Source organism: Pseudobutyrivibrio xylanivorans, from assembly GCF_008935055.1.
GTDB classification, from domain to species: domain Bacteria; phylum Bacillota; class Clostridia; order Lachnospirales; family Lachnospiraceae; genus Pseudobutyrivibrio; species Pseudobutyrivibrio xylanivorans_A.
In genome coordinates this window covers 1348601-1406271 of the sequence record NZ_CP043028.1, presented here as the reverse complement: position 1 = coordinate 1406271, position 57671 = coordinate 1348601, and the positions used below count along the sequence as shown (strand labels likewise).

55 protein-coding genes, 1 tRNA gene and 4 pseudogenes (2 of these 60 running past the window's edge) are annotated in these 57671 nt (G+C 40.7%); 47 read left to right on the top strand and 13 right to left on the bottom strand.

What is annotated here, in order from left to right; all coding sequences use genetic code 11:
- From FXF36_RS06510 to FXF36_RS06400, 24 genes and pseudogenes are all read left to right on the top strand, one after another.
- Positions 1-973, top strand: partial view of an IS110 family RNA-guided transposase gene (locus tag FXF36_RS06510; protein ID WP_151622368.1) — the 3' portion only. The gene continues 230 nt to the left of window position 1, outside the view; 973 of the gene's 1203 nt are visible here — the last part of the coding sequence; its start codon lies beyond the left edge, outside the window; it ends in the stop codon at positions 971-973.
- Positions 974-1221: 248 nt separating this feature from the next.
- The gene (locus FXF36_RS16580; protein WP_243143589.1) at positions 1222-1569 is read left to right on the top strand and encodes a helix-turn-helix domain-containing protein; all 348 of its coding nucleotides are present in this window, start codon (positions 1222-1224) and stop codon (positions 1567-1569) included.
- Between the two features lie 57 nt (positions 1570-1626).
- The gene (locus tag FXF36_RS16575; protein WP_243143588.1) at positions 1627-2157 is read left to right on the top strand and encodes a hypothetical protein; all 531 of its coding nucleotides are present in this window, start codon (positions 1627-1629) and stop codon (positions 2155-2157) included.
- A gap of 171 nt (positions 2158-2328) precedes the next feature.
- Entirely contained in the window at positions 2329-3084 is a 756-nt protein-coding gene (locus FXF36_RS06500) for a GNAT family N-acetyltransferase (RefSeq protein ID WP_167511308.1), read from the top strand.
- 243 nt (positions 3085-3327) lie between these two features.
- Positions 3328-4008 (top strand): flavodoxin, encoded by a 681-nt coding sequence (locus FXF36_RS06495; RefSeq protein WP_243143607.1) that lies wholly within the window; start codon positions 3328-3330, stop codon positions 4006-4008.
- A 320-nt stretch (positions 4009-4328) separates the two neighbouring features.
- The gene (locus FXF36_RS06485) at positions 4329-4889 is read left to right on the top strand and encodes a hypothetical protein (RefSeq protein WP_151623011.1); all 561 of its coding nucleotides are present in this window, start codon (positions 4329-4331) and stop codon (positions 4887-4889) included.
- Between the two features lie 65 nt (positions 4890-4954).
- A complete protein-coding gene (locus FXF36_RS06480) occupies positions 4955-5902 on the top strand; it encodes a hypothetical protein (RefSeq protein WP_151623010.1) in 948 nt (315 codons plus the stop codon).
- 38 nt (positions 5903-5940) lie between these two features.
- Positions 5941-6288 carry a helix-turn-helix domain-containing protein gene (locus FXF36_RS06475; protein WP_151623009.1) on the top strand — a complete coding sequence of 116 codons (348 nt, stop codon included), beginning with the start codon at positions 5941-5943 and terminating at the stop codon, positions 6286-6288.
- 474 nt (positions 6289-6762) lie between these two features.
- A pseudogene (locus tag FXF36_RS16925) lies at positions 6763-6870 on the top strand (methyltransferase domain-containing protein); the annotation flags it as partial.
- Between the two features lie 18 nt (positions 6871-6888).
- Positions 6889-7116 carry a hypothetical protein gene (locus FXF36_RS16855; RefSeq protein WP_330583227.1) on the top strand — a complete coding sequence of 76 codons (228 nt, stop codon included), beginning with the start codon at positions 6889-6891 and terminating at the stop codon, positions 7114-7116.
- 169 nt (positions 7117-7285) lie between these two features.
- On the top strand, positions 7286-7876 hold the full coding sequence (locus FXF36_RS06460; protein ID WP_151625700.1) for a TetR/AcrR family transcriptional regulator: 591 nt from the start codon (positions 7286-7288) through the stop codon (positions 7874-7876).
- Between the two features lie 237 nt (positions 7877-8113).
- Positions 8114-8563, top strand: coding sequence for a GNAT family N-acetyltransferase (locus FXF36_RS06455; RefSeq protein ID WP_151623008.1), 450 nt, complete (start codon positions 8114-8116; stop codon positions 8561-8563).
- Between the two features lie 204 nt (positions 8564-8767).
- Positions 8768-9424 carry a phosphatase PAP2 family protein gene (locus FXF36_RS06450; protein WP_151623007.1) on the top strand — a complete coding sequence of 219 codons (657 nt, stop codon included), beginning with the start codon at positions 8768-8770 and terminating at the stop codon, positions 9422-9424.
- A gap of 6 nt (positions 9425-9430) precedes the next feature.
- Positions 9431-10051 carry a type II toxin-antitoxin system RelB family anti-toxin gene (gene relB / locus FXF36_RS06445; RefSeq protein ID WP_243143587.1) on the top strand — a complete coding sequence of 207 codons (621 nt, stop codon included), beginning with the start codon at positions 9431-9433 and terminating at the stop codon, positions 10049-10051.
- Between the two features lie 23 nt (positions 10052-10074).
- The gene (locus tag FXF36_RS06440) at positions 10075-10704 is read left to right on the top strand and encodes a GNAT family N-acetyltransferase (RefSeq protein WP_151623006.1); all 630 of its coding nucleotides are present in this window, start codon (positions 10075-10077) and stop codon (positions 10702-10704) included.
- Between the two features lie 9 nt (positions 10705-10713).
- The gene (locus tag FXF36_RS06435; RefSeq protein WP_151623005.1) at positions 10714-11622 is read left to right on the top strand and encodes a GNAT family N-acetyltransferase; all 909 of its coding nucleotides are present in this window, start codon (positions 10714-10716) and stop codon (positions 11620-11622) included.
- Entirely contained in the window at positions 11619-12362 is a 744-nt protein-coding gene (locus tag FXF36_RS16850) for a hypothetical protein (protein ID WP_330583226.1), read from the top strand. The genes FXF36_RS06435 and FXF36_RS16850 overlap by 4 nt, the downstream gene beginning before the upstream one ends.
- Before the next feature lie 28 nt (positions 12363-12390).
- Positions 12391-12489, top strand: a pseudogene (locus tag FXF36_RS16920) (ASCH domain-containing protein); the annotation flags it as partial.
- Between the two features lie 63 nt (positions 12490-12552).
- The gene (locus tag FXF36_RS16845; protein ID WP_330583225.1) at positions 12553-12903 is read left to right on the top strand and encodes a hypothetical protein; all 351 of its coding nucleotides are present in this window, start codon (positions 12553-12555) and stop codon (positions 12901-12903) included.
- 88 nt (positions 12904-12991) lie between these two features.
- Positions 12992-13432 carry a GNAT family N-acetyltransferase gene (locus FXF36_RS06420; protein WP_151623004.1) on the top strand — a complete coding sequence of 147 codons (441 nt, stop codon included), beginning with the start codon at positions 12992-12994 and terminating at the stop codon, positions 13430-13432.
- A gap of 4 nt (positions 13433-13436) precedes the next feature.
- Complete coding sequence (locus tag FXF36_RS06415) at positions 13437-14108, top strand: CatA-like O-acetyltransferase, family 3 (RefSeq protein WP_151623003.1); 672 nt, start codon at positions 13437-13439, stop codon at positions 14106-14108.
- Positions 14105-14311, top strand: a complete 207-nt coding sequence (locus FXF36_RS06410) for a hypothetical protein (RefSeq protein ID WP_151623002.1) — start codon at positions 14105-14107, stop codon at positions 14309-14311. Before FXF36_RS06415 ends, FXF36_RS06410 begins: the two co-directional genes overlap by 4 nt.
- An 87-nt stretch (positions 14312-14398) precedes the next feature.
- Complete coding sequence (locus tag FXF36_RS06405; RefSeq protein WP_044994858.1) at positions 14399-15052, top strand: GyrI-like domain-containing protein; 654 nt, start codon at positions 14399-14401, stop codon at positions 15050-15052.
- A 37-nt stretch (positions 15053-15089) separates the two neighbouring features.
- Positions 15090-15284: pseudogene (locus FXF36_RS06400) on the top strand (GNAT family N-acetyltransferase); the annotation flags it as partial.
- Between the two features lie 154 nt (positions 15285-15438).
- On the opposite strand, the pseudogene FXF36_RS16570 reads toward FXF36_RS06400, so the two are convergent.
- A pseudogene (locus tag FXF36_RS16570) lies at positions 15439-15543 on the bottom strand (helix-turn-helix domain-containing protein); the annotation flags it as partial.
- A gap of 606 nt (positions 15544-16149) precedes the next feature.
- Between FXF36_RS16570 and FXF36_RS06385 the strand changes: the two are divergent.
- Positions 16150-16965, top strand: a complete 816-nt coding sequence (locus FXF36_RS06385) for a Cof-type HAD-IIB family hydrolase (RefSeq protein ID WP_151623001.1) — start codon at positions 16150-16152, stop codon at positions 16963-16965.
- A gap of 121 nt (positions 16966-17086) precedes the next feature.
- On the opposite strand, the gene FXF36_RS06380 is transcribed toward FXF36_RS06385, so the two are convergent.
- From FXF36_RS06380 to amrA, 4 genes are all read right to left on the bottom strand, one after another.
- Entirely contained in the window at positions 17087-17368 is a 282-nt protein-coding gene (locus FXF36_RS06380) for a hypothetical protein (RefSeq protein WP_151623000.1), read from the bottom strand.
- Between the two features lie 23 nt (positions 17369-17391).
- Entirely contained in the window at positions 17392-17643 is a 252-nt protein-coding gene (locus FXF36_RS06375) for a hypothetical protein (RefSeq protein ID WP_151622999.1), read from the bottom strand.
- 417 nt (positions 17644-18060) lie between these two features.
- On the bottom strand, positions 18061-18909 hold the full coding sequence (amrS, locus tag FXF36_RS06370; RefSeq protein ID WP_151622998.1) for an AmmeMemoRadiSam system radical SAM enzyme: 849 nt from the start codon (positions 18907-18909) through the stop codon (positions 18061-18063).
- A 32-nt stretch (positions 18910-18941) separates the two neighbouring features.
- Positions 18942-20327, bottom strand: coding sequence for an AmmeMemoRadiSam system protein A (gene amrA / locus FXF36_RS06365; RefSeq protein WP_151622997.1), 1386 nt, complete (start codon positions 20325-20327; stop codon positions 18942-18944).
- Positions 20328-20417: 90 nt separating this feature from the next.
- Here amrA and FXF36_RS16565 point away from each other — a divergent pair, with 90 nt between their 5' ends.
- The 7 genes from FXF36_RS16565 (at position 20418) to FXF36_RS06335 (ending at position 25783) form a co-directional block, all read left to right on the top strand.
- Complete coding sequence (locus FXF36_RS16565; protein WP_317617425.1) at positions 20418-20540, top strand: hypothetical protein; 123 nt, start codon at positions 20418-20420, stop codon at positions 20538-20540.
- A gap of 121 nt (positions 20541-20661) precedes the next feature.
- Positions 20662-21363: a gamma-glutamyl-gamma-aminobutyrate hydrolase family protein gene (locus tag FXF36_RS06360; RefSeq protein WP_151622996.1), complete on the top strand. Its 702-nt coding sequence runs from the start codon at positions 20662-20664 to the stop codon at positions 21361-21363.
- 29 nt (positions 21364-21392) lie between these two features.
- Complete coding sequence (locus FXF36_RS06355) at positions 21393-22193, top strand: transporter substrate-binding domain-containing protein (protein WP_151622995.1); 801 nt, start codon at positions 21393-21395, stop codon at positions 22191-22193.
- A 67-nt stretch (positions 22194-22260) separates the two neighbouring features.
- The gene (locus FXF36_RS06350) at positions 22261-22932 is read left to right on the top strand and encodes an amino acid ABC transporter permease (protein ID WP_151622994.1); all 672 of its coding nucleotides are present in this window, start codon (positions 22261-22263) and stop codon (positions 22930-22932) included.
- Complete coding sequence (locus FXF36_RS06345; RefSeq protein WP_151622993.1) at positions 22922-23665, top strand: amino acid ABC transporter ATP-binding protein; 744 nt, start codon at positions 22922-22924, stop codon at positions 23663-23665. Before FXF36_RS06350 ends, FXF36_RS06345 begins: the two co-directional genes overlap by 11 nt.
- A 17-nt stretch (positions 23666-23682) precedes the next feature.
- Positions 23683-24270, top strand: a complete 588-nt coding sequence (locus tag FXF36_RS06340) for a cytidylate kinase-like family protein (protein ID WP_151622992.1) — start codon at positions 23683-23685, stop codon at positions 24268-24270.
- A gap of 145 nt (positions 24271-24415) precedes the next feature.
- A complete protein-coding gene (locus FXF36_RS06335; protein WP_151622991.1) occupies positions 24416-25783 on the top strand; it encodes an MFS transporter in 1368 nt (455 codons plus the stop codon).
- Between the two features lie 179 nt (positions 25784-25962).
- Here the strand turns inward: FXF36_RS06335 and FXF36_RS06330 are convergent, their stop codons facing one another.
- On the bottom strand, positions 25963-27063 hold the full coding sequence (locus FXF36_RS06330) for an AI-2E family transporter (protein WP_151622990.1): 1101 nt from the start codon (positions 27061-27063) through the stop codon (positions 25963-25965).
- Between the two features lie 286 nt (positions 27064-27349).
- Here FXF36_RS06330 and FXF36_RS06325 point away from each other — a divergent pair, with 286 nt between their 5' ends.
- The 4 genes from FXF36_RS06325 to msrA all read left to right on the top strand — a co-directional run bounded on the left by FXF36_RS06325 (position 27350) and on the right by msrA (position 33037).
- Positions 27350-31237, top strand: a complete 3888-nt coding sequence (locus tag FXF36_RS06325; RefSeq protein ID WP_151622989.1) for a lipocalin-like domain-containing protein — start codon at positions 27350-27352, stop codon at positions 31235-31237.
- Between the two features lie 114 nt (positions 31238-31351).
- Complete coding sequence (locus FXF36_RS06320; protein WP_151622988.1) at positions 31352-31813, top strand: RpiB/LacA/LacB family sugar-phosphate isomerase; 462 nt, start codon at positions 31352-31354, stop codon at positions 31811-31813.
- A 387-nt stretch (positions 31814-32200) separates the two neighbouring features.
- On the top strand, positions 32201-32542 hold the full coding sequence (locus FXF36_RS06315) for a phenylpyruvate tautomerase MIF-related protein (RefSeq protein WP_151622987.1): 342 nt from the start codon (positions 32201-32203) through the stop codon (positions 32540-32542).
- Positions 32543-32557: 15 nt separating this feature from the next.
- The gene (gene msrA / locus FXF36_RS06310; protein ID WP_151622986.1) at positions 32558-33037 is read left to right on the top strand and encodes a peptide-methionine (S)-S-oxide reductase MsrA; all 480 of its coding nucleotides are present in this window, start codon (positions 32558-32560) and stop codon (positions 33035-33037) included.
- 43 nt (positions 33038-33080) lie between these two features.
- On the opposite strand, the gene FXF36_RS06305 is transcribed toward msrA, so the two are convergent.
- Positions 33081-34337: a DNA polymerase Y family protein gene (locus tag FXF36_RS06305; RefSeq protein ID WP_151622985.1), complete on the bottom strand. Its 1257-nt coding sequence runs from the start codon at positions 34335-34337 to the stop codon at positions 33081-33083.
- A gap of 123 nt (positions 34338-34460) precedes the next feature.
- Positions 34461-35552 carry an acyltransferase family protein gene (locus FXF36_RS06300; RefSeq protein ID WP_167511307.1) on the bottom strand — a complete coding sequence of 364 codons (1092 nt, stop codon included), beginning with the start codon at positions 35550-35552 and terminating at the stop codon, positions 34461-34463.
- A 232-nt stretch (positions 35553-35784) separates the two neighbouring features.
- Here FXF36_RS06300 and FXF36_RS06295 point away from each other — a divergent pair, with 232 nt between their 5' ends.
- Positions 35785-37305, top strand: a complete 1521-nt coding sequence (locus tag FXF36_RS06295; protein ID WP_151622983.1) for a radical SAM/SPASM domain-containing protein — start codon at positions 35785-35787, stop codon at positions 37303-37305.
- A 48-nt stretch (positions 37306-37353) separates the two neighbouring features.
- On the opposite strand, the gene FXF36_RS06290 is transcribed toward FXF36_RS06295, so the two are convergent.
- Positions 37354-37986, bottom strand: a complete 633-nt coding sequence (locus FXF36_RS06290; RefSeq protein WP_151622982.1) for an endonuclease III domain-containing protein — start codon at positions 37984-37986, stop codon at positions 37354-37356.
- Positions 37987-38378: 392 nt separating this feature from the next.
- On the opposite strand from FXF36_RS06290, the gene FXF36_RS06285 reads away from it, so the two are divergent.
- The 9 genes from FXF36_RS06285 to purD all read left to right on the top strand — a co-directional run bounded on the left by FXF36_RS06285 (position 38379) and on the right by purD (position 53609).
- The gene (locus FXF36_RS06285; protein WP_151622981.1) at positions 38379-45257 is read left to right on the top strand and encodes a CehA/McbA family metallohydrolase; all 6879 of its coding nucleotides are present in this window, start codon (positions 38379-38381) and stop codon (positions 45255-45257) included.
- A gap of 1 nt (position 45258) precedes the next feature.
- Entirely contained in the window at positions 45259-46395 is a 1137-nt protein-coding gene (locus FXF36_RS06280) for a YibE/F family protein (RefSeq protein WP_151622980.1), read from the top strand.
- A gap of 189 nt (positions 46396-46584) precedes the next feature.
- The gene (gene pyrE, locus FXF36_RS06275; protein ID WP_151622979.1) at positions 46585-47271 is read left to right on the top strand and encodes an orotate phosphoribosyltransferase; all 687 of its coding nucleotides are present in this window, start codon (positions 46585-46587) and stop codon (positions 47269-47271) included.
- Positions 47271-47603, top strand: coding sequence for a hypothetical protein (locus tag FXF36_RS06270; RefSeq protein WP_151622978.1), 333 nt, complete (start codon positions 47271-47273; stop codon positions 47601-47603). Before pyrE ends, FXF36_RS06270 begins: the two co-directional genes overlap by 1 nt.
- Positions 47604-47621: 18 nt before the next feature.
- Complete coding sequence (locus FXF36_RS06265; RefSeq protein WP_151622977.1) at positions 47622-49673, top strand: aminopeptidase; 2052 nt, start codon at positions 47622-47624, stop codon at positions 49671-49673.
- Positions 49674-49786: 113 nt separating this feature from the next.
- Entirely contained in the window at positions 49787-50293 is a 507-nt protein-coding gene (purE, locus tag FXF36_RS06260) for a 5-(carboxyamino)imidazole ribonucleotide mutase (protein ID WP_151622976.1), read from the top strand.
- Positions 50294-50533: 240 nt separating this feature from the next.
- Positions 50534-51559: a phosphoribosylformylglycinamidine cyclo-ligase gene (gene purM, locus FXF36_RS06255; RefSeq protein WP_151622975.1), complete on the top strand. Its 1026-nt coding sequence runs from the start codon at positions 50534-50536 to the stop codon at positions 51557-51559.
- Between the two features lie 103 nt (positions 51560-51662).
- Positions 51663-52289: a phosphoribosylglycinamide formyltransferase gene (purN, locus tag FXF36_RS06250; RefSeq protein ID WP_151622974.1), complete on the top strand. Its 627-nt coding sequence runs from the start codon at positions 51663-51665 to the stop codon at positions 52287-52289.
- 51 nt (positions 52290-52340) lie between these two features.
- A complete protein-coding gene (gene purD / locus FXF36_RS06245) occupies positions 52341-53609 on the top strand; it encodes a phosphoribosylamine--glycine ligase (RefSeq protein WP_151622973.1) in 1269 nt (422 codons plus the stop codon).
- 128 nt (positions 53610-53737) lie between these two features.
- Here purD and FXF36_RS06240 read toward each other — a convergent pair.
- The 3 genes from FXF36_RS06240 to FXF36_RS06230 all read right to left on the bottom strand — a co-directional run bounded on the left by FXF36_RS06240 (position 53738) and on the right by FXF36_RS06230 (position 55571).
- A tRNA-Leu gene (locus tag FXF36_RS06240) sits at positions 53738-53818 on the bottom strand.
- A 72-nt stretch (positions 53819-53890) separates the two neighbouring features.
- On the bottom strand, positions 53891-54664 hold the full coding sequence (locus FXF36_RS06235) for a family 16 glycosylhydrolase (RefSeq protein WP_151622972.1): 774 nt from the start codon (positions 54662-54664) through the stop codon (positions 53891-53893).
- 34 nt (positions 54665-54698) lie between these two features.
- Positions 54699-55571 (bottom strand): Uma2 family endonuclease, encoded by an 873-nt coding sequence (locus FXF36_RS06230; protein ID WP_151622971.1) that lies wholly within the window; start codon positions 55569-55571, stop codon positions 54699-54701.
- 231 nt (positions 55572-55802) lie between these two features.
- On the opposite strand from FXF36_RS06230, the gene FXF36_RS06220 reads away from it, so the two are divergent.
- A complete protein-coding gene (locus tag FXF36_RS06220) occupies positions 55803-57233 on the top strand; it encodes a flagellin N-terminal helical domain-containing protein (RefSeq protein ID WP_243143586.1) in 1431 nt (476 codons plus the stop codon).
- A 28-nt stretch (positions 57234-57261) separates the two neighbouring features.
- Here the strand turns inward: FXF36_RS06220 and FXF36_RS16560 are convergent, their stop codons facing one another.
- A protein-coding gene (locus FXF36_RS16560; protein ID WP_151622970.1) for a LacI family DNA-binding transcriptional regulator crosses the window boundary here: on the bottom strand, positions 57262-57671 show its 3' portion. The gene runs 385 nt beyond the window's last position; the window shows 410 of its 795 coding nt (coding positions 386-795); its start codon lies beyond the right edge, outside the window; the stop codon is at positions 57262-57264.

Below are 57671 nucleotides of genomic sequence, written 5' to 3'. Positions count from 1 at the left end.
GTCGGTAATAAATCCATATGCCATGAGAAAATATGCTAAAGATAACAGCATTCGTGGCGCTAAAACAGACAAATTGGACTCAATTGTCATAGCAAACTATGGTATTGAAAAATGGTATAAGCTTCAAAACTATGACAAAGATGAGGCTATATATGCTGAGCTTAAGTTGCTTGGGAGACGTTACAGATTCTATATGGAACTACACATTAAAGCGCTTCAAGAATTAACTCATATGTTAGATTACACAATGCCAGGCTTAAAAACTAAATTTAATAGTTGGGATGAAAAGAATAATAAAGATAAACTTAGTGATTTTGTAGAACGCTTCTGGCATTATGACCTGATTATCGGAATGAGTCGTGATGATTTTGTGGTGGCCTATTGTGAGTGGGCTAAAGAAAAGAAATACCAAAAGAGCCAATCAAAAGCTGAAGAAATATATGAATTGGCATCTAATGGTATTCCTACGTTATCTTCAAGTACTCCATCTACAAAAATGTTAGTACAAGAAGCTATATCTGTGTTGAGAGCAATTGATGATACCCTCAATACAATTCTAACACGAATGAAGGAACTTGCTAAGAGTTTACCTGAATATTCTACTGTTAGAGCAATGGGTGGGGTTGGTGATGTATTGGCACCTAAGTTGATTGCTGAAATTGGAGATATAAGAAAACTTCATAGCGCAAAAGCACTTATTGCTGTTGCGGGAATAGATCCTCCTCCATATGAATCAGGACAATTTGTAGGTTCAAACCGGCGCATAACGAAAAGAGGTTCATCAACGCTACGAAAAGTAGGGTATGAAGTTATGCGAGTGTTGAAGAGTCACCCTGAACCAGAGGATAATGCTGTATACAATTACATCCTGAAAAAGGAAGCTGAAGGTAAAACAAAGAAACATGCAAAAATAGCAGGTTTAAACAAGTTTTTAAGGATATATTATGCAAGAGTAAGTGAAGTGTATAAATAGAAAAATATAGTTAAAGGCTGGTCTACCGCCAGCCTTATTGTGATGCAATTAATTATTTAAAAAGTATATTTGAAATTCATGCTTGATTTTTGTTAGCAGGTTTTTATGCAGGAAATAAGAAAGTTTATTAAGCTTTCGGCAGAGAAACGTAAGGAAAAAGATTTGTTTGATATTGAATACGTTTTGTTTACATGATAATATGTTCGTGTAAACGAAATTGATAGAATTCGGAAAGGCGGACAGTTGTTATGGCAATAACTGAAAGAATATTTTTTCTTATAAAAGAGCGTGGGTTAAGTCAAAATGCATTTGGTAAAGCAGCTGGTATAGCACCAAGTACAATCAGTGATTGGAAGAGAAAAGGGCATAATCCTTCCGCTGATAAGATTATGGATATATGCAGAGTATTAGAAGTATCACCGGAGGCTCTTCTTACTGGTAAAGGTATAGATGAGACTGAGGTCAAGGAGACTAAGGTGGATTATAAGGAAAAGCAGCTTTTAATGGAATATGAAGGCTTAAATGAGGACGCACAAAAGAGGCTGCTGACTTATGCAAAGAAGTTGGGGGAGTTGACTAAGTTAGAGGAGATTTAATTTTTGAGGTCACAATTTGTGACCTCAAAGAGGTAATATGAAAGGAATTTTTAGTAATTGAAGAATAATGTAAATGTGTCTGTGATTCAAGATGCAGATGGAAATAATATTGTAATGATTAATGATATTGCTTTTAAGGGAAAGCGATCGATGAATTGGGATGATGTAAAGGAGTATTTAAAAGAATTTGTTGGAAATAATTACACTATAGCTGGCTCTAATGAAGTTGTTTATATTGGAACTGATTTACCCGATGAATATACTGGTTCAGATTATACCTATAGCTTGAAAGGTGCAGTTGCTAAGGCAAAAGCTAACGCAGCTCAAGGATTAGGAGAATTAATTGAGATAGCAACAAATGGAAAGCATACAGAGAATAAAAAGAAAAAACATAATATTGATGGAGCTAATGGTTGGTATCGTTATGATTCTTGTTTTGCTTTGCCTGTGTATGGAGTTGATAATAAAGTGGAAAGGTATAACGTCTTTAATGTAAATTTGATAATTAGACATGATTTAGATGGCAAGAAGTATTTATACGACATAATAAACATAAAAAAAGAAACGAGCAACCCGCTTGGCTGTTAGTTCCTAACACGTACGGTAAAAAACCCATTTCCTTCAAAAAGGATAATACTATGGTACAGGAAAAATGTCAATCCAATATTCGAATAAAGGGGGACATGTCTTATGTTTTCTTATCCGCGTGCGATTCGAGAAGGTTAATAAATGAGCGAGATTATATAGAGGTGTATTTTGTTGAATAAAGTTGATAGAATCAGATACAAAGAATATATTAAATGTGCTAACGAATGCCTGGCTAACCGGGTTTATCCTTTATCAATTGCGACCGGGACTCAGGATGGAGATATTTATGTTGATGGCAAAGGCTGTGTACTGTTTTGGCATTATTGCGGCTTTGCGTATATCTCTGGGGATGTGAGCTCAGATGTTCTTGAGGAAGTATATCAAAATTTTTGGGGGTCTGATACGGAGCGAAGATTTTTACTAATTACAGATTCGAAGTTTTTTTCCGACTATTATTCAGGCATAGACATGCTACGAATTGATAAAAGGATTGAATACACTCATAGCGGAATCCTTGAAAAGCAACCGAAACTTGATGACGGCTTTGTCATTGAACGTATAACTTCAGACAATATACATGTCATTCAGGGGAGAATTACGCCATCTTTTTCCTGGAATGACAGTGAAATGTTCCTTCGGAATGGATTTGGATTTCTGGCAAGAAGTAAGGAAGATGGCAGCTTCGCTGCGGTGGCGTTTTCAAGTGCGGTCAGTCCGGAGGAAGTGGATATTGGTGTTGAGACTGCTGAAACATACAGATACCATGGTCTGGCATCCTATCTGGCATACAAGATGTGTGAGGAAATCATACGCCAGGGCAGAAGACCTGTATGGGCCCATGCGGAAACGAATACAGGTTCACAGAAAACGGCTCTCAGCGTCGGATTTAAACCAATAGGAATAAATACGGTAATCCAAAAGAAGTAATGTTCCAACAAAAACCAGATGATGCGTTGGAAAATCAAAAACACCTATTTTATCTTAATTATTATAATTTAACTTTGTATTTTGAAGCGATATTTTTATCTGAAATCAAATAAAAAGTAACAGTAGCACTGTCATCGATAATGGGAATGAGCACTCTGTCTGGAATGGATCTGCCAGGGAGATTCATGCTTTCATAAGTGCGAATTGTTATATCGGTGGCAAAATTAGGCAGAATTGAGATATGTGGCAGGAATGTTGCTGGCTACAGTATTTTTATCCGCCTGCGGAAGCAGTGAAAATGCTGAGGTTTCCAGTTCAGGAACCACAGTTTCGGCCGCTGATCAGGCTGACGAAGATAGTGTAACTAAAAATGATGGTTCGGATGGCGGTGACACTTTGATAATTTATTTTAGTGCCAACAATCTGAATGATGTTGATGCAGTTAGTTCATCAACTCCAATGGTGGGTGAGGAGTCCGCTGTAGAGTGGATGGTGAACATTATACATGATGAGGTCGGTGGCAATTTGGTTCAAATAGTTCCGTCAGAAGACTATCCACTTGAATATGATGCTTCTGCTGATCTTGCGAAGACTGAAGCAGATAGTGAAGCCAGACCGGCATTTAACAATCTTGGTATTGATCCTACATCCTACTCAAGAGTATTTATCGGATACCCGATTTGGTGGTACAGAATGCCGATGATAATGGAGACATTTTTTGATACCTATGATTTTGACGGAGTGACCATCATTCCGTTTAATACGCATCTTGGAAGTCGCAATTGCGGAACCTATGACATGATAAGGGATAGAGAGCCTGGGGCTACGGTTTTGGAAGGAATCCCTATAAGTGGAAGTGATGTAGGAAAAGATTCATCGAAGGAAGATATTATAAAGTGGTTGAATGGCTTAGATCTGGACTAGCACGGAGACATCCATTATTCTAGCTATATTCCAGAGACTTATGATGGCAGCGAGCCCTATGCGCTTTTTGTTACACTTCCCGGATGGGAGGGACTATATTTTCAGGGTGTCGGCGCCAACATGGTAGAAGATTTTGGCGTAGAAGCAATCCGATATAACGATGAGACGGTTGCAATAATCGATATAATATAATAACTAGGCAATAGAAAAGTTTCCGAACTTGAAAAAGTTTGGGAGCTTTTTTGATTGAAGAAGGGGAGTTTTAATGATAATATATACGCGATAACGGAATGAAATATACGGGAAGGCGTAGGAGATTTATGGAGAGTAATAGAAACGTATCAGTTGTTAAGGATTCTGAAGGAAAGGATATTGTATTAATTTATGATATTCAATTTAAAGGAAAAAGGAAAGTCGATTGGAATGAGGTCAAAGAGTATTTATATGGATATGTTGGAGATATATATGAAATATCAAATACTGATGATTATGTATACATAGGTACAGATTTGCCAGATGAATACACAGGTTCTGAATATACTGAAAGTTTACGAGGGGGTAATGCTAAAGCAAAAGCAAATGCTACGCAAGGAATACCAGAATTATTAAATATAGCAACAGGAAAGTTTTATAGAGAAAATACAACTAAGAAGCATTTACGAGATGCACAATATGGCTGGTACAGATATGATTCACGATTTGCGCTTCCAGTCTTTGCAGATGATGGACGAGTTGAGCGTTACAATTTGTATCATGCATCTATGTTAATAAGACATGCTAGTGATAATAAACTGTATCTGTACGATGTTATAGACATAAAAAAAGAAACGAGCAACCCTCTCGGCCTTAACGGCTTACCAGACAAAAAACCCATTTCTTGACTTTTATATTAATGTCGGAATGTGTTGGTGTCAATAGATTTTTAAGTATTTTTGCGAGGAGAATTATGATGAGAAAAGAATATTTATTTAAAAACAGAGTAATAGTCGAAAACAAAGTGTTTTTGTTAGCAGAGGATGTAGCTAAAAAATTAGGGTATGATAGTCTCGAAAATTTTGCGAATGCGAGGCCAGAAGTGATTGTTGAAAAGAATGGACTTCCAAAACTTGTAGAAGAAACAAAATATAACAATATTATATTAGGTGATGTAGAGCTTTCAGATAGGATAAAGCATCTGGAATATACTAGAGTTGACACTTTGAGAAGTAGAGCGGAAACTCTTAGAAGTTTTTATCCACTAAAGTTTATGCTAGCAGGCGGAACCTTGGAACGTAAAGCATATGATGCAGGTTATGAATCAGTTGAAAAATATATAAATGATGTGGATTATCCAAAAGAGCTTGAGGAAGAAAAAGAGAATATGGTTCGTAAGGCTGATTTAATCAGTTCTATGGAGGATGCTAAAAAGAAGATAAATGATTTGGTCGATTATGATATTCTGAAAAAATACAATATTAGGTTGACTCAATATATTCATATAAATGAATATGGAGTACACATAGAATCATTTTTGGCAGGAAAGGGAATCTTTTTTGCGTTATATGATTCCGACTATGCTTTTGATGAGCTCAAAGTTATCGATGGAGATTTAATTATTCCTACTTATGACGATTACGAAGACTCATTTATTGAAAAAAATTATGGACATGATATTTCCGATAGAGATTATAGTCAATATAGCTGTATTGAAAATCTACTGTATCTTATTTTGCATAAAGAGTTTGAAGATGCAGGGGTTGATTTGATGTATTGTCAGTGCTCGGGAATTGATTTTTATATATCACAAAAAGAAATGATAAAAATGCTTTCACCAAGTCAGTATAGTAATATAATATTGGTAGATGGTGTTGAGGATTTTGATTTTGCAAAATATATTACACCGATTGAGGATTAGTCAATTTAAGATTAATCGATGGAAATTTGGAGCAGAATATGACTATTACAGAAAGAATCTTTTATTTAATAAAGGCTAGAGGCATGAGCCAAAATGCTTTTGGAAAAGCAGCGGGTATAGCCCCTAGCACAATTAGTGATTGGAAGACAAAAGGGCATACTCCTTCTGCTGATAAGATAATGGACATATGCAGAGTTTTAGAAGTAACACCAGAGATTCTTCTTACAGGAAAAGGAATTGATGAACCTGATGTCACAGTACCTAAGATTGATTACAAGGGGAAGCAGCTTCTGCTAGAATATGAAAGCTTAAATGAAGATGATAAGAAGAGGCTGCTTGTCTACGCGAAGAAGTTGGGGGAGCTTACGAAGCTAGAGGATATTTAAAAGGATATTGTCTTGAAATGCCATTTTGGCATCTCAAGTTCATTATGTTTTACAAGGAGAATCAAATTGGAAGAAAAAATGGGGAAATTTCACGAATGCTTTCTCAAAGTGGATGTGTCGAAAATCATGGGGCCTCTACGTATACCATTATCTGATGATAGCGGTCAGCGGATGGTATCTGCATACATTATGTCCGTCCCTTTCCCCTGTCATCGTATACCTGTTGGTTGCAATAGCAGCATTCGCAGGCTCCTACCTTCTGTATGAAATCATGAGCCGCATACCTTTCATAAGGTGGTGTGTTCTGGGAATAAAAAAGGCGAAGAAAGAATGATTCGGACAACCTGGGAAATTATTGACGCAAGGATAGACGGCGGAAAAGCCTTTGATTGGGGTAAAACATCAAAAGACTATGCGATGTACAGAGATATTTATCCGGACATTTTTATCAAAAAATCGTAGACAGAGAACCTAATTTTTCCGGTTGAAAGCTTTGATGTTATTACAGCCTGTCAGTGCTTCTGGTATTTTGATCATGAGAGAGTAATGCCACATTTGGCGAAGTTGCTCAAGCCCAATGGCAGGCTTCTCATTTTATACATGGCTTGGCTGCCTTATGAGGATGCAATCGCAGGTGCAAGTGAAGAATTGGCATTGAAGTATAATCCTGAATGGACAGGAGCTGGTGAGACAAGACATCCGATATGGATACCGGATGTGACCTATCGTTATTTTGAATCAGAAGATCATGAAGAATACGATGTTATGGTTCCTTTTACGAGAGAAAGCTGGCACGGCAGGAAGCGGAATAGGCTGGTTGAGCATTGACTTCTGTCGGCGATTGTAAATTGAATAGCGAAACGTTATTGAGCCTGCAGGCATTTGGAGCAATTCTGATGCTTGCAGGCTATTTTTGTGGTATCTCATTAAAACCTTGATTGGCTAATGAATATTAGCTATAATATGGCTAATAGTTATTAGCAGAATGGAGGAAGATATGTCTACCAAAGAGAAGATACTGGATGCGGCATTAACGTTATTTGCAGAGAATGGATACGATGGAACAAGTGTGGAGCAGATTGCGAGTATTGTCGGAATCAAAGCTCCATCATTGTACAAGCACTATAAAGGTAAGGAGGACATTCTAAATGCTTTGATCGATTCTGCTGAAACGCGTTATGAGGAAATGTTTGGATCTGAGCATAATATCGGGAAATTGTCGCGGAGCCGGGAAGAGTTCATAAAGGTGACAATGGAAAGGATTTCATTCACAATGCGGGATCCCATAATCCGTAAGACTCGAATGTTTCTTGTCCAGGAACAGTTCAGAAATGGAAGGATTTCCGAGGTTACGACCAGGCATCAGCTGGACGGAATACAGAAGATGTTTGCAAAGATCATCAAGGAGATGATGGATGAAGGTATCGTTAAGAATGATGATCCGGAGCTGCTTGCGGTAGAACTTACCGCGCCTGCTGTTCTACAGATTGCAAGGTCAGATCGACAGCCTCAGTGTGAGGAAGAATGTATGAAATACATCGAAAAGCATTTACGACATTTTTGCAAGGTATATATGAGAGAGGATTGATAGTTTGAAAATAATCGTGGAAACAGAGAGGCTGTTCCTGCGGGAAATGGAGATGGAAACTGGATTCTTCTGCCTGTTTCATTTGTGGAAGAATGGAGTCTTGATAAGTGCAGAGAAGAAGCGTCGGCAATAGCAAATAATCTATATGGGGACATGATAGATTATGGGGCTTGAACCAGGGCGAACGCAACTGAAAATAGCAAAATAATGAGGATAATGACAGTTAGGAGAAGTGGGATGCATATTGTCAAAGCTGAGACAGATCAGGTGGAAAAAATCGTAGATATGTCCATCAGAGCTTTTGAAACAGATGTAAATGTTGGCGGAGCAAAAGGTGATTGCCCGCCTGGATTTGATTCAGTAGAATGGCATGAACAAATGGCCAGGGAGGGACATTTGTATCAGGCAATAATAGGAAATGATCTGGTAGGGGCAGCCATTATATTCCAGGATGAAACAAAAAACAGCGTATACATTGGCAGAATATTTATTGACAGCGTCTATCATAGAAAAGGTTACGGAATTCGTTTGATGGAATGCATAGAAAAGTATTTCCCATGTGGTACGGAGTTTAATCTGGATACCCCATGCTGGAATGAGCGGACAAATGCTTTTTACAAAAGGTTAGGCTACCGTATCATAAAGATTGAGGATGGATTTGTCTTTTATCAAAAAAAGGAAAAGTGAACTGGGTACCATCCAGAATTCGCATAAAGAAAAATTCGGATTTGCAGAGTGGTATGACTGTGTAAATGGGGAAAAGTCTTTATTTATGGGCATGACACGAAGCGTATCGCCCATGTGACGGCGGGATTCTTTCTGTTTTTCATATCCTTTGATACTTTGAAATCAGCCGGAAGGAAATTTTTCAAAGGAAAGGAATTAGAAAAAATGAGAAACAGAAAAACTTGCTTTTTAACAGGGGGCACTTTTATAGCATTGTTTGCATTATTAACCTTGCTTATTATGACAATTGATGTTCAGTCGGTCGGGCAAAATGGAACAGATATCGGATTTGCTGGATTTAACGTGGGCTTCCACGAGATGACGGGAGTTAACATGACACTTTATACCATCACAGACTGGCTTGGGCTGGTACCAATATTTATCTGCATGATATTCGGTGGTGTTGGGTTACTTCAGCTGATTAAGAGAAAGAGCCTGTTTAAGGTGGATAAGGATATTATCATTCTCGGAATCTACTACATTATTGTCATCATGGCTTACCTTATTTTTGAGATGATACCAATCAACTATAGGCCTATTCCTATAGAAGGGGTTATGGAGGCATCGTATCCATCTTCTACAACGCTGCTGGTACTTAGTGTGATGCCGACACTGGTGGAACAGGCTGGCAGAAGGCTAAGTGATGATGTGATAAGGAAGCTGATAGCTGCTTTTGCAGTATTGTTTTCTCTATTTATGGTAATAGGAAGACTTATTTCAGGAGTCCACTGGTTTACGGATATCATTGGTTCGGTACTATTAAGCATAGGATTATATTATTTGTATAAGGGCTGCGTTTTATCCTGCAGCAAAGAGGCTTAAGAGAGGATGGCAGATATGGAGTTTGGCGAAAAACTATTGGAACTTAGAAATAGCAAAGGGATGACCCAGGAGGAGTTGGCAGAAGCTTTGTTCGTTTCAAGAACAGCGATTTCGAAATGGGAGTCGGGCAGAGGTTATCCAAGCATCGACTCGTTAAAAGAGATTTCAAAGTTCTTTTCCGTATCCATAGATGAGCTTCTTTCCAGTGAAAAACTGGTGGTTATTGCTGAAAAAGAAAACAGGGCAAATATTCGCAAGGTCCTGGATTATCTTCTTGGGCTAAATGACCTATTGGCGTGCGGGCTGATATTCCTTCCGCTTTTCCCGCACCCAGTAGAAAAGATGGTTTACGCATTGAGTCTTATTGAATACAGCGATGTTTCAGCTACCATAAGGCTGATCTACTGGGGATTGTTTGATTCTCTTGTGGTAACGGGAGCTGTAATAGTGGTTTTAAACCATTTTAAGTGTGAAAAGATAAAGAGGATAATGATCATCTTATCTATGGGAATCAGTATAGTAACAGTGCTTGTGCTTGCTATCACCAGGGCAGCGTATGCTACATCTGTAGCCTTTATTTTGATGATCATAAAAGGATTATTGCTACTTAAACGAGAGAAAACATGATTTATAAGAGGAGATTTTTAGAGATGAATTCAAATGATTATACAATACGACCTGAGAGAAAAGAAGAGTACAGAGAAGTTGAAAACCTTGTAAGGGAGTCCTTCTGGAACGTGTATCGCCCGGGATGCAGTGAGCATTATGTGATTCATGTTCTTAGGGAGGATCCTGCTTTTGTAAAAGAACTTGATTTTGTCATGGAAAAGAATGGGAAACTTATAGGGCAGAACATTTTTATGAAGACGATAATTGAGGCAGATGATGGCAGGGCTATCGATGTCCTTACCATGGGCCCGATCGGTATCACTCCTGAATTAAAGAGACAGGGATATGGCAAGGCAATCCTGGACTACTCTCTTGAAAAGGCTACAGAAATGGGCTTTGGGGCAGTGCTTTTTGAAGGAAATATTGGATTCTATGGACACAGCGGCTTTGAATATGCCAGCAAGTTCGGAATCAGATACCACGACCTTCCGGAAGATGCAGACGCATCATTCTTCCTATGTAAGGAACTAATCCCGGGATATCTTGATGGAATCACTGGTGTATACCAGACTCCAAAGGGTTACTATGTTGAAGATGTTGATGTTGAAGAGTTTGATAAGAATTTTCCGCCAAAGGAAAAGCTTAAGCTTCCAGGGCAGATTTTTGAGTAAAGTATAAGGATGATATTGATTATGAGGGCTGATATAGATTTTAAGAATTATACTGACACTGACTATGAGGCATTGTGCTCTTTTCTGATTGCTTTAAATGAGAAGGATGACAGCCATATTAACTGGAACTGGGCAAGGCTGGAATGGATGATTGAACATCCTGAATTTGATAAGAGCTTAAAGAATTCCATTGGCCTTTGGACTGTTGACGATAAAATCGTTGGCGCTGCTATCTACGATATGTATTTTGGCGAGGGCTTTTGTGGAGTACTTCCGGAGTATAAAGATTTATATAAGGCCGTTCTGGAGTATGCTTGCAAAGAGCTAAAAGATGATTCTGGCTTTGGACTGGCAATCTGTGATGAGAATACAGATGAAATAGAGATGACAAAGAGTCTTGGATTTACACCTTCGGACCTGGATGAGACCATCATGGAAAGGAGTCTTTCTGATTCGCTTGAAGCAAAACTCCCGGATGGCCTTAAGCTCTTTTGCCCGGATCCTGTGAAGGATGCTTATGACCTTCAATGGCTTTTCTGGCAGGGATTTGATCATGGTGATGATAAAGCAGAATTTGAGAGAGAAGAGGAGATTGTTCCAAGAGTCAGAAAGCATTTTAATAAGGACTTAGGTGTTGCAGCTGTGAATGAAAATGGAGAAATGGTTGCCTGTTGTCTGCTTTGGTATATGGCAGGGACTGATTATGTTTATGTTGAGCCTGTCTGTACTATACCGGCATACAGAGGGAATGGCATTGCAAAAGCCTTGATATTTGAGGCGTTTCGCAGAGCCAAAAACCTTGGAGCAACCAGGGCTTACGTGATTTCCGATATGGAATTCTATGAGAGGCTTGGCTTCAGAAAGAAACATCACTATTCATTTTATTTTTGGAAGGATGGCGAGCAAGAAGATACATGATAAAAATAGAGGCGGAAACAAATCCTGATAATCAGTCGTCAAAAAATGTACTGGCTAATGTAGGGTTTATTCCAACAGGTGAAGTTGGGGAGGAAGGCCCAAGATTCGTCTTAGAGAAGAAAATAACCGTGTGTGGAAAGTTATACCGGATTATTAAACTTCTCGGGCATGGAAAAGGTGGGTATTCATATCTTGCAGACCAGGATGGACAGAAGGTGGTCTTAAAACAAATACATCATGAGCCCTGCGATTACTATACCTTCGGAAATAAGATACAGGCTGAGAAAAATGATTACGAACGACTCACTAATGCCGGAATCAGAGCTCCGAAGATGCTGGCTATAGATGTAGAAAATGAGCTGATTGTTAAGGAATATGTTGATGGGAAAACTATTTTTGACTTAATCCTAGAAGGGACTTCAGTAGAACAATTTTTGCCGCAGGTACGTACAATGGCGAAGAAGGCATTTGACGTTGGGCTGAATATTGATTATTTTCCTACAAATTTTGTTATTCAGGATGGACTGCTATGGTATGTCGATTATGAGTGCAATGACTACATGGAAGAATGGAACTTCGAAAATTGGGGAATCCGGTACTGGTCAAGAACACCGGAATTTGAGGAAGGAAAGATGACAGCAGAAGAGTTATGGAAAAAATCCGGATTAACCGAATCATATGAGTCGTGGTCGTTTGGTGGCGTACAGGACGAACTGGCAGCTTTGGTAAAAAAACGGTGAGAAAACTGCCACTTGTTCTGCATATGATCTGTATCTGGCTGAAGGCGGACCAATCCCAAAAGAGGGAGACTATAGTGTTATTCTTGTCTCCAAGGGAGAGGCTGTATGTATTGTGAAGACAACGAAAGTGTATGTGATAGCATTCAATCAGGTTTCACATAATCATGCTTATAAAGAAGGAGAGGGTCGTATGGTTTTTAATGGAATCAGTAAGGTGTTTTCAACAAAAGACGATCGGCAATATGAAACGATCGGTGCATTTTGGGATGAATTTTCCAAAAAATATGGAAGAGAAAAGCTTAGGGGGTTAGGCTATAATTGGACAACTGATACGATTGAATATGTCATCGGGCTTAAATCCGGCGACATAGATAATGCAAACTGTTCTGTGATTTTGCCGAATTCAGGATGGATTGCCGTAAAAGGAAAAACAGCAGAATTAGATATGATCTATCAGGAAATCTACGCCGATGGGGTTCTTACATATGAGATTGAAACTTTTACCGATGAAGGCGAATGTGAGATTTTATATTATAGATAGTTTTCGATTTTGACGAAGGTGCCGGAGGTAAAGTTTCATGTGTGAAGAGCGTAAGTGGAAAAAGGATATACATATTCAACTTGCAGTTATGAAATATCTTGATAGCTGCATAGACATTTTGCAAAATTCTGATTTAGGAAGAGCGTATTTTAGCGATCATGAAAAGGCAACTAATATGCTTACATATGCAGTGGAACAAGAAAACATATATGTTGCATTGGATGAAAATGAGAAATGCCTGGGGTTTATTTACTACATGACAAATGGTGTTTTTGGAAGCTACCCTTATCTCCATATTGCTGCAGTAAAGGAAGAATACAGGAATTATGGCATCGGTAAACAGCTGATGAAGTTTTTTGAGGATAATGCTTCCGATTCTTCTTCGGCAAAATATTTTTTAACTGTAGATGATTTTAACCCGGGAGCGAAGAAATTATATGAAAATCTGGGGTATAAGTGTGTCGGAGAACTACCTGATTTTTATAAAAAGGGGATAAACTGCTATCTGATGATGAAAAGAAGAGGGTAAAGATATGAACTATAGAGTTATTGATAAAGAAACCTATTATAGGAAGGGGGTATTCCGGCATTTTACGGAGGATTGCAAGTGCTCGACTTCTATGACGGCAAGGGTTGATGTGACGGAGCTTGTTAAGGGCTCGAAGGAGAGTAACACGAAGTTCTATGTCAATTTCCTATATATCCTTTCCATGGTATTGAATTCCCGGGATGATTACAAAATGGGGTATCTCTGGCAGACTGAGGAACTGATCTGTTATGACAGGATTAACCCTACGCAGTATATTTTTCATGAGGATACCGAGACCTGTACGCCGGTATATACAAGTTATGATCCGGATTATGCCGCATTCTACAAAAATGCTGTCTCTGACATAGAGAAGGCAAAACAAACGAGGGAGTATGGCCTTGATATGGAAAAGCATCCGAACTGGTTTGATGCTTCCTACATTTCATGGCTGTCCTATGATTCCCTGAATATTGAACTGCCAGATGGATTCCTCTATTTTCTGCCGATCATCAACTGGGGGAAATACCGTGAGGAAAACGGGAGACTTTTGATGCCGGTGTCGGTTCGTATGAATCATGCGATAGCGGATGGGTATCTGATTGCGAATGTATTCCGCCTGCTTGAAAAAGAGATGGCTGCGTTTTGCAATGGTAAAGTGAAGGATGAACAGATATGAGTAAATACGAACATCTTTGGAAATGGATCCGGGATAATGGAACGGACAGCTTCAAGCTCACATATGCTGAGATTGAAGAAATTGCAGGGGTTCCGATCGACCATTCTTTTCTCAAATACAAGAAGGAATTGTTGGAATATGGCTTCTGTGTCGGAAATATCTCAATGAAGGAAGAGACGGTCATGTTCCAAAGAGTTAAGTGATGGCAAATATAATAACAGGTTTCAGAGCTCTGATTGTCCGGTGGACGATCGTTTAGCACCGACCGAAACGAAGTGGAGAAAAAGGGTATGGCGTTTGATTACAAGAAGGAATACAAAGAATTCTATATGCCGAAGGGCACACCATCAATCGTTACTGTTCCTAAAATGAATTATATCGCGGTTAGGGGCAGTGGGAATCCAAATGATGAAGATGGCGAATATAAACAGGCTATAGGTCTTTTGTATGGAATCGCATTTACGATCAAGATGAGTAAAAAAGGCGATCATCAGATTGACGGATATTTTGATTATGTAGTTCCGCCATTGGAAGGTTTTTGGTGGCAGAATGGAGTAATCGGTATCGACTATGCTCATAAAGAAGATTTCAAGTGGATATCCGTCATCCGCCTGCCAGACTTTGTAACGAAAGATGATTTTGAGTGGGCTGTCAGGGAAGCTACGGTTAAGAAAAAACAGGATTTCTCAAAGGTGGAGTTCTTTACTTATGATGAAGGGTTGTGTGTGCAGTGCATGCATATCGGATCGTATGATGATGAACCTGCTACAGTAGATGCAATGCACAGATTTATAGAAGAACAGGGTTATGTCCTGGATATCACTGACAAGAGACTGCACCATGAGATTTATCTATCTGATGCGAGAAAAGTCCAGCCGGAGAAACTGAAGACAGTGATCCGGCATCCGATCAGGGCGCTGGATGTCCGGGGGACATCCGCTTAGCGCGGACCGGAACGGAGTGTAGACAGGAGAGCTGACTATGGAGTATATCAGGGTTACAAAAGAGAATCTGGAAGAGGAGCATATCTGCTGTGCCATATCCAACAATAAAGATGTACAGGTATCTTCAAAGAAGGCGTGGCTTGCGGACAGATTTGATGAGGGGCTTGTATTCTTAAAAAGTGTGGAGCGCGGGAAATGCTTCATAGAATATATTCCTGCAGAGCATGCATGGTGATAAGAAGTCCTTAAAGTTGGTAAACAATTCTTGTTGCAACTAATGACATTAGTGAGAGTTTGTTCTTTCGCGCAAGCAATGTCTGTGTCCAGACAAAGCCTGTGCAGCTTGTTGGGAACAACCCCTAATCCCCGGGAACATCTGCATGAGCAGATGAGCTTGATATGCCGGTCTGCTCTGACAGTTCTTGCAGAGACAGGCCTTTTTCAATTCTCAAATCTTTCAATTTTTCCTGAATCGATAATTTACATTTCATGAAACCAGTCCCCTTTAACAAAGTTTATATAAATGGCACATCTATATTATAACGGAACACACGTTTGTGGGATACGGCTAAATCTAAAAACGTGGAATTTTTAATTCTTTTAAAAATATTCCTACCTCTTGGATATACGGATTGGACCGTATATTTCTTGGATAATGTGTTCATAAACAATGATTTCCAGTTTAGAGAGGAGGTGAAAAGAAAATGCTAAATCAAGGATATGCTCCATGTGACAATCAGATTCATATCAAGTTAAGGAAGAATAGCAGAAGAGGCTTATGGCTTATATGGAGGCACTGAAGAAGATAGAAAGCCTTGAGGAGATGTAGGAAAGAGTTTAAAAATTTGAAAAGGTGGGTTGCGGTCGATTTTTGCGACCACAAAAATCACCTTGTTTGAATATAGAATACATGAAGTCACAATTTGTGACTTTAAACGAAAGTGGAAATAAACGCGGTTTACACATAAAAGATGCCATATGCCTTCACTGAACAAGGAATATATAGTTAAGGGAGTTCTATCAATATACAATTGACGAACCGCACCATCCTTTGATAATATAGCTTTCAAATTTGTTTTTTAGAAAGTTATAGATATATGAAGTACAAAGCAATAGCCCTGGATTTAGATGGGACTCTTTTAAATAGCAAAAAAGAAGTCAGTAAAAGAAATAAAGAAGTAATAATGAAGGCTGCAGAGGCTGGAGTTCATATTATTCTCGCGTCGGGAAGACCAGTACCTGGCATTAAGCATATAGCTCATCATCTTCATTTGGAACAGGTTGGAGGTTACATCCTATCATATAATGGAGGAATGATTATCAATTGTAAGACTGGAGATGTCATTCGCAGAGAGACTATTCCAGAAAAGTGTTATTCAGACATCGTTCATGTGGCGAAGAAGTATGGTGTTACCCCACTTACTTACGATGCGGAAGGTATCATCACTACAAATGAGAACGATGAATATGTAAAGCTGGAATCAAAGATTAACAACATTCCTATTAACCAGGTTTTCCATCTGGATGAAACAGCGAAGCTGGATCCCCCAGTGAAATTTATGGTTGTAGGAGAACACGAGGCGCTCCAGAAGGTTCAGGCTGAGCTTAATGAAAAGCTTAAGGGAGAGGTAAATGTTTTCTTTTCCGAGTCGTACTTCTTGGAAATCACACCGAATGGTATTGAAAAAGCCACCTCACTTGAAATGCTTTTAGGTAAACTTGATTTGGATAGAAAGAACCTAATAGCATGTGGAGATGGCTATAATGATATTCCTATGATGCGTTACGCAGGCTTTTCCGTAGCGATGGAAAATGCAAAGGACGAAACAAAGGAATGGGCTAATTTTATTGCACCTTCAAACGATGAAGACGGTGTAGCGACTGTGGTCGAGAAGTTCGTTCTCCGCGGTTAATTACTTTAATATTATAGATATGTGAAAAATATGCTTCGGCGGCCAGTACAACTGTATCGCCGATGTTTATGCGTTGAGTTTAAAAGCCTCTTTTTTACAGAGCTCTAAACCTTCTGTTTGGCTAAATCGACAAAGCCAGTATTAAAAGAGCCAAAAAAGTTTTCGCCTTCTTTCCTAGTGGTTCCCTCAGTAAAGATGCCGAGATTGTAACGATTTTCCAGTTACGTATTACGTATACATTTGAATACATGTGAGTTATTTCTTCACTATAATTCCTTATGCTGTGCGATGAATCAAATTCTAGCTCCACGTTATTGGAAACTGCTAGAAGTATTTGTGCAGAATTCTCGCAGGTTTTGTCTCTGGAAGAGTGTAACTCAATTTTGAAGCCTTTCTTTTTCATAAGATTGACATTATGCTACGGCATCACTTCTGTATCTGTCTAATAGAGAAAATTGAACAAATCTGTGGCTTATCCAAAAGGCGTTTAGCATTTGCTTCTTTTCTTCTTTTGAAAAAAATCGAGTCTAATTCAAAAATATCTTCAAGCTCTAATGCATCTGGATTTTTAACTTTCAGATAGTATTTCATTTCGAAATAAGGAATGCCGATGGTTCTGATAAAACTTCTGAAATCAGTTAATGTTCCATCTATATCAAATACAATTATGGGGTGCATATCGAATTGCCTTTCTTACAGTCAAAGAGTTTGAGCAGAAAGAATTAGTAAGATTTTTGATTACTATCATGTATTTTTCATCATTCATATTAAATTCATACTTTAGCAAAGTCAATCGAGGAGTTTAATTACTGTCTCCAATCTAATCTCTGATATGGATAGTAAAATGTTCACCTGTTTTACTACCTAGTTAAATAATAGTTGGAGAGATAGTAAAAAACATATTCATTTTACTATCGTGTAAAGAAAACTCAGCAGAGGTAGTAAAAAACATACTTTTTTTAATAGCTTGAGAAAAATATTCAGCAGGGGTAGTAAAGAGACCGTATTTTTTACTATCAGAGGAGCAATAGTCACTGAAGGTAGTAAAATATCACCTTCCCACCTCCGGGAAAGTGATGTTAGCGTGAGAATACATCAACAATTCCCCGTATACACATACTCCACCTTCTCACGGGCAATTTCGGCCAGTCGATAAACCTTGCTAACATCCGTGGCAGGGCGGTCTGTCATGTGGAAACGTGGGAAGAAGCGAGAAATGTGGAGTGGAACCCCTTCACCATTAGGATTTGTAAGGGAGCCGACCCATGCAGAGAGTGCACGAATTTCGTCTTCGGTGTCATTTTCATCGGGAATGATAAGCGTGGTTAGCTCAACGTGGGCAGATTTTACCGCCTGAGAAATGAAGTCCATTACCTGTTTTCTATTTCCGCCAAGGATCTTTCCGTAATAATCATCGGTGAAGCCCTTTAGGTCGATGTTCATGGCATCGATATATGGCGCTAGCCTTTCAAGTATAGGAAGCTCAGCTGTTCCGTTTGAAACTATAACAGTTTTAAGGTCGTGGGCTTTGGCCAGTTTGGCAGAGTCCAACACGTATTCATAGTCGATAAGTGGTTCGTTATACGTAAATGCGATACCAATATTTCCTTTATCACGAGTTTCATTTGCAATTTCCACAAGCTCACCTGGGCTTAGGAAATGAGATTCCTCTGCAAATCTTTTAGCTTCTTCCGACCATGAGATTTCATAGTTTTGGCAGAAGGGGCATCTAAGGTTGCAGCCATAGCTTCCCACGGAAAGGATTTTACTTCCAGGGGAGAAGCGAGCCAGAGGCTTCTTTTCGATTGGATCCAGTGCGATGCTTGTGATCTTTCCATAATTAGCAGGTATTACAACACCATTTTTTACCGTTCTTGCGCCACAGAATCCTAACTTACCCTCATATATATCACAGTGTCTAAAGCATACATCGCATCGTGCCATAGTCCATGCCCTCATGTAAATCCAACAAATGATTAATAGTGCCTAACGACTTCAAAACGTTGTAACTTATATGGTTCATCAGCATCAATACCGCCCTTCTGGCGCGCAATGTTGATTTGCTGTTCTATGGAGTCCACACCATCAAGGTTAGGTAAAAGCAGACCTCGTTTAAAGCCGTGACTGACAATCACACCATATCGTTTCACATCAAGCTGGTCAGGGGAGTCAATATCTTCTGTTGGTCCCAAAACGTCAACGCTGATTTCCAGGTATTTTAGTTCCTTCTCGGTTATAGGATCGAAGCGATTGTCACGGGTGCTAGCACTCATTGCATTATGAATGATTTCCTCAGCTATGTTATCTTGAGTGGCTGCGATAGTTCCGATGCAGCCTCTTAAGCGTCCAAACTTGTGGATAGACACAAAGGTGCCTGCAGCCCGATTAAGCATTTCAGCAGGTAAGCCATCTGGAACGGATATTTGATGACGACCCTTTACCCACGACTCGATGCTGGCTCTTGCCAATTTGACATAATCATCACTTGCTTCGTTTCTTTTTATACATTCACTCTCAAGCTTTTGGGTATAAGCTGTTAAGAAATGTCTGTTTTCGTTTTCATCTTGTGGATAAAAGGTGCAAATGCCATAGCCAACGCCAGTAACATCCTGATGGGACAGGGAAGTTGCATTTACATTAAGACCGTCGAAAGCGCCAGCCATGATGACAAAGGAACGATGACCACATTCAGCAGCCTTCTCGCAAAAGCTTTCATCAAAATCAAAAAGCTCTCCAAAATTCGCTTTTCCGCATACGTCCATAATCCTCGAATCATATACGGGACCCTCTTTTGCAAATCCGTATGGGCCATAATCCTGCAGCTTATGAGATAAATCACCGCTAGCAACAATAACGACTCGCTTGCCAGATTCATTGGAGGCCTTGGCGATAAGTTCGCCAAGGTGATAATGCTCGGTGAGCGGAAGACCTGAAAGGCCGATTCTGATAATCCTACCTTCCTTATATTTTTGACGGATAAACCATAATGGGACCATTGTTCCATGGTCTAATTCAGGATTTCTTTCTCCAAGAGTACCGGCAGGGAAATCTTCTTTATCTGCAAGATGGCATATTAGTCCAACCAGTTGGGTGTCATATTGTTCTGTGAAAGTAACCTCTGGTGCACGGAAATTCGCAAAGCTACCAGTGGCGCCATTTCCAGGAGAAATATGAAAATAATCTGAGTACATGATGGAATGAGGGCTTGTGATAATGATTGTATCAGGCTTTAGGGCAGCGATTTCTTCGGCTACCTGAGTATAAGCCCTTGTCGTTTCAAGAATTTCTTTTTCACCGCCACGTCCAACGGCTGGAACGATTAGTGGTGGATGTGGAACCATAAAAGCAGCTAATACAGACATTTCATAACCCTCCTCTACAAATAATACTGTTACCGTAATTGTAAGCTTTACATTTTTAAAAATAAACCCATTTCTAAGAATGAAATAGTAATGTGTTCAATAGGTGGAATGCCATTAGAAGATTTGTCTTGGGGCTATGATTGTTATCAGAAGGCATTGGAACTTGGCATTGGTACAAAGCTAAATCTTTGGGATAAGCCATATTTATGCTGAAGGTATTAATAATAATTTAAGATACCTCTTGAAAAACTGCATATGAACCTTTATCATATCAACAAAGACGAAGGTGTCTGCTATAAATGGCAGGCACCTTTTTGCAAATATGGAGAAAGAAATGAGACCAATAATAGGAGTAATTCCTTTGTACGACGACGATAAAGATAGCCTATGGATGCTACCAGGATATATGAGGGCAGTTGAAGTATGCGGTGGTGTGCCGATAATGTTTCCTCTTACAACTGATGAGGAGGAGCTGGAAGCGGCCTTCAATATATGCCAGGGCATCCTTTTTACAGGAGGGCATGATGTATCACCATCCGAGTATGGCGCTATCAAATCAGATAAATGTGGTAAGCCCTGCGAGGCCAGAGATTTTATGGAAGGCTTTCTTTTGGATAAGTGCATTGAGGAGGATAAGCCACTTCTTGGTATATGCAGAGGTATCCAATTTATCAATGCCCATTTGGGAGGAAGCTTATATCAGGATTTGCCTAGTGAGTATGGTGAAAAAATAGAACACCATATGGTGCCGCCTTATGATAGAATAGTACATAAGGTTGATGTCGCTGAGGGCACGAAGTTAGCAAATATAATTGGTGCAGGAGAGCATGGTGTCAATAGCTATCATCATCAGGCTATAAAGAAACTGGCACCAATTTTGACACAAGCTGCGGTTTCAGAGGATGGGCTTGTTGAGGCAGTGGAAATAATTGGTCAACGTTTTGGCATGGCAGTTCAGTGGCATCCAGAGTTTTCATATCGCAATAATGAAGATAGCAAAAAGATTGTTCAGGCATTTATTGATGCTTGCAAATAAATTATTAAGAAAAGGAGAAATCAAATCTTATGAAGAAAAGACTTATTAGTGGTTTATTAACAGGTATTATGGCGTTGTCTTTGGTTGCCTGTGGCGGTGCAGCAGATAGCCAGCCAACTGCAGAGTCATCAGATGCAGCAAGCTCATCAGACAAGGTATGGAAAATTGCAACAGATACATCATTCAAGCCATTTGAGTACACAGATGACAATGGTGATTTCGTAGGAATAGATATGGACATCCTTACAGCAGTTGCTGAGGATCAGGGCTTCAAGTACGAGGTACAGGTACTTGGTTGGGATGCTTCAATTGCAGCTTGCCAGGCAGGTCAGGCAGACGGTATGATTGCAGGTGCATCTATTACAGATGAGAGAAAGGAATCTGGTTGGATTTTCTCTGACGGATACTATGATGCAAACCAGAGCATGGCTGTTGAAGCTTCATCTGATATCAAGGGCTTCGAGGATTTGTCTGGAAAGTCAGTTGCTGTAAAGACTGGTACTATGTCAGCAAGCTATGCTGAGAGCCTTGCAGGCGACTATGGCTTCACAGTTACTTACTTCGAGGATTCACCAACAATGTATCAGGCAGTTGTAGGCGGTCAGGTTGCAGCTTGCTTTGATGATACCCCTATCATGGCTTCAAACATTAAGGACACAGGCATTGCTATGAAGATAGTAGATGGTACTGGAAATGATCCAGCAGCTTATGGATTTGCTATTTTCAATGCAGACAATCAGGAATTGGTTGATATGTTCAATGCTGGTCTTAAGAACATCAAGTCTAATGGAAAATACGACGAGATAATTGCAAAGTATCTCGGTGAGTAGACTTTGATTATGGGTAGGGTATATAATAATGCCCTGCCCATATTTTTTTATAGAAAGGTTAGTATATATGATTAAGATTATTACAGTATACGGTCCTATGCTTTTAATCGCTTTGGGACGCACACTGCTTTTGGCATTACTTGGTCTATTTTTTGCCTGCATTATCGGAATGATTTTCGGAATAATGGGTGTACTTAAGAACCGTGTATGTAATGTCATTTCACAGATTTTTGTTGATGTAATTCGAGGTGTGCCAATGATTGTTCTGGCATTCTTCATTTACTTCGGAATTCCATATTTGTTCAACACCATCATTGGTGGATTTTCAATGAATCTGACTGCACTTCAGGCAGGTACAGCTTGTCTTGCGTTAAACTGTGGTGCTTACATGGCGGAAATCATCAGAGCTGGTATCCAGTCAGTTGATCCGGGACAGATGGAGGCAGCTCGTTCTCTTGGTCTTACATATAGCCAGGCCATGCGCAAGGTTGTTCTTCCACAGGCAATCAAAACTATGATTCCAACATTTATCAATCAGTTTATTATCACCTTGAAGGATACTTCAATCCTTTCAGTTATCGGTTTCCCAGAATTGGTTAACACTGCTAAAAACGTTCAGGCCAATACTTTTATGTCTTTCCAGACATGGGCAATCGTAGGAATTATGTATTTGATAGTCATCACCATTCTTTCGCGATGTGCAAAGATGGTTGAAAGGAGGCTCAACGTTGGTAGATAAGAGCGAAGTAAAGATTAGCGTTAAAAATTTAAAGAAATCCTTCGGTGATTTGGAGGTTTTAAAGGATATCAGCACTGAGGTATATAAAGGTGAGGTGCTTTGCATCATTGGCCCTTCAGGCTCAGGAAAGTCTACATTCCTTCGATGCCTCAACAAGCTTGAAAAGGCTACAGCAGGAAGCATAATTGTGGATGGTCAGGACATTCTCCAGAAGCAGACCAACATCAACAAGGTTCGTGAAAATATCGGAATGGTTTTCCAGCATTTCAATCTTTTTAACAACCTTAACATTATCGACAATCTGACTCTTGCACCAGTTCAGTTGAAGAAGTGCTCGAAGGAAGAGGCTACAGCACGTGCAAAGAAGATGCTTGAGCGAGTTGGCTTGGCAGACAAGGCAACAAGCTATCCAAGTCAGCTTTCAGGTGGACAGAAGCAGCGAGTTGCAATTGCCAGAGCTCTTTGCATGGAGCCAGACATTATGCTCTTTGATGAGCCTACATCAGCCCTTGATCCAGAAATGGTAGGCGAGGTTCTTCAGGTTATGAAGGATTTGGCAGCTGAAGGAATGACAATGGTTGTTGTTACACACGAGATGGGCTTTGCAAGAGAGGTTTCAGACCGCATTATCTTTATGGATGGTGGTTATATCGTGGAGGAGGGTACTCCAAAGGAGGTTCTTGGAAATCCAAAGGAAGCCAGAACAATCGATTTCTTAAACAAAGTATTATAAAAGGGAAATGAGAAGGTATGAAAAACATTATTACAATTAGCCGTCAGTTTGGGGCTGGCGGAAGCACTATTGGCCAGAAGGTTGCAAACGAGCTTGGATACTATTACTGCGACAAGGATATGATTCTTAGAGCTGCAATCGAAAGTGGAAACCTTACCCCAAACGAGGTTCGTTTCTACGATGAAAAGGTTCCAAAGGAGTTTGGCTTTGGTCAGAGTCTATTTGATTTTTACAACAAGCCATTGGATGAGCGCCTTTTCAGGGCTCAGTCTGAGGCAATCAAAAAGCTTGCTGAAAAAGGCAATGTTGTTATCGTTGGGCGAAATGCAAATATCATCTTGAAGGAATACGACAGAACTCTTCACGTATTTCTTTCAGCCACTGAGTATTTCAGAACAAAGCGTATGATGGAAAAGATGCCTGACCTTTCCGAAGAGAAGGTAATCGAGCGTATCCATTCAGTGGATAAGATGAGAAAGAAGTACTGTAAGTACTATACAGATACAGAGTTTGGCAACGCAGCCTACTATGATTTGGCATTAAAGACTTCAACACTTGGTTATGACAAGTGCGCCGAGCTTATTATCGAAGCTGCAAAAGCCTAAATTCTTGTGGATATTGTAGAAAATAGCGGCAAAATATTGGTGGAAACTCAATATTGCGTTTTCAGTTCCGAATAAGGTATACTATGAACTAGCCTAGTCAAAGTGACTAGACTAGTTTTTTTATTCTTTAGGGGGAAATAATTAAATGAAACAACTTAAACCTATTACTAACAAACTTCTTTGGATTTTCGCCTTGGCTCAGTTCGGTTGGAGCTTGCTTTCCGGCGTAGTTTCAAACTGGATGGTTTATTACTACACAGGCACACCATCAGAGCAGAATCCTAATACAGGTATTTTTGCATCAGGAATCACACAGGATCCTATTTTCTTTAAGTTAACATTATTTGGACTCGTTCTTGCGGTAGGACGAATCTTCGATGCTATCACAGATCCACTTATTGCAGGTTGGTCAGATAGAAGTAATTACAAGGGAGGTCGTCGTATTCCTTTCATGCGTATGATGGCTATTCCATTTACTCTTTGCACAATTGGTCTTTTTACAGTTCCACAGACTTCAAATATTGCATTGAATGATACTGCTTTGTTCATTCTTTTAATGGTGTTCTATCTTTTCATGACAATGTTCTGTACACCTTATACAGCGCTTATTGCTGAGCTTGGTGATACACAGCAGCACCGTATCAATGTTTCGACTTATATTTCATTTACATTTATCGTAGGTCAGAGTATCTCATTCCTGCTTCCAAACCTTGCTGGAGCACTTACAGGTACCTTTGGTCAGCAGGGCAGTATCAGAATGGCTGTTGCAATCATGGCCACAATTGCATGTCTTGCAATGCTTTTCCCAGCGTTCTACATCAATGAGCGTGACTACATCGACAGCAAGCCAAGTGATACAAAGCCATTTACATCACTTATCAGAACATTTTCAAACGATCAGTTTAGACGTTTTGTTGCCAGTGATGTAATTTATTTCTTCGCACTTACACTTTTCCAGACAGGCTTGGCTTTCTACGAGACACAGCTTATGGAAATCGAAGATACATACACATTCCTTCTTACAGCTACAATGACATTCATCAGCGTTTGCTTATATCCAGCTGTTAACATCCTTGCAAAGAAGATTGGAAAGAAGCAGCTTATTATCATCGGATTCTTCGCATACAGCGTTGTATTCTTAATTACAACACTTTGCGGTGTTGGTCTTGTATGGGGATTCATCGTTGCTGTTACAGCAGCTATCCCAATGGCAATCCTTGGAATTCTTCCACAGGCTTGCGTTGCTGACGTTGCTGAGCTTACACGTCTCCAGACTGGTGAGGACCGAAGCGGTATGTTCTTCGCTGCTCGTACCTTTGCATTTAAGATGGGACAGGCAATCGCAATGGTAGTATTTACTTCAGTTACAATTTCTGGAACAAAGCAGAGCTATCGCACCACAGCACTTATCGCATTCGTAACCTGCTTCATTGGAGCATGTATCTTCTTCACATTCAATGAGAAGCAGATACTTGGACAGATTCGTGAGCTTAAAGGCGACGAAGAGATCTAACGATTAGCGCGTAATGCGTATCATTCGTGTATCTAAAGAATTAATAATAGAGCCCTAGTTACGGCTACAAGCCTTAGAGTCTCTCTGTTCGACTACATGTCTCACTGAGAGACCTAAGAGCTTGATGCCTACTAGGGCTCTTTTTTTCACGCTTTTACAAACATATACACACGAATTAATTATCGGCTTTCGAGAAATGGTAGCAAAAATTTATGATACAGCATATCGAGAATTGCGACCATCGGGATTGCAAGGAGGATACCAACTACTCCGAACATCTTGCCGCCTGCTACGATACCAATGAGAATCCAAAGGCCTGAAACACCAAGGGAGTCACCAAAAAGCTTAGGTTTGATTACGTAGCCATCCAGAGTTTGAAGAATGAGGGTGAAAATTAGGAACGCACCAGCATACCAAGGCTCTACCAGCAGGAGCAGGAAGCTTCCGATTAGTGCGCCTATTGCAGGACCGAAGGTTGGGATTATATTTGTAACTGCTACGAAAACTGATACAAGTCCAACATAAGGTAATCCAGCTATTGTCATAAATATCGCATTTACGATACCGATGATTGAGGCATCAATCAGGTTGTATACGATGTAGCGGTTGAGGATTTTATCACTTTGAATGATTACATATTCAACCTTGTCATACTGTCCTTTGCAAACAGCCTTGAGGAATCTTTTACCACCGCGTTTAAGCTTATCTTTTTCTGCAAGGAAATAGATGGAAAGCAGGAAGGCAATGAAAGCCTGACCAAGTCCTTTGCCAACACTGGTTGTAGCTGACATAATGGTGGACATATTTTTAGTTGCAAGCTCTTTCACGTTGTTTAGCAGATCAGTAGAAGAGTTTACAAAATTACTCAGGTCTATGACAGAATTTGAAACTCCAATGGCTGCAAGTGTACGCTGGAGCCCATCAACATATCCATTGAAATTCATAGCAAAGGTCTTCACACTCTCGATAAGCTGAGGGACAATTGTGAATCCAATAAATGTTAGAAAAACAATCACCGACAGGAAGGCCAGAGCATTTCCAAGTGCTGCTCTGGTGGATTCCTTCTTCAGTTTTCCGAAGAGCTTTCTCCTATAAAGCATGGCTAGAGGATTGATGATGTAAGCAATCACTCCGCCAAAGAATACAGTGGAGAAAAATCCCAGGAAGGTTCCAATTCCACTTATCACACTATTTATCTTTATCAATGCCACAAACAGTATTACCCCAATGCAAATGGACATTGTTAGGGAGTACCAGGGTTGTTCTTTAAACTTTTTCATAGTTCCTCCAATAAAAATGTGGTTTATATCTTTAATATGGCAAAATCACTGATTAAAAGCAATGAAAAAAGTCTTAAAATTTCCTAAAAAATAATGCGACCAGTCAATACAACAATATTCATAAAAATAGGAGACTAAAATTAAAATATTTTAACGAAAATCAATCTAAAACATAAAAACTGTGGATGAGCTGTTGAATAATGGGCAAAAAAGAGATATATAAATATTATAAGCTAAAATACTTTAGTATAAACTAAATAAAAGGAAAAGGAGAAAAGGGGGAACAATGAAAAAGTTTAAACGAGTCATGGCACTTGCTTTGTCAGCTGCTATGGCAACCTCAGGTGTGCAGCTGGCTGGATTAGGGGATTTGGAAGCTAAGGCCGCAACAAACATTTCAAGAGTATCAGTGCATGATCCATCTATCTTTGAAGATAATGGAAAATTCTATGTGTTCGGCTCTCATATTGCTACAGCCTCATCAGAGGATTTGGTGAACTGGACGCAGGTGTCTACCGATTATCAAAGTGTGGACAGCAACACCATTTATGGCAATGTGAAGGAGAATCTGAAGGAGTCCTTCAAGTGGGCTGGCTACGACGATGGTGACTGTGCAGGTGGTAACTACGCTGTTTGGGCACCAGATGTAATCTACAACCCATCATATGTGTGGGAGGATGGAACAAAGGGCGCTTACATGCTGTACTACAGCGCATCTTCAACCTGGCGCAGATCCTGCATAGGTTATATGGTTTCAAAGAGAGTTGATGGTGACTATCAGTATGGTGGAACTGTTGTATACTCAGGCTTCACAAACACAGGCAAGGTAAATTATGATGGCAACAGTAAGCGTGATACTACCTGGACAAAGGACTACCTTCCATTCAACAAGCTGATTGCCGATGGAAAGATTGACGGTGATGCATCTACATGGAAGTGCTTCAACAAGGATGGAAGCTGGAACAATAATTATGCGCCAAACGCTATTGATCCAACCCTGTTCTTTGATACAAGTGGCGAGCATCTTTACATGGTTTATGGTTCTTGGTCAGGTGGACTTTTCATTCTTGAAATTGATAAGGAAACTGGCGAGGCTATATATCCTGGTAAGGATGGCATTGAGGAAACCAGCGGAAATTACGTGGATAGATACTTCGGTGTTCACATTGCTGGTGGAAATCATCAGTCAGGCGAGGGCCCATACATTGAGTATGACAAGAACACTGGCTACTATTACATGTATGAAACCTACGGTGGACTTACCACAACAGGCGGATACAATATGAGACTTTTCCGTTCAAAGAATGTGTATGGTCCTTATGTTGATCCAGCTGGAAACGAGGCAGGTGGAAGTGGTGTTGATTGCTACAAGTATGGTGCAAAGCTTATCGGAAACTATCAGTTCTACGGTCAGCCAGGCTATAGAGCTGCAGGTCACAACTCAGCGCTTATCACTGAGGACGGAAAGTACTATAACATTTTCCATCAGAGATTTTTGGACCCATCAGTTGGCGAGTACCATGAAGTTCGAGTTCGTCAGCAGTTCCTTAACGAAGATGACTGGCTGGTTACTGCGGTATATGAAAATAGAAATGAGCAGATTCAGAAGTACAGCAAAGATGATGTGGTTGGAACTTATGAATATATTAACCATGGAAACTCAGCAACAGATGGAAGCATGCTGAAGACAGAGAATATCGTCCTTGAAGAAAATGGCACAATCTCAGGTGATGAGAGTGGTACATGGACAATGGCTGATGCAGCTGATTATACCTATGTGACATTGAACATTGGTGGGGCAGCATATAAGGGTGTTTTCTTTGAGCAGACAAACGACAATGATGCCAAGACAATGACATTTACTGCAATTGGAAATAACAATATGTCAGTTTGGGGCAGTAAGTACGAGGTGTCAGATGAGCTTCTGGTTGGAAAAGTTGCAGAGCAGCTTGAAAGCCTTGTTCCAAGTGCAACCAGAGAAAGCTTTTCGCTTCCAACCTCCCTTTCAGGAACAGAAATTTCTTGGGAGACAGATAATGCAGGCGTAGTTACAAGCACAGGTAAGGTCTTCACTCCTGGCGAGGACACTAAGGTGACATTGACTGCAACTATCACCTATGGCAGCGTGACTGTAAAAAAGGAATATACAGTACTTGTATATAACGGTCCAAGAATTATTGTTGGATATGATTTTGACAAGGTTTCTGGAAGCACAGTATCCACAACAAGCGCATCACAGATTAGCAAGAGCGCAGAGCTTATGGGAACAGCATCAGTAATTGAGGACGAAACCCGTGGTGAAGTGCTCAAGATTGAAAATGCAGCTGGAAACAAACAGGTTAATTATCTTTCACTTCCAGGTGATATTTTCAAGGATGTGGATGAGAGTGGCTACACAGTGAGCATGTGGGTAAATATTGGTGAATCAACCTGGGAGCACAGCGCACTTTTTGAGGCTGACTGGGTTGCTGATGGAGCAACAACTGGTACTTACCCAATGACTCGAATCGGAGCAAATCTTATAGGACGTATAAATGCAAATAATTATTCTGACGCAGTACCAGGTTTGAACTATAAGTCACTTACAGGAAAGTGGCAGCATGTAACCTATACGGTAGATCCTAATGGAATTAAGGTTTACCTTGACGGTAACCAGATTGTCTATGACAAGAAAGATATCAGTACATGTTTTTCAGGCAGAGACGCAGCAATTCAGAATGTTAACCACGTGATGGTTGGTGCAGGTGATATTTGGACTGATGAGGATTGCCGAGATGCACTCTTTGATGATATTCGTATATACGATACAGCTCTTACAGCATCAGAGGTAAAGAGTGTTTACGATGGAACATTTATAGAGAAAGAGGATGATCCAGAGGAGCCTGAACCGGAAATAGAACCAGAGCCAGAGCAGAAGGTGAAGCCAATTGGCGAGGAAGAGCCTTATGTGGAGGGCATGACAAAGCTTTATGTTCAGCTTGATAATGCAAAGTTCTATGAGGCAGCAAATATCTATGCGACAACAGAGGATGGACAGGAAATCTTTGGCGAAAAGCCTGGCAAGGAGATGGTTCACATTGGTAATGGCTGGTATTCAGTGAATGTGCCAGAGGAGATTCTTAATACTGAAGAGAACAAGGAAGAGATAGAAGCTGTTGAGGCTGAAGAAAAGACAGAAGTGGTTAATACTGAGGCAGATGTAGCAGTTGATACAGAAGATGTAACTGAAGAGAATCCAGCTGAAGAGGCAGTTGAAGCTGAAGTTACAGACATCACAGATGAAGATGTGGAAGAGAAGACAGATGAGTCAATCTTAGATACAGTTTCGGATGTATTAGAAACTATAGTTGATACTATCACAGATGTATTTGCACCAATGGAAGTAAAGGCAGCTGATTACAAGCTCTTCGCTGATGACATAAAGGTTAGCATCAACAATGGCGCTGACTATAGCATTGATGATGCAAGAGCATTATTCACAGCAGTAAGACCAAGTGCAGAGCAGTTGAAGCAGGGGGAGGCAGATGAACCAATCCCAGAGCCAGAGCCAACAGATGAGCCTAAGGAAGAGCCAACTCCTGCACCAACACCAGTGCCAACTCCAGCAGTAGATGATAAACCTGTTATTGATGAGCCTACTCAAAAAGAAGAGCCAGCGCAGGAGAGTAAGCCTCAAACTGAGAAGAAGACTAATACTTCTCAGCCTAGCAGCTCAGGTTCATCAAGCTCTAGCCAACAGTCATCACAGTCTAGTCAGACTACACAGGTTACTCAGGCAACCACAGCTGATACAACTGCAATAGCTGAAACTCCAGTTCCACAGGGAACAGAGCTTAAGACAGCTAGTACTACAAAGAAATCAACTGGTACCAAGACAAAGAAGTCAACAGCTACTAAATCAGAAGAATCTGAGAAGACAGAGGAAGCTGAGGATGTAATCGAAGCAGAGACAAAGGATTTGGAGACAGAGAAAGTTACTACAGAGGAACCAAAGGAGGAAGTGGTTGAAGAGACAACTCCTCAGGAGGACTCAGTAGAAATCCCAGATGAAGAGGTAGCCGAAGCAGGTAACCAGGAAATCTCTAATGGCAATGGAGTAATGATTTTTGTAATCATGGTTGCGATTGCTGCAGCAGCGGCAGCAGGCGTATTCTTTGTTAGAAAAAGAGATTAATAAATGATTTTGAAAGGGCGCATCTCAATATGAGGTGCGCTCTATATTTTTACACATTTTTGTGATACTTTAAGGTTGTTACATTGTTTAAATAAACCTTTGGAGGTAGAGAATATGAAGATAGCAATGGCAAATGATCATGCTGGAACAGAAATGAAGAATGAGATAAAGGCTTATCTTGAAAGTAATGGCTATGAGGTTGTAGATTTCGGAACCTATGATGGAGAAAGCTGTGACCTTTCAGATTTTGTTTATCCTGCAGCTCTTGCGGTAGCAAAGGGCGAATGTGAACGTGGAATCTTCTGTGATGGAGTTGGCTATGGCAGCGCCCTTATTGCAAATAAGATTAATGGCTGCTATGCAGCGGTTTGCCAGGACCCACTGTGCGCTACTCTTGCAAGACAGCATACAGATTCTAATATCCTTTGCCTTGGCGCAAAGATTATTGGCGGTCTTATGGCTATGGAGGTTGTGAAGACCTGGCTCAATACAGCCCCTCTTATGGAAGAGAAGTATCGCCGCCGTGTGCAGAAGGTATGCGATATCAATGACAAGCACTGCGTGCCTGTGAAATAGTCAAATATCAGAAATTACACCTTGAGAGTGATTGATAGATGCTTTTATCTGTATACAGGTTGGCAAAATTCAATTAAAAATGAGTTCGTGGTGAGCTATGCCTTTGATTTATCAATTTGTGAACATAGATAGGGGATTTCATGGCTTGTTATTGATAAAAATTTCTTGTGAGAGCCTATTTTTATCAATGCAATACCAACAAGTATTGTAATTGCATTTGAAGATTGATAAAATCTGGTGAAATTCAAAGAATTTTATCAATTAGAAACGAGGGAATGTGACTGTGGTAGACATCTTTTGATAAAATGGAATGACATTCTGGCATGGAATATGTCCAGAAGTAATAGATGCTACCGCATAATTTACAAGAAAAAGGGAGGAAGAAAAATGCCATTTATTGATTCAAAGATTACAGTACCAGTTACAGCTGAGCTGAAGGAAGAACTCAAGACTGAGCTTGGAAAGTTAATAACAACTCTTAACAAGACAGAGACCTACCTTATGGTAGGAATTGATGATGCCTATGATTTGTGGCTAGGTGGAAAGAAGCTTGAGAAGGGAGCTTATGTTTCGGTTAGTTTATATGGAAATGCGCCAGCCGCTTCCTACGATAAGCTGACAGGTCAGATTTGTGATTTGTTTGAAGAAAAGCTTGGAATTCCAGGCAGTGCAGTATATGTTACCTATCACCCTGTAAGTGACTGGGGATGGAATGGAAGTAATTTCTAATAGGAGAATAATTAGATGAAGTCATATTTTGCAGGTGGATGCTTTTGGTGCGTGACACCGATTTATAAAATCTATGGAGTGGATAGTGTGGTTTGTGGATACAGCGGTGGTGAGGAGCCGAATCCTACCTATGAGGATGTAAAAGCTCAGCGAACAGGCCACAGGGAAACAATAGAGCTCACTTATGATGATAATAATGTTTCTTACGAAAAGCTGTTGGAAATCTATTTAGCCAATGTAGACCCATTTGATAGTGAAGGCCAGTTTATTGACAAAGGTTTCTCTTATACGTTGGCAATCTACTATAAGAATGAATCTGAGAGGAAACTGGCTGAACAGCGAATCGCTCAGCTCGAAGCAGAGTCAGGGAAGAAGGTACAGATTGCACTTGAACCATTTAAATCATTCTATCCAGCTGAGGAAGAGCATCAAGACTATTATTTGAAGAATCCGGAAGCTTTTGAAAAAGAAATGAAGGAAAGTGGAAGGATATAAATCATAGAAAAATAAGTAGATGCAACTAGAGAAGGCCATCTCGTCAGAGATGGCCCTTATTATTTTCTATATCATTATTCTGTTCTGCCTTGAATTTTCGATTGATTCGCCCTGAAGTATCAATGGTGCTAGCCCTTTGAATAGCGGCATTTCCAAACTTGCCGCGTATTAAATCAAGGGTTGAATCTAAAGCTTTTCGCTTCTCTTTATCAGTGTCTTCAAAAAGGGACAGCTGCTCAAAACCATCTCTATCAATGTCTGTCAAAGAAAGCCCTATAAGTCGCAGTGGTTCACCATGCCAGCTTTCTCGAATGAGTTCCTTTGCAGTTTTAAAAATCACATCTGTTACGTCTGTAGAATCTGGCAATTTTTTTTGGTGAGATTTGTTTACAAAATCAAGATTTCTAAATGTAACCCCGACACAACGGCATTTTCCTTCATCTGCCCTCATTCTGGCTGCAACAATGTCTGCTTGGGCCAAGAGGATTCTATTAATACTTTCCAAATCAACCAAATCATCTTCTACAGTTGTTTCTGCGGAATACCCCTTAGCATCCTCAGGCTCGTCTATCACGGGAGAATCGTCGATTCCATTTGCGTAGTTATGAAAATGAATTGCCCCTCGCTCGCTGAATATCAGCATCAGCTGTTCCAAGGAAGTATTAGCCAATGCGCCGATGGTCTTAATATTATAGCTATTTAATCTGGCGGCCGAAGCCTTTCCGCAAGTGAATAATTCGCCTACTGGTAGAGGCCACATCTTTTTAGCAATTTCATCCGGGAAAAGCGTGTGAACCTTGTCAGGCTTCTCAAAATCACTTGCCATCTTCGCACAGAGTTTGTTTTCAGCAATGCCAACATTAACTGTAAAGCCCAGTTCGTTTTTTATTCTGTCCTTTATCTCATAGGCTGTTTTTATTGGGTCAGGATAGATAAGATGCATTCCGGACATATCCAGGAAAACTTCATCTATAGAAAAGGACTGCATGGTGGGAGTATACTCCTGGCATATTGCCTTAAAAGCTCTGGAGCATTTGACATACCAATCAAAATTGCTTCTTGCAATAACAAGATTAGGGCATTTTCTGAGAGCCATGCTAACTGGTTCACCAGTGGTTATTCCATATTTCTTCGCAGGGATGGACTTGGCTGCAACAATACCCGTTCTGGAATTTGGGTCGCCACCTACGATTGATGGTATTTCACGCAAATCAGGCCCACCGTTATGCAATTGCTCAACAGCGGACCATGAAACAAACGCACTATTTACATCAATGTGAAAAATAAGGCAATCACTCATATTTTATATGATATTACATTTTGGATGATGAAACAATTCACACTTAAGTGTTCCTGCTTTTGAAACAACACAAATATTAAGTATAGAAAAAATTAAGGCCACCTCATTGAGATGACCTTTGGATTATTTCCCGATTCTTATTTTTCTCCATAAAGCTGTAATACTAACAGATACAACTACAATTACTAGTCCTGCTGGAATAATCATTGGTTTCTCAAACCAAGGTATACCAAGAGTTGTCATAATTCCCTGAACATAGTGGATAACAATCCATTGAACAATATAAATTGTTGGTAGATTGTTTCCCAGATAAGCTACCATTTTTTCTATTGGAGCAAATCTAATATATTTAGAACATCCATAATAAATTGGAAGCGCAATCATAATTACAAATGTTGTGAAAATATAATGCAGGATTGTCTGTGCATAGAACACTCTGCCCGAAAGCATAAACATTGTTTTGATATCTATTCCAGCAAAAATATAAATAACCGATACAAGAATTGTCCCTGTTATACCTGTAAGTAATATCCTGAAATAAAAGCTTCCCTTATCTGTGACACGACGTAGCAAACTAGCAAAAGCCATACCAAGCAAAGGATAATAGAGCCACAGGAAAAGTGGAAATGTTGTAATGTCATTTGTCATGAAGAAAAGCCCAAAGAAATATTGAAGCCATGAACTGCTCATATCAATCTTTGCTAACATCGCACCAGCAATTGATAACACGATAGCAATTATAAACATGACTGGCAGAGAAACTTTACGTCTTTTCATAAGGGCAATTGTAAGGAAGGCCATTCCAGCAAATTGAAGAATACTAACAATAAACAATGACCCTACAATCGTGATTGGAGCAGTAACTCCAAGGGCCATAGCAATAAGTACTGGCACTGTTCCCTTAAAAAAGTTTAAAAGGTAACCATTTCTAACAAGAAGAAGTCCACGGCGAGTCATCTTCGTTGGCTGATTATTCTTTGAATAAACAATACCTACTCCCATCGCAAACATAAAAACTGGTGCCCCAAGTGGACCTGCTAAAAATTCAAGAATTATTCTAAAGAGGTCTGTTGGAATCTCTTCTGCATCAATTACGCTAAGCTGCTCATATGTATGGATTATAACCATAACTATAATTGTGAAAGCCTTTGCCCAATCAAGCTCTTTTTGCCTACCTATGTTTACTACATCCCTACCTATAGTAAAGCCAAACAATCTATTTTCCTCCATATCTATGTGTTTGAATCTTAATCACTATATTTTAAGTCAGCAATGTTCAGAATTATATCATCATAGATAGGATTTTGCCAGTAAATTCAGGTTGATATACATATTTTTAGTAATGTATATCTTTTGTCAACACAACTCAATTGATGATTATTGCTGTATCTGGCTATTCAGCCTACCATTAACTTAAAGAAGGTTATTTGTAGATGGAGGTAGAATAATGGCAAACACAATTGCAAGTATAAAACATTCAATTCAGCGAGAAACTTTTTCTCTTGCTATACACAAATTCTTAAGTAACTTAAATGACAACTCCCACAGAACTGATTACTATCTGCAGCTAATCGATTACGCTGAAAAGTTTTGGGGGAAAGATGGTGCTAAAAAAGAGAGCCTGGATAAAGTTCGAAAGGCATTTCAAAATTCAGATAACCGCTGGGTTAACTTTATTAACAAGGTTATCGATGAATCTAATCCAAAGTATGTTCATAAGATGGCGCTAAATCTCGGATACGAAGCCTTTTTCAGGGGAACTAAAATGATTCGTGCCAACAGAGAAAAATACAATTGCAACATCCCTTGGTTGATATTATTTGATCCAACAATGGCTTGTAATATGCATTGTGTTGGTTGTTGGTCAGGTACATATGGACATAAGGCAAAGCTGAGCTTTGAGGATATGGATAAAATCGTCACTGAGGGTAAGGCGCTTGGTGTTTATGTCTATATGATGACAGGGGGAGAGCCAATGTGCGCAAAGAAGGACATTATTAGACTTTGTGAGAAGCATAATGATTGCTTCTTTGCTGCATATTCAAATTCAACTTTTATTGATGAGGAGCTTTGTAAAAAGGTCGTTGAGTTAGGAAATCTTACATTTATGCTTTCTATAGAAGGCACGCCAGAGACAAATGATAAACGTAGAGGTGAAGGCCATTATGATGCCGTAATGAAGGCCATGGATCTTTTAAAGAAATACGGGATTGTCTATGGCACTTCGATTTGCTATACAAGAGATAATATTGAAGCCGTCACTAGTGACGATTTCCTTCGCTTTATTGCATCTAAGGGCGCACGCTTCGGTTTTTATTTCCACTACATGCCAGTTGGAAACAATGCTGTTAAGGAATTGATGCCTACAGTAGAACAGCGAAGAAAGATGATAGAAAGAATACGTGAAATTCGTTCCGATAAAAGTGACATTGAGTTCTTCCCAATGGACTTTCAGAACGATGGAGAATTTGTTGGTGGTTGCATCGCAGGTGGTCGCAACTATTTCCATATCAACTCCAATGGGGATGCTGAACCATGCGTGTTTATTCACTATTCAGATTCAAACATACGCGAGAAATCTATTTTAGAAATATTGCAGAGCCCGCTATTCATGGCTTATCACGAAGGACAGCCATTCAACAGAAATCATTTAAGACCTTGCCCTATGCTTGAAAACCCTGAGCTTCTCCGCAAGATGGTAAATGAAACTGGTGCGTGCCAGACAAATTTGGAATCGCCAGAATCTGTTGAACATCTCTGTGAAAAAGCCGACGACTATGCAAAAGAATGGGCTCCCGTCGCTGATGAAATCTGGGAAAGTCAGAAGCATAAAACTCCTGTTTATGAAAACTATTGCAAAAATCACAGAGATAATCCTGACCTTGCAGCATTTGAGCAGAAGACTGAGTCAGTGTCTCAACACACGCATAAGATAAAGAAACATAATAATAGACATAGAACAGCATAAATTTGATTAAGGCCGCCTTTCGAGGTGGCCTACTTTTTTTACGTGGTTCTATATCCGCTTTTTGCACACATCCGCAAGACAGCACTTGTCACAGTAAGGTGCTGTGCGTGCGGTGCAGATGGCACGACCATGATCCACCAGACGATGGCATAAATCATTGCCATCTTCTGGTGGTATTATTTTGCGTAAAGCCATTTCGACTTTGGTTGGATCTTTTTCGTTGTCCACAAGGCCGATGCGGTTTGAAAGACGAATGGCGTGGGTGTCGGTTACGATGGCAGGCTGACCAAACACGTCTCCAAGAATCAGGTTTGCGGACTTACGACCAACACCTGGAAGCTTCAGTAAATCCTCCATGGTGTCAGGAACTTTGCAGTCGTAAACATCTCTAAGCATTCTCATGCAGGCCACTATATCTTTGGCTTTTGATTTGCCAAGGCCACAAGGACGTACAATTGCCTCAACCTCAGCTACGTCGGCATCAGCCAAGGCAGATATTGTAGGAAACTTTTCATATAATGAAGGAACGATTTCATTTACTCTGGCATCGGTGCACTGGGCAGCAAGGCGTACAGAGACCAACAGCTTCCATGCATCATCATAGTCGAGGGTGCAGTCGCTGTCGGGATATTCCTTTCTTAATCTTTCTATTACAATAAGAGCTAATTCTTTTTTTCTCATCAGAATCCCCTTTGTGATACTTAATAATTCAACACCTATTTTACCATTGACCCTTAACTGTAGCAAAGTGTCATGTTACTGTTTTATCAGACTAAAGATTTAATTGAAAGTAGCTAAAACACAATTTAAGTTTGGGAATATTATCGGCAACCACTAAAAAGCACAGAACATTGTAAAAATTTTGTACATTATGATGAAATGTGAACATTGTGTGAATTTTCTATTGAAAAGGCGACTATGTAATGTTACTCTAGCATTACACGACATAACGATTTGAAAGTACGATCGACATATACCAAATCATTTAAGCAATTCAAATAATGATGGTTGGGAATGGAGATCGTCTTTTTTGTTGGGTGTGTCAAAAATGTTTAAGGAGGAGAGGATAGGTAATGAAAAAACTGGCTCGTAGAGGGCTTTCTTTAGTTCTTTCTTTATTAATGGTGGTTTCCCTAGCTTACACCGATGTTTCTTTCGTTTCTATGGCTGAAGAGACACATCATATCTGGACTAAAGTCAGTCTATCCGACATCACATCTAGTGATTCTATTGCCATCACAATGACAACTTCTGATGGCGAAACCTATGTATTACCAAACGCATCTACAGGAAAAGCTCCAGTTGCTGTTCAAGGAACAGTTGATAATGGTGCTCTTACAATCGCTGATGGCAGCGACAAGGATTACGCTTGGACAATTACAAAGAATACTGTTGAGGAGAAGGTAGTTAAGAATGCCGTAAGCAATACTGAGGCAGAAGTAACTACAGTTCAGGAATCAAAGGTTTCTGAAGAATCAGCAGAGGAGAAAGAAGAAGCTCCTGCTGAGGAGAAGTCTTCAACAGAGGAGAAGTCTTCAACAGAGGAGAAAAAGGATTCTGAGTCTGAAGAGGTTAAGGGAACTTCAGAGGTTAAGACAGAGTCTGAGTCAAAGGCTGATGAAACAGTAACAGAGGATAAGAAAGCTGATACTGTTGAGAAGGCAGAGACAGAGGAAGTAAAGGACGAGGATAAAGATAAGGAAGAAGAAAAGAAAGAAGAGGAGCAGGAAGAAACTGTTACAAAGACTTTCTATACTATTACAAATGGTTCTGATTATCTTTATACTACTGCAACAAACAATGGTATAAGAGCTGCCAAGGCTCCAAAGGATTTAGTGGGAGCTAAGTGGGATGTTGTAGATGGATATCTTGCTGCTACAGATTCAAAGGATGCAGTCCGTTACCTTGGGGTTTATAACAAGTCAGACTGGCGTGCATACACAAACACTACTGGCAACACAAAGGGCCAGACACTTGCATTCTACAAGCTCACATCAAAGGTTGCAGGCGAGACTGTTACAGTTGCTGCACCAAAGGTTTCAGTAGAGGCAGGCGATGTTGATTTTGGCACAAAGGTTGAGCTTACATGCGAGACTGAAGATGCTAAGATTTACTACAACCTTACAGGCGACGACGATAAGTTCAGCGCTTATAAGGAAGCAATCGAAGTAACAAAGGATACAACAATCTATGCTCAGGCAAGACTCGATGATGAGAAGAGCGAAGTAGCTACTTTCGAGTACAAGCTTGCAGCAGGTTCAAAGATTACAGATATTTCAAAGCTTGATGAGGAGCAGGAATTTGTTCTTGCATTCAATAATGAAAAGGTTCTTTCAACAACTGCTTCAGGCAAGAAGCTTGCAGCTGTTGATACAACAATCAACGAGGATAATCATCTCGCTATCGCTGAGGAGCAGCCTACAATTGCAAAGCTTAAGCTTGTAAAGGCTGAGAAGGACGGCGAGTTTTACATCACATCAGATATCATTGATGGTGATACACTTACAACTAAGTATCTTACATCTGGTAAGACAGGAAGTAGCCTTTTATTCGAGGCAGAGAAGAACGAGTACAGCCTTTGGACAATCGAGTCTGAGGAGGACGGTTCTTTCTTAGTAAAGAATGTAAATGCTGTATATCATGACAAGAAGAAGGACATCGATAAGGCTCAGTACATTGAGTACTACAACGCATTCACAACTTACAGCTATGTGGCTGGTGACAAAAAGGATGCATTCCTTCTTACAGCTTACACTTATCCAACTCTTGGAGAGAAAAAGGATGAGCCTACAGATAACACAATTGGTAAGCTCCTTACAAGAGAGCTTTACGATGGTGATCAGGTAGTTGTTTACTATCCAGCAGGAAAGAAGCTTATGACATCAGAGGCTACCACAAATGGTAAGCTCAAGGATGTAGAAGTTGAAGTTTCAGAGGATGGAACTCTTGAGACAAAGGATTTAAATGCAGCAGTTCTTACAGTTGCAGTTGATGATAACGGCTACTATTCATTCAAGACAGCTGATGACAAGTATCTCACAGGAAGTCTTGTTGAAACAGAGGCAAATGGCAAGACAAAGACTTTAGCAAATCTTGTACTTGCTGATGAGAAGACAGACAATAGCCTTTGGACTCAGGAGGCTGCAAGTGCAGAAGGCAAGTACTACTTAAAGAATGCATTCGCAAAGGTTGGTTCAAGCGTGCAGGCTCTTGAGTACTACAGTGGCTTCTCACTTTATGGATTCAAGGCATCTAACGCTTATGAGTTCAGCTTCTACGCTCTTGAAGAGGGCGAGAAGACAGTTAAGCTTGACTACGCTGAGGACGAGCTTACAATCGCACAGTGGGCAGGAAATGCACACTATGATGATGTTGAGACAGCAAAAGAGTATATCAATGGTGACTTATACGAGACCAACGATATGCTTGACAAGAACGTTAAGTACACAGCAGTTGTAGATGGCAAGTTTTCACAGCCATACACATCTGCAACCAGCACAACAACTGGTTCAACAAGCTTCTATATGGGTTCAACTGGTGTAGCAAAGGCTACTGACTATATGCAGTTTGCACTTTCTACAACAGGTTATGGCAATGCAAAGCTTTCATTCAGAATGCGTGCTTCTAAGACAGCATCAGGTGCATTCCAGATGCAGTATTCTACAAATGGTGAGAGCTTCAAGGATCTTAAGACAGGTACTTATTCATACAAGTACACAGCTTACAAGGCTGGCGACAAGGTTGACGAGAACGGCAAGGCAGTTCAGGAGCCATTCGAGGTTTCTGGTTCAGGTGATATCACAGATGGTATTGCAAAGCCTTCTTTAGCACCTACATATTATGTAAACTTTACATTTGATGTTCCAAATGCAGCAGCAAATGCAGAGAAGCTCTACATCAGACTTGTTCCAACAGGAAACATGGATGCTCAGGGCAAGAAGGAGCCAACAAGTGGTGGAACAATTCGCCTTGACACAGTTAAGGTTGTGGGTAACCCAGTTGTTTCAAATGACATTTGTGGATTTGTTAAGGCAAACCCAGCAGGTGGCGACGTTGCTGAGGGCAAATTAATCGAGCTTACATCAGCAACAGCAGACGCAGACATTTTCTACTCAGTAAATGGCAGCGACTATGCAAAGTATGATGCAGAAAAGAAGGTTGAGCTTACAAAGCTTCCAGCAACAGTTTCTGCATACGCTACAAAAAATGGTCTTACAAAGAGTATCACAGTTAGATATCAGTACACTCAGGCTCAGGTTGCAGCTGTAAAGGCAGCACCAAACGGCGGAGCAGTATTTGAAGGTCAGAAGATTACACTCAAGTCTAAGACTGAGGGCGCAACAATCTACTATAGATATCGTACAGATGAAGAGATTGCAGCTGATGATAATACTTCAGTAGATGAAAACAAATCTGAGGAGTCAGCTTCTGAGGAGAAGGCTGAGGAAGAGCATGATGACTGGGTTGAATATACAGGTTCATTCCAGCTTAAGGAGCTTCCATCACAGCTTCAGGTAAAGGCTACAAAGAAGGGCTATGTAGACAGCGCAGTTTCAACACTTAAGTTTACAAAGAAGCTTAATGACAAGTACAACATTTACTTTGGTCAGATTCACTCACACACAAATATTTCTGACGGTGCTGGTTCACTTAAGGACGCTTTGGAGCATGTAACAAAGGTTCCAAACATGGACTTTACAGTAATCACAGACCACTCTAACTCAATCGACAATGAGAAGGAGTCAAAGATTACAGAGAACGTTGATAAGGCTGATACAGATGAGTGGACATACGCTCACAACCTTGTTAAGCAGTACTCTACAGACAAGTTTACATGTGCATACGGTTATGAGATGACATGGTCAAACGGACTTGGTCATATGAACACCTTCAACACACCAGGTTTCCAGAGCCGTACACAGACAGCATTTAGCACATATTCAACAGCATTAAATAACTACTATGCTGCACTTAGAACTGTTCCTGATTCAATCAGCCAGTTCAACCACCCAGGTACAACCTTCGGTGACTTCCAGGATTTCTCTTACTATTCAGAGGAGAATGACGCATTAATCACAATGATTGAGGTTGGTAACGGTGAAGGAACAATCGGTTCTTCAGGTTACTTCCCATCATACGAGTACTACACTCGTGCCCTTGATAAGGGATGGCACGTAGCTCCTACTAACAACCAGGATAACCACAAGGGTAAGTGGGGCGATGCCAATACAGCACGTACAGTAATGCTTGCTGATACAAATGATGAAAATGCTATCTATGATGCAATGAGAAATTATCGTATTTACGCAACAGAGGATAACGACCTTAGCGTATATTACACACTTGATAACAACATCATGGGTACAATCCTTGAGAAGGATGCAGTAGGTGATACTGTAGAGCTCAAGGCAGAGATTTCTGATCCTACAGATTCAAAGATTGGTCGCGTTGAGGTTATCGTAAACGGTGGTCAGTCAATTGCAGCTCAGAATGTTTCTACAAACGAAGAGACAGTTACATTCGAGGTACCTTCAAGCTATTCATACTACTACCTCAAGATTACAGAGGATGATGGCGATATCGCTGTTACAGCTCCTGTATGGGTAGGTGAGGTTGAGGCTTGTGGTATCAACAAGACATACACAAACACAGTTCTTCCTGTAAAGGGTGAGAGCCTTGATGTAAATGTTGATTTATACAACAATGAGTCAGAAGCTCTTACAATCGACCACATTGATATCGTTCTTAAGGATGTGGATAACAAGGAGACAGAGGTTGTAAGCCTTTCAGGTGAGGAAGCAGGTCTTACATCTGTTGCATCACAGGGTACAGCAACCTATAAGACAGACTTCGTTTATAACGAGGCTGGCCAGGTTACTTACGAGGTAACAGTTTACGCTACATTAAATGGAGTTAAGAAGGTATATACTGATAAGCTCCAGGTTAGCTACGCAGTTCCTGAGATGGTCACAGACGTAATTATCGATGGTACACATTACAATGACTATGTTACTGGCTACTATGGCGGCAACATGTCAGCTTTCATTTCAATCTGCGCTATGAAGAATATCCGCGCTCAGGTTGAGACAAAGGAAATTACACCAGAGATGCTTGAAAAATGCGCATTACTTGTTGTTTCAGCTCCTGCAAAGAAGAGCGGTACAGCAAATGCTGGTGATTACACAGTTTCACACTATAGTGATGAGTTTATTGCTATGGTTAAGGATTATGTAGCAAATGGTGGTTCTGTAATCGTATGTGGTCTTGCTGATTACTCAGATACAACAGACGGCCAGACAGCTACAGAGCAGAACAAGCTTCTTGAAGCTATTGGCGCTACAATCCGCATGGGTTCTGATGAGGTTTGTGACGACACAAATAACGGTGGTCAGGTATACAGAATGTATCCTACTACTTACAATGTAGAGTCAGGCTTCCTTAAGGGCTTAAGTGAAGGTCAGAAATACAGCCAGTACTCAGGCTGCTCAGTTGATATTTCAAATGCTAAGGCTACAGATTTTGTAGACGAGGCACAGTGGCTTGTAAATGGCTTTGATACAACTTATTCAGTAGACTGCAAGGATGCTACTGGAAATGCACAGCCAGGTGCACTTGATAACGGAGTTAAGGGAATCAAGAATGACAACCTTGGCAATGTTACATTCCTTGCAACACAGCATACAAAGGCTGGTGGTGACATCTTCGTAGCTGGTGGCGTATTCATTTCAGACTTCGAAGTAAAGGCAGAGATGGACAACAACGATTCTCTTCCATATACAAACCACACAATCGTTAACAACATCCTTGATGGTGTTACAGTAGAGCTTCCAACAGCTACAATCGCAGAGGCTCGTGCAGGTAAGATGAATGAGGTATTTGCTGTTGAGGGTTATGTAACATCTGGTACCGATAACGAGAACACAACCTTCTTCGACACAATCTACATTCAGGATGAGACAGGCGGTATGGATATCTTCCCATATGCAACAGCAGGTCTTGCAATTGGTACAAAGATGCGTATTGTTGGATATGTTTCACAGTATCAGGGTGATAAGGAGCTCAAGGTTATCTCATCTAAGATTCTTGATGATGAGCCATACGTATGGGCACCAAAGGTAGTTGATACAAAGACAGCTATGGATTATGAGAATCTCGGTGGTCAGCTTCTTCAGACAACAGGTGAGGTTACTCGTGTTGAGTTCAACGATGACGGAACAGTAGCTGAGTTCTGGCTCAAGGATTCAACAGGTGTTGAGGCAGCTATCTTCATCGATGGTTACATCAAGTCTGGCACAACAGGCATTAACACTATTGGTGATTTCGTAAAGGTTGGAGCTAAGGTTACAGCAGCTGGTGTGCTTTACATGCACCCAGAGGGAGATTCTGATGTTTCAGTTCCTGTATTCAGAGTTCGCAACTGTGATGACATTGTTCTTGCAACAGAGGCTGAGCCTACACCAAGCGTAGAGCCAACTCCTACTCCAGAGCCAGAGAAGCCAAGCAATGGCGGAAACAACGGCGGCTCTGCAAGTGCTAACATTAGCAAAGTAGTTAAGGCAATCACAAACGTTGTTGATAAGGTAGTTGATGCAGTCCTTGCTCCAATTGAGAATACACCAATTGGTAAGGCACTCAGAGGAATTGTTAACAGACATAGAGCTCGCAGAGATGCAGTTATCAACAATAATACAGAAGAGGCTGTTGAGGAAGCTTCAGAAGAAATTGTTGCAGGTGCAGAGATAGAAGAGGATACTACTGAAGATGTAGCTGAGGCTTCACTTGATCCACAGCCTGAGACAGTTACTGAGGAAGAGACACCAGCAGCTGGTGAAGAAAAGTCATTCCCAGTAGTGCCAGTTGCAGCTGGTTCTGTTATAATCTTAGCAGGCGCAGCAGCAATCTTGGCTAAGGCAGGCAAGTTTGCTTGGTTATCAAAACTGTTAGGAAAGTAAAATGAAAAACGAACTGATAATTAAAATTGTATCAGTCGTAGTATTTTTGGTCTTAAGTGTTGGCGTAATAATTTATGCCAACACCGACAGACCTAAATATACCATTACAGAGAGCTCTGGCGTCGAATATGAGACTGCTAGAGTTCTTTCTGTTTTAGAGGATAATACTACGATTGATGCTGATGTAGAAAATGTAAAGAAGGGTAGCGCTGAGCTTGAGGTTGAAATCCTTACTGGCCGTTATAAGGGCGATGTTTGCAAGGTTACAAACTATTTCAGTGCGCTCTACAATGTGGATGTTTCAAAAGGGGATACAGTCAGTGTCAGAATTGACACCAGTGATGTGAATGAATACACCATAAGCATTTACAACTACAACAGAATCCCACTTACCATTGGGCTTGTCGTAGTGTTCTTTGGTGTACTTCTGTTGCTAGGTGGAAAGCAGGGATTGAAGGCATTTATTGGACTTGTGTATACGGTAGTTGCCATAATCTTTGTGTTGCTTCCACTCACATTAAAGGGGGTATCGCCGATTCCTCTTACTATCGGAATTGTATTTGTCACATCGGCAGTATGCTTTTTGCTCATTGGTGGAATTCAAAAGAAAACAATTGCGGCAGCACTTGGCTCCCTTGCAGGAGTTTTGATTGCAGCATTTCTTGGAGCAATAGCAGCTAAGGTGGGAGGTGTTACAACCTTCCAGATGGACGAGGCAGAAGCATTGTTACTTGTAAAATCGACTAATCCTATTCAGCTTAGAGGACTGTTCATCAGTGGAATTCTAATTGCTGCCATGGGTGCGGTAATGGATATTGCGATGTCCATTTCTTCAGCTATCAGCGAGGTCCACGAGGCAAACTCAAAGCTTGGCTTCAAGGACTTATTTGCCGCAGGTATGAATATCGGACGTGATGCTATGGGAACTATGGCAAACACCCTGGTGCTTGCATACGTTGGTGGAGCCTTGAATATGATGGTGCTCATCTATTCTTATGGCGTATCCTTCACCCAGCTTATTAACACCGACTTCGTAGCTATCGAGCTCATTAGAGCTATAGCAGGCTCAGTCGGTATCATTGGCACCGTGCCATGCGTAGCAGCAATTTCAGCGTCATTAATGTCTCGTGAAAAGTAAATAATGCTAATGTATTTGAAGGTGTCAGGTAATACGTTTACCTGGCACTTTTTTTAGTGAACCGTGAAAAGTATTCAATGAGCTTGTAAGTGTAACCAGCGGACTTTGGAGTTTTTTAGTTGTTATATTGAGGCGGGTATGGTACAATCTGAGAGGTTTTAAATTGCAGTGTTTTATAGGAGAATACTTATGGAAAGCTACAAGTCAGAATTTATAGAGTTTATGGTGGAGTCTGATGTCCTCAAATTCGGTGATTTTACACTGAAATCAGGGCGGAAGTCTCCTTTTTTTATGAATGCGGGAGCCTATGTTACAGGTAGCCAGCTTACCCGTCTTGGCGAGTACTATGCAAAGGCTATTCACAATGCCTACGGGGATGATTTCGATGTGCTTTTTGGACCAGCCTACAAGGGCATTCCACTTGCAGTAATCACAGCTGAAGCGTTCTACAAGCTTTACGGCAAGGAGATTAAATATTGTAGCAATCGTAAGGAAGAAAAGGACCATGGTGCAGACATGGGTTCACTCCTTGGCTATAAAATAAAGGATGGCGACAGAGTTGTCATGATTGAGGATGTTACAACCTCAGGCAAGTCAATGGAAGAGACAGTTCCAATCGTTCGCGCACAGGGTGATGTTGAAATCGTTGGTCTTATGGTTTCACTTAATCGTCAGGAGGTTGGTCTTTCAGGAGACAAGTCAAAGTCAGCTCTTGATGAAGTTGCTGAGACTTATGGTTTCAAGACAGGTGCCATCGTTTCAATGGACGAGGTCGTGGAGCATCTTTGGAACAGAGAGTGCCAGGGCAAGGTAGTCATCGATGACGAGATGAAGTCTCGAATCGATGCATATTATAAGGAGTACGGAGTACAGTAATGGGAAGAATTCGTCCTCATAGGCGCAGCTCTTCGGGCAATCAGCTGAAGGCCCTTCCGGTTGAGGCTATGTATGCTTCAGGAGTTTCGCTTTTTACATTAGTTATATATGGCGCAATAATCGGCGTATCTGTTTATATGAAGGGTGAGACACCAAACTTCATCGGTGGTATCGGAATGCTTGGCTTTTTTGTTGCGCTGGGGTCACTTATTTTCAACATCGGTCAGATGAAGACAAAGACCGAGATTAAGTACCGCGTTACCTGCCTGTCTATCAGCGCAGTGACACTTATTATTTGGATTACACCAATTGTACTGGGGTTAATAAACTAAGGGAGAATTTTTAGAACTATGAGCAAGACATTTTACACAGAAAATGACGATGTCATCGAGCGCTATGAGCTTGTGACAGATCGCATCGCTACTATTAACGAGGACAAGGATTTACCTGAGAACCTTCAGGCTTATTTCAATCAGGTTGCTGAGTTCATACAGACAGTTGAAATTGTTATGGATAAGGCTGTTGCAGGTGAGCTTGAGAATCGTTCACTTGAAGAGTGCAAAGCTGACCACGATAGAATCTTTGCTATCTACAAGGCTGGCACATACGAGAACAGCTTCCTTTGCCCAACTTATGCTGTGGCAGAGCTTGGAGAGCAGCTTGGTGGTCCACTTTCAGCAATCTATTATAGATTAACAGATATGATTCGTGCAGCTTTTGCTGGACGTCTTGATATATTCACTATTTTCTGTGAGCTTTTTATGCAGGTTTATGGTGTTTGTCAGGTGGAGAGTGATGATAAGTTTCGCAGAGAGGATATCATTTCTGCAATGGCTTCATTTAAACACGACTATTGCACAATCTTCACTGCAGAAGTTTTTGTTGGAATGATTGATCCAGAGTATGATTTCTATAGAAATATCATTATGAAATCAGATCTTTCAGATGATAGATATCTTTACAGATATGGTATGTACATCAGCGAAAACGAGCTTAAGATGGCTGCACACCTTCGCAGTATGCCACATGAGGATGTGGTTGCTATGGCTCGTACATATGTGGAAGGCTACATCAAGGGCTTTGAGGTATGTGGAAAAGATATCTCTATAAAGGATACAGTTGGTGTACATGCTCCAGCTGGTTTCGAGCTTATGACTCGTGAGGCTATTAAGCTTTTCAACGAGGCAGGTCTTGCTGCTACAGTTCGTTTTGGTGGCACAGAGGGGCGCAATCTTTTCTCTACTGTTCCTAACAAGCAATGCGAGTACGACCACAAGGATGATGTAGCTTATGTTTGGGATAAGGGACTTGCAGATAGAATTCTGGAGGTTGTTAAGAATACATTTGAAAAGAACAAGGAGCTTGCAGCAGTATTTGGTGGTCCAGCTGTAATCGAGACATTCGGAGATGCTCCATTTGAGCCAAAGAATTTCCCTGCAAATGCTGAGTATACAGACAAGCAGAACGAGCTCAATGTTTACTTCATGAGCCAGAGCGGTCAGATTACAAATCAGTACATTCACGGAGAGGAGCGCAGCTTCACAATTATCGCTTATCCAATCCCTGAAATCGGCGAGCAGTTCAACGAGATTTTCAACGAGACTGTCGCTGTTAATACAATGGATTACGAGCTTTACAAGAACATCCAGCAGCACATTATCGATGTGCTTGATCAGGGCGAGACAGTTCACGTTACAGGTCGTGGGGACAATCACACAGACATCACTGTAAAGCTTCATCATCTTGATAATCCAGCTAAGCAGACTAATTTTGAGAACTGCGTTGCAGATGTAAATATTCCTGTTGGTGAGGTGTTCACATCACCTGAGCTTGAGGGCACAAACGGTGTGCTCCATGTTACACAGGTATACTTAAACGAGCTTTGCTACAAGAACCTCGAGATGAAGTTCGAGGAAGGCAAGATTGTTTCTTACAATTGCAGCAACTTTGATACAGAAGAAGAGAACAAGAAGTACATCTTCGACAATGTTCTTTTCAAGCACGAAACACTTCCAATCGGTGAGTTTGCCATTGGAACAAACACCAGAGCATTCGTAATGGGACAGAAGTACGGCATCGCTGACAAGCTTCCAATCCTCATTGCAGAAAAGACTGGTCCACACTTCGCAGTAGGTGATACTTGCTATTCACACTCTGAGGATGTACCTATGTACAACCCAGACGGCAAGGAATGCATCGCCCGCGATAATTCGTGCTCATTACTTCGTAACACAGATATTTCAAAGGCATATTTCAATTGCCACACAGATATTACAATACCTTATTATGAGCTTGGTGACATCACCGTAATCACAGCTGATGGACGCGAGCTCGAAATCATCCGCGATGGACGCTTCGTCGTACCAGGCACGGAAGTACTTAACGAGGTATTCGAAAACTAGCCAGTAGCAGACTAGCTCTTGGTGTTGCTGCAGGAGACATGTAGTCGACGAAAGCAATACCAAGGCTTGTATGTGTAACTGGCGTGGGATTTAGAAAAACGGAGGATAGTGTTATGGCAAAAGTAAGTGTAGTTATGGGTTCTGATAGCGACATGCCTGTGATGGCTAAGGCTGTGGAAGTTTTAGAAAAATTTGGTATTGAATATGAGATGCGTATTATTTCTGCGCACAGAGAACCAGATGTTTTCTTTGAGTACGCTAAGGGTGCAAAGGACCGTGGGGTACAGTGCATCATTGCAGGAGCAGGAAAGGCGGCACATCTTCCAGGTATGTGCGCAGCTATTTTCGAGGGCCCAGTAATCGGCATCCCTATGAAGACTAGTGACCTTGGTGGAGTGGATTCACTCTATTCAATTGTTCAGATGCCTACCGGTGTACCTGTAGCTACAGTTGCCATTAACGGCGGAGCAAACGCTGGTATCCTCGCAGTGAAGATGCTTGCAATGTCTGACGCTGCCCTTGCAGGCAAACTCCACGATTTCATTGTAGAGCAGAAGGAAAGCGTAGAAGCGAAGGATGTAAAATTACAAAGCGAAGGCTATCGTGCCTTCTTATCTTAGATACGTAAAAGGAAACTCTTGTAATTATGAGAGTTTCCTTTTTGTATACATACATTAAAATATTTTAATGAGCTAGCACTTACAGAAGTTGGTAAGCGCGAGCAGGGAAGTATCGCGTCGTGCAAGGAGGGGAACCCACGCCGGCGGGGAGGTTTCCTTGCACGAGTGCGAGGGGTGCCCTGCGGGAGCATGAAACACTTGGATGTGCTAGCGTACCAAAGGATTTAAAAGGAGAGAAACATGGATTACAAGAGTTCAGGAGTAGATATTGAGGCAGGATATGAGTCAGTGGAGCTCATGAAGAAGTTCGTTAAGGGTACAATGAGACCTGAGGTATTAGGTGGTCTTGGCGGCTTCTCAGGCGCATTTGATCTTAGCGCTATCAAGAATATGGATGAGCCAGTACTTTTATCTGGTACAGATGGTTGCGGCACAAAGGTTAAGCTTGCTTTCCTTATGGATAAGCATGACACAATCGGTATTGATGCAGTTGCAATGTGTGTAAATGACGTTGCATGTGCAGGTGGCGAGCCACTTTTCTTCCTTGATTATATTGCCTGCGGCAAGAACATCCCAGAGAAGATTGCAACAATCGTTAGTGGTGTTGCAGAGGGATGTAAGCAGTCAGGCTGCGCCCTTGTAGGTGGCGAGACAGCAGAGCACCCAGGTCTTATGCCTGAGGAGGAGTATGATCTTGCAGGTTTTGCAGTAGGTATCGTTGATAAGAAGGATATCATCACAGGTGAGAACCTTAAGGATGGCGATGTTCTTATTGGTATGGCATCTACTGGTGTTCATTCAAATGGTTTCTCTCTTGTTCGTAAGATTTTCGAAATGACAAAGGAAAGTCTTGATACATATTATGATGAGCTTGGTTGCACTCTTGGTGAGGCACTTATTGCTCCAACACGTATTTACGTTAAGGCTCTTAAGGCTGTAAAGGATGCTGGCGTTCGTGTAAAGGCTTGCTCACATATCACAGGTGGTGGTTTCTATGAGAATATTCCACGTATGCTTCCAGAGGGGAAGCGTGCCGTTGTAGAGAAGGATTCTTATGAGGTTCCTGCAATCTTCAAGCTTATGGCTAAGAAGGGCAACGTATCTGAGCAGATGATGTACAACACATACAACATGGGACTTGGTATGATTGTTGCTGTAGATCCAGCTGATGTTGATAAGACAATGGAAGCTATGCGTTCTGCAGGCGATACACCATACGTCGTAGGTCGAATTATCGACGGCGAGAAGGGTGTAGATTTAGTTTAAAGATAAATGAGCTTCTAGCTAACAATCTCTTAGTGCTCTTTGTAAAGACATCTAGTCTAACAAAGAGTGCTAAGGATTGTTAGTGTAAGAAGCGGAGGAAAATATGAAAATTGCTGTATGTGTATCTGGAGGTGGTACAAATCTCCAGGCAATAATCGATAAAATTGAATCAGGCGAGATTCATAACACTGAGATTGCAGTTGTAATTTCGAATAATAAAAAAGCCCATGCCTTAGAGCGGGCTGCAAAGGCTGGCATCGAGGGGGTATGTATCAGCCCAAAGGATTTTGCTACTCGTGAGGAGTTCAACAAAGTATTCCTTGAGAAGCTTGATTCGTATAATGTTGATTTGGTGGTTTTGGCTGGATTCTTAGTAGTTATTCCACCAGAGATGATTCGTAAATACGAATATAAGATTATCAATATTCATCCATCGCTCATACCTAGCTTTTGTGGCACAGGCTATTATGGCCTAAAGGTTCACGAGGGAGTTCTTGCCCGTGGTGTAAAAGTAACTGGAGCTACATGCCACTTTGTGGATGAAGGCACCGATACAGGCCCAATCATTTTACAAAAGGCCGTAGAAGTCCTGGAGGATGACACCCCAGAGGTACTCCAACGCCGTGTCATGGAACAGGCAGAGTGGATTATCATGCCCCGCGCGATTGATTTAATTGCTCGTGGTTGCGTGCATGTCGATGCGGGAAAAGTGCATATCTTAGAAAAATAAATTATTATGTGAGCCTAGATGAAGTATAGGCGGACTAGGAGGATATAGTTTATGAAGGTTTTGATCGTAGGTAGTGGCGGCCGCGAACATGCCATTGCTTTGGCAGTGTCACGTAGCCCACAGGTAGATAAGATTTACTGCGCCCCAGGCAACGCTGGCATCGCAGAGCTTGCAGAGTGCGTGGACATCAAGGCTATGGAGTTTGATAAGCTTGTAGCTTTTGCAAAGGAAAAAGAGATTGACCTTACTGTAATTGGTATGGATGACCCACTTGTAGGTGGTGTTGTAGATAAGTTTGAAGAAGCTGGATTGAGATGCTTTGGCCCTAGAAAGAATGCAGCTATCATCGAAGGTTCAAAGGCATTCTCAAAGGATTTGATGAAGAAGTATGGCATCCCAACAGCAGGCTATGAAAACTTCACAGACCCTGAGGCAGCTTTAAAGTATCTTGAGACTGCAAAGTATCCAATTGTACTTAAGGCTGACGGCCTTGCTCTTGGTAAAGGCGTACTTATCTGTGAGAATCATGAGCAGGCTGTTGAGGGCGTTGCAGAAATCATGACTGACAAAAAGTTTGGTGATGCTGGAAACACTATGGTTATCGAGGAGTTCATGACAGGCCGTGAGGTTTCAGTTCTTTCATTTGTAGATGGAAATACTGTAAAGATTATGTCATCAGCTCAGGATCATAAGCGTGCAGGCGATGGAGATACAGGCCTTAATACAGGTGGTATGGGCAATTTTTCACCATCTCCATTCTTCACAAAGGAGATTGAGGAGTATTGCCAAAAGAATATTTTCCAGGCAACTGTTGATGCCATGAAGGCAGAGGGCAGAGAGTTCAAGGGAGTTATCTTCTTTGGTCTTATGCTTACTGAGGATGGTCCAAAGGTGCTTGAGTACAATGCAAGATTTGGTGACCCAGAGGCGCAGGTAGTTCTTCCAAGACTTGAGAATGATATCATTGATGTATTTAATGCCTGCATCGATGGCACACTTGATAAGGTTGATTTGAAGTTTTCAGATGAGGCATGTGTTTGCGTAGTGCTCGCTTCTGATGGTTATCCAGTAGCATACAAGAAGGGCTTCCCAATCACAGGCTTTGAGAAGTTCAATAATAAGGATTACTATTGCTTCCACGCAGGAACAGCAAAGAATGATAAGGGTGAGATAGTCACAAATGGTGGACGTGTCCTTGGTATCACAGCTCTTGGCAAGGATTTGGTTGAAGCTCGTGCTAAAGCATACGAAGCTACTGAGTGGATTCAGTTTGAAAACAAATATATGAGACATGACATTGCAAATTCTATACTTAAATAATTTTTGATTATTGGCAAGGTTCTCTGGTTTATAGACCAGAGAACCTTTTTTATATTCAAGACTGTGGGAAAATGTGAATTCTAATGAAACAAAAAAGAGTTCTGGAAAATTCCAGAACTCTTTTATAATGCGGATGACAGGACTTGAACCTGCACGTCGGGGACACTAGAACCTAAATCTAGCGCGTCTGCCAATTCCGCCACATCCGCATGAATCAAGGTCTCGACTAAAAAATCTACGACCTCGATGTCGGCTCATCGACTCGTCTATACTAACACAGATTACTGGTCTTTTGCAAGAGAATTTGCCTCTTCAATTGAAGATACTTTTTGATAGGATGCCCATTCATAATATGCGTTAAGTGGAGTGGTTCCATCATAGGCTCCGACCCAGCTTTCTAGGTCCTTTCCAGGCCATACATTCATGAAAATCTTACATGGTTTGTTTGGAGTATTTCCTTCGGCAGTGTAGACTGGCTCACCATCCACATACCAGGTTATAGAATCCTTGCCCCAGTAGAAACCGTAAGTGTGATAATCCTCAGAAGCATCAAATCCAAGATCGTAGAGATACTCATGAGAGTTGTCTTTAAAGTCATAATAGTTGAACTGAACCTGTGTAGTATCTTTGCCTAGAAATTCTATGTCTATTTCGTTCCAATCGTATTCATCTGTGGGCTCAATGTAGGTGAAAAAAGAAGAAATAACACCTGTATTTTTAATAGGCTTCATACGAACCTGATACAAGCCATAGAGAAAGGTCTTGTTGGTGGAATATTCACCACCTGTGTATCCTTCAGCGTTCTTATCCACAGTAAGTATCATTTTGCCATCACTGAAATCTACATTATCTGGTGTCCATACACAGTCGAAATCTCCTCCATTTGCCCAGTCTGATTTGACAAATTTAAAGATATTGTGATGGTTTAATTCCATTTTATAATCTTCATCAACAAGAGCGTGAGAGGATGATATTTCAATTGCTGCAAATATACCTATACCTAGCAGATAAACTGCTATTACAGCACTTATGATAATAATCCATTTTTTCTTCATAACAAACTCACCTTTGAAAGAATATAGGAACAGTTTAACCTAAAATAGAATTGATGATAATACTAAGCTTGCCATCATATATTTTCACAGGTATGTCGTCATCAAAACTGTATATGTAGGCCATCATAGGTTCACCCTGAATGTAGGTAGTTACTCGTTCCTTTTCAGGGTCTATAATCCAGTATTCCCTTACACCTTCAACCATATATCTATGCATCTTTTCGTTGTAATCAAGATGTCTGGTGCATTTGGAAACAACCTCTATAATCCAGTCAGGTGCACCTGTTACACCTGATTCGTTCAGTTTGCTGTCGTCACAGAGCACAACAACATCGGGAATCAACAGAGTATGTTCATCCTCCTCGAAATAGAGGTTTATACCTATATTAAACATTTGGCATTTGCCATTGTTTGAGTGGATGAAATCGTCAATAATTCTGCCAAGACTTTGAACCATGATTTGATGCTTTGGGTTGGGCGCTTCGTTATATATAAGATGACCATTCAGAAGCTCGATCTGTTTATCTTCACCCAATTCATGGATGAATTCTACATTTATTCGCTGTGTATCTATTGCTAAGGAACAATCTGTCAGTTCATATGAGGTTTGGTTTAGGATAGTATTTCTTTTATATAACTTCTCAAATTCAATCTGATTTACAGAGTCATTTGGATGTGAGTCAATATATTCCTTTAATAACTTGAAATAGGCGTAAACTCTTCGAAGCATTTCCTCATGAGCAAGTGCCTTATCAATCTTTTCTATGGTTAAAAATGAAGGATTCTTAGTCTCACCAGTCATGATTTTGCTGACTGTAGAAACTGGAAGTCCAGCCATTTGAGCAACCTGAGCGGTTGTAAGCTTAAGTTGTTTTTTTCTCTCTTTAATATTTCTATTATCTTCCATAAGAATGCCTCCGTGAGTTAATTATACAAAGATGGGTGGTTATTAGTCAATAGAAAAATACCCGAAAACGGGTAATGACTTCTAGCTGATAATTATAACGCTGGCGTAAATTTGAAAAATAGAAATCTAATTTGTAGTAAAAATCATAGAGGATTTGCCGATAAAATATTTAGCAGGGATGCTGACTACTGGAACTATGGATGGTTCGATTCTTTGAAAAGAGGTCAATATATGGTAGTTCAGCATAATATGCAGGCCAGCAATGCTAGCCGAATGTATAATATTACACAGGACAATATTGGAAAAGAATCTGAAAAGCTTTCAAGCGGTTTTAGAATTAACCGCTCTGCTGACGATGCTGCAGGTCTTGCCATTTCTGAGAAAATGCGAAAGCAGTGTCGAGGTCTTGATAGAGCATCTACTAATATCGAAGATGGAATTTCTTTGGTTCAGGTGGCTGACGGCGCCTTAAATGAAACTCATGCTATGCTTCAAAGAATGAATGAACTATGCGTTCAGGCAGCCAACGGCACTAATTCTGAGAGTGATAGAAAAGACATTCAAAATGAGATAACACAGTTGAAGCAGGAGATTAATAGAATTGCAGTGACTACTAGTTTTAATGATGAGATATACCCACTGAATGCAAATACTAGTTTGAAAGAGATTGGTACGAAGGAAGTTGAAAACCTCTCACTTCCATCTGGGTACACGATGATGTCGTTTACGATTGAGCATGATTTAGTGGATCCGATGTATTATGAAGGAACTATGTATAACACAGGCGATAACGTAGAATTTGTCGACCTGATTTGTGCTAGTAAATATAATATGAAAGAACAATCAGTTACTCTGCCAGGATATGTGATGACAATGGAGGCGTCGGTTGATGGAAGATTAGGTGGAGGTAGCACTAAGCTTAGATCGAATGCTTACCAGAAAATGTCAGAATGGGAAGGTATGTATGCAACAGTAACAGATGAACAGCGTGATGGAATCTTTTGGGATGTAAGAAATACGTCTAGGGATTCCTTAAAAATAGATGCGGATGGCAATTTATACCATACTCTCGGATTTGGAAACTATTATTACTATACCGATAGAGGTTTTGTAGAGAATCCTGGAATTGATGGAAGTACCTATAAAGGTCATGAATTAACTACTGAAGAAAAAGAGCAAATAGAAGAAAAGTATGGTATCAAATTTTTAACTATGGATTATGTTACACAGAAGGTTATCAATTTTAACCATATAGATGGCAGTGAAATCGACCACCTCTACCTCCAAACCTCCGGTGAAACCAACGAAGGCCTCACAGTGCTTGGTGTCAACGCTACCACGAAATCACTTGGTATTGACAAGCTCAGTGTAGAAACAGAGAATTTGGCAACCGCAGGTATCGATTTGGTTGGCGAGGCTATCATGCGTGTAAATGCCATGCGTAGTTATTTTGGTGCCATTCAGAATCGTCTGGAGCATGCGGTAAAAAATACAGACAATACCGTCGAAAATACTACAGCTGCTGAATCCAGAATCCGCGACACAGATATGGCTGGGGAGATGGTGAAGATTTCTAAGGACAGAATACTGGCTCAGGCTGGCGAAGCAGTCCTATCGAAAGCAAACTCTAACCAGCAGTATGTCCTTTCATTATTGCAATAAATGGGGCGGCTTTCATAGTTCCACCAATCTAAATATATAAATCATGACTTTCGATAGGTGTACGCTCAATAGCCTGTTCAACGCTTTTTAGAATAAGCTCCATTTTTTCGAAAGGAAGATTATCAATGTAACGGCAGTTGTGACTTGATGAAAGCATTTCATTTATCACATAATCGGTGGTAACAATATTATCAGAAAGGTCTTTAAGGTCTTCAAATGAGGTGATAAAGCAAACCTTCTTGAAGGCCTTTTTTATTTGTGCTTGTCGTTCTTTGTTGTTAGGCATCAGACCGACAAAGGTGTAATCTGTTCCCAAGCCTTCTGATGCACTAGCCTGAACCCTAGCCAAATCATTATTAATCTGGAAAAAGAGTGGGTCATTAATAAAACCATCCACGGAAAGAAGCGGGATAAAATTATTATTTCCAAGAGTTTGGA

What these genes read in the sequence shown, in the direction of transcription:
- FXF36_RS16580 (WP_243143589.1), top strand. Translation starts at nt 1,222, where the DNA reads ATGGCAATAACTGAAAGAATATTTTTTCTTATAAAAGAGCGTGGGTTA.
- FXF36_RS06485 (WP_151623011.1), top strand. Translation starts at nt 4,329, where the DNA reads ATGGAGAGTAATAGAAACGTATCAGTTGTTAAGGATTCTGAAGGAAAG.
- FXF36_RS06480 (WP_151623010.1), top strand. Translation starts at nt 4,955, where the DNA reads ATGATGAGAAAAGAATATTTATTTAAAAACAGAGTAATAGTCGAAAAC.
- FXF36_RS06475 (WP_151623009.1), top strand. Translation starts at nt 5,941, where the DNA reads ATGACTATTACAGAAAGAATCTTTTATTTAATAAAGGCTAGAGGCATG.
- FXF36_RS16855 (WP_330583227.1), top strand. Translation starts at nt 6,889, where the DNA reads ATGGCTTGGCTGCCTTATGAGGATGCAATCGCAGGTGCAAGTGAAGAA.
- FXF36_RS06460 (WP_151625700.1), top strand. Translation starts at nt 7,286, where the DNA reads ATGTCTACCAAAGAGAAGATACTGGATGCGGCATTAACGTTATTTGCA.
- FXF36_RS06455 (WP_151623008.1), top strand. Translation starts at nt 8,114, where the DNA reads ATGCATATTGTCAAAGCTGAGACAGATCAGGTGGAAAAAATCGTAGAT.
- FXF36_RS06450 (WP_151623007.1), top strand. Translation starts at nt 8,768, where the DNA reads ATGAGAAACAGAAAAACTTGCTTTTTAACAGGGGGCACTTTTATAGCA.
- relB (WP_243143587.1), top strand. Translation starts at nt 9,431, where the DNA reads ATGGCAGATATGGAGTTTGGCGAAAAACTATTGGAACTTAGAAATAGC.
- FXF36_RS06440 (WP_151623006.1), top strand. Translation starts at nt 10,075, where the DNA reads ATGAATTCAAATGATTATACAATACGACCTGAGAGAAAAGAAGAGTAC.
- FXF36_RS06435 (WP_151623005.1), top strand. Translation starts at nt 10,714, where the DNA reads ATGATATTGATTATGAGGGCTGATATAGATTTTAAGAATTATACTGAC.
- FXF36_RS16850 (WP_330583226.1), top strand. Translation starts at nt 11,619, where the DNA reads ATGATAAAAATAGAGGCGGAAACAAATCCTGATAATCAGTCGTCAAAA.
- FXF36_RS16845 (WP_330583225.1), top strand. Translation starts at nt 12,553, where the DNA reads ATGGTTTTTAATGGAATCAGTAAGGTGTTTTCAACAAAAGACGATCGG.
- FXF36_RS06420 (WP_151623004.1), top strand. Translation starts at nt 12,992, where the DNA reads ATGAAATATCTTGATAGCTGCATAGACATTTTGCAAAATTCTGATTTA.
- FXF36_RS06415 (WP_151623003.1), top strand. Translation starts at nt 13,437, where the DNA reads ATGAACTATAGAGTTATTGATAAAGAAACCTATTATAGGAAGGGGGTA.
- FXF36_RS06410 (WP_151623002.1), top strand. Translation starts at nt 14,105, where the DNA reads ATGAGTAAATACGAACATCTTTGGAAATGGATCCGGGATAATGGAACG.
- FXF36_RS06405 (WP_044994858.1), top strand. Translation starts at nt 14,399, where the DNA reads ATGGCGTTTGATTACAAGAAGGAATACAAAGAATTCTATATGCCGAAG.
- FXF36_RS06385 (WP_151623001.1), top strand. Translation starts at nt 16,150, where the DNA reads ATGAAGTACAAAGCAATAGCCCTGGATTTAGATGGGACTCTTTTAAAT.
- FXF36_RS06380 (WP_151623000.1), bottom strand. Translation starts at nt 17,368, where the DNA reads ATGAAAAAGAAAGGCTTCAAAATTGAGTTACACTCTTCCAGAGACAAA.
- FXF36_RS06375 (WP_151622999.1), bottom strand. Translation starts at nt 17,643, where the DNA reads ATGCACCCCATAATTGTATTTGATATAGATGGAACATTAACTGATTTC.
- amrS (WP_151622998.1), bottom strand. Translation starts at nt 18,909, where the DNA reads ATGGCACGATGCGATGTATGCTTTAGACACTGTGATATATATGAGGGT.
- amrA (WP_151622997.1), bottom strand. Translation starts at nt 20,327, where the DNA reads ATGTCTGTATTAGCTGCTTTTATGGTTCCACATCCACCACTAATCGTT.
- FXF36_RS16565 (WP_317617425.1), top strand. Translation starts at nt 20,418, where the DNA reads ATGTGTTCAATAGGTGGAATGCCATTAGAAGATTTGTCTTGGGGCTAT.
- FXF36_RS06360 (WP_151622996.1), top strand. Translation starts at nt 20,662, where the DNA reads ATGAGACCAATAATAGGAGTAATTCCTTTGTACGACGACGATAAAGAT.
- FXF36_RS06355 (WP_151622995.1), top strand. Translation starts at nt 21,393, where the DNA reads ATGAAGAAAAGACTTATTAGTGGTTTATTAACAGGTATTATGGCGTTG.
- FXF36_RS06350 (WP_151622994.1), top strand. Translation starts at nt 22,261, where the DNA reads ATGATTAAGATTATTACAGTATACGGTCCTATGCTTTTAATCGCTTTG.
- FXF36_RS06340 (WP_151622992.1), top strand. Translation starts at nt 23,683, where the DNA reads ATGAAAAACATTATTACAATTAGCCGTCAGTTTGGGGCTGGCGGAAGC.
- FXF36_RS06335 (WP_151622991.1), top strand. Translation starts at nt 24,416, where the DNA reads ATGAAACAACTTAAACCTATTACTAACAAACTTCTTTGGATTTTCGCC.
- FXF36_RS06330 (WP_151622990.1), bottom strand. Translation starts at nt 27,063, where the DNA reads ATGAAAAAGTTTAAAGAACAACCCTGGTACTCCCTAACAATGTCCATT.
- FXF36_RS06325 (WP_151622989.1), top strand. Translation starts at nt 27,350, where the DNA reads ATGAAAAAGTTTAAACGAGTCATGGCACTTGCTTTGTCAGCTGCTATG.
- FXF36_RS06320 (WP_151622988.1), top strand. Translation starts at nt 31,352, where the DNA reads ATGAAGATAGCAATGGCAAATGATCATGCTGGAACAGAAATGAAGAAT.
- FXF36_RS06315 (WP_151622987.1), top strand. Translation starts at nt 32,201, where the DNA reads ATGCCATTTATTGATTCAAAGATTACAGTACCAGTTACAGCTGAGCTG.
- msrA (WP_151622986.1), top strand. Translation starts at nt 32,558, where the DNA reads ATGAAGTCATATTTTGCAGGTGGATGCTTTTGGTGCGTGACACCGATT.
- FXF36_RS06305 (WP_151622985.1), bottom strand. Translation starts at nt 34,337, where the DNA reads ATGAGTGATTGCCTTATTTTTCACATTGATGTAAATAGTGCGTTTGTT.
- FXF36_RS06295 (WP_151622983.1), top strand. Translation starts at nt 35,785, where the DNA reads ATGGCAAACACAATTGCAAGTATAAAACATTCAATTCAGCGAGAAACT.
- FXF36_RS06290 (WP_151622982.1), bottom strand. Translation starts at nt 37,986, where the DNA reads ATGAGAAAAAAAGAATTAGCTCTTATTGTAATAGAAAGATTAAGAAAG.
- FXF36_RS06285 (WP_151622981.1), top strand. Translation starts at nt 38,379, where the DNA reads ATGAAAAAACTGGCTCGTAGAGGGCTTTCTTTAGTTCTTTCTTTATTA.
- FXF36_RS06280 (WP_151622980.1), top strand. Translation starts at nt 45,259, where the DNA reads ATGAAAAACGAACTGATAATTAAAATTGTATCAGTCGTAGTATTTTTG.
- pyrE (WP_151622979.1), top strand. Translation starts at nt 46,585, where the DNA reads ATGGAAAGCTACAAGTCAGAATTTATAGAGTTTATGGTGGAGTCTGAT.
- FXF36_RS06270 (WP_151622978.1), top strand. Translation starts at nt 47,271, where the DNA reads ATGGGAAGAATTCGTCCTCATAGGCGCAGCTCTTCGGGCAATCAGCTG.
- FXF36_RS06265 (WP_151622977.1), top strand. Translation starts at nt 47,622, where the DNA reads ATGAGCAAGACATTTTACACAGAAAATGACGATGTCATCGAGCGCTAT.
- purE (WP_151622976.1), top strand. Translation starts at nt 49,787, where the DNA reads ATGGCAAAAGTAAGTGTAGTTATGGGTTCTGATAGCGACATGCCTGTG.
- purM (WP_151622975.1), top strand. Translation starts at nt 50,534, where the DNA reads ATGGATTACAAGAGTTCAGGAGTAGATATTGAGGCAGGATATGAGTCA.
- purN (WP_151622974.1), top strand. Translation starts at nt 51,663, where the DNA reads ATGAAAATTGCTGTATGTGTATCTGGAGGTGGTACAAATCTCCAGGCA.
- purD (WP_151622973.1), top strand. Translation starts at nt 52,341, where the DNA reads ATGAAGGTTTTGATCGTAGGTAGTGGCGGCCGCGAACATGCCATTGCT.
- FXF36_RS06235 (WP_151622972.1), bottom strand. Translation starts at nt 54,664, where the DNA reads ATGAAGAAAAAATGGATTATTATCATAAGTGCTGTAATAGCAGTTTAT.
- FXF36_RS06230 (WP_151622971.1), bottom strand. Translation starts at nt 55,571, where the DNA reads ATGGAAGATAATAGAAATATTAAAGAGAGAAAAAAACAACTTAAGCTT.
- FXF36_RS06220 (WP_243143586.1), top strand. Translation starts at nt 55,803, where the DNA reads ATGGTAGTTCAGCATAATATGCAGGCCAGCAATGCTAGCCGAATGTAT.